This is a genomic window from Enterobacter sp. BNK-29 (assembly GCF_048684785.1).
GTDB classification, from domain to species: domain Bacteria; phylum Pseudomonadota; class Gammaproteobacteria; order Enterobacterales; family Enterobacteriaceae; genus Enterobacter; species Enterobacter cloacae_M.
This window is the reverse complement of the sequence record NZ_JBLQTU010000004.1, coordinates 112,230-168,244: the sequence shown is the minus strand read 5'-3', so window position 1 is coordinate 168,244 and position 56,015 is coordinate 112,230. Positions and strand designations below refer to the sequence as shown.

Annotated in this window: 54 protein-coding genes (2 of these 54 cut by a window edge); 19 read left to right on the top strand and 35 right to left on the bottom strand. The window is 56.1% G+C overall.

Translation table 11 applies throughout. The features are described 5' to 3' along the window. Both ACMGGX_RS20440 and ACMGGX_RS20435 read right to left on the bottom strand, forming a co-directional pair. A protein-coding gene (locus tag ACMGGX_RS20440; RefSeq protein ID WP_420298867.1) for a WbuC family cupin fold metalloprotein crosses the window boundary here: on the bottom strand, positions 1–391 show its 5' portion. Its footprint begins 86 nt before the window's first position; 391 of the gene's 477 nt are visible here — the first part of the coding sequence; its start codon is at positions 389–391; its stop codon lies beyond the left edge, outside the window. Positions 392–527: 136 nt separating this feature from the next. Continuing rightward, the gene (locus ACMGGX_RS20435; RefSeq protein ID WP_348561075.1) at positions 528–1,313 is read right to left on the bottom strand and encodes a phosphotransferase family protein; all 786 of its coding nucleotides are present in this window, start codon (positions 1,311–1,313) and stop codon (positions 528–530) included. 250 nt (positions 1,314–1,563) lie between these two features. On the opposite strand from ACMGGX_RS20435, the gene ACMGGX_RS20430 reads away from it, so the two are divergent. Both ACMGGX_RS20430 and ACMGGX_RS20425 read left to right on the top strand, forming a co-directional pair. Beyond that, positions 1,564–2,238 carry a hypothetical protein gene (locus tag ACMGGX_RS20430; protein WP_063439944.1) on the top strand — a complete coding sequence of 225 codons (675 nt, stop codon included), beginning with the start codon at positions 1,564–1,566 and terminating at the stop codon, positions 2,236–2,238. 609 nt (positions 2,239–2,847) lie between these two features. Next, positions 2,848–3,318 (top strand): hypothetical protein, encoded by a 471-nt coding sequence (locus tag ACMGGX_RS20425; RefSeq protein ID WP_420298866.1) that lies wholly within the window; start codon positions 2,848–2,850, stop codon positions 3,316–3,318. Between the two features lie 47 nt (positions 3,319–3,365). Here the strand turns inward: ACMGGX_RS20425 and ACMGGX_RS20420 are convergent, their stop codons facing one another. Together ACMGGX_RS20420 and ACMGGX_RS20415 are read right to left on the bottom strand one after the other, a co-directional pair. Then, entirely contained in the window at positions 3,366–4,289 is a 924-nt protein-coding gene (locus ACMGGX_RS20420) for a LysR substrate-binding domain-containing protein (protein ID WP_420298865.1), read from the bottom strand. 24 nt (positions 4,290–4,313) lie between these two features. Further along, on the bottom strand, positions 4,314–4,850 hold the full coding sequence (locus ACMGGX_RS20415) for a MarR family transcriptional regulator (protein WP_348561072.1): 537 nt from the start codon (positions 4,848–4,850) through the stop codon (positions 4,314–4,316). A 130-nt stretch (positions 4,851–4,980) separates the two neighbouring features. Between ACMGGX_RS20415 and ACMGGX_RS20410 the strand changes: the two genes are divergently transcribed. Beyond that, positions 4,981–6,141, top strand: a complete 1,161-nt coding sequence (locus ACMGGX_RS20410) for an MFS transporter (RefSeq protein WP_420298864.1) — start codon at positions 4,981–4,983, stop codon at positions 6,139–6,141. An 82-nt stretch (positions 6,142–6,223) separates the two neighbouring features. Next, positions 6,224–6,661 (top strand): VOC family protein, encoded by a 438-nt coding sequence (locus ACMGGX_RS20405; protein WP_348561070.1) that lies wholly within the window; start codon positions 6,224–6,226, stop codon positions 6,659–6,661. Between the two features lie 160 nt (positions 6,662–6,821). Here the strand turns inward: ACMGGX_RS20405 and ACMGGX_RS20400 are convergent, their stop codons facing one another. Next, the gene (locus ACMGGX_RS20400; protein WP_420298863.1) at positions 6,822–7,715 is read right to left on the bottom strand and encodes a hypothetical protein; all 894 of its coding nucleotides are present in this window, start codon (positions 7,713–7,715) and stop codon (positions 6,822–6,824) included. A gap of 93 nt (positions 7,716–7,808) precedes the next feature. After that, positions 7,809–8,291, bottom strand: a complete 483-nt coding sequence (locus tag ACMGGX_RS20395) for a glutathione peroxidase (protein WP_420298862.1) — start codon at positions 8,289–8,291, stop codon at positions 7,809–7,811. Positions 8,292–8,427: 136 nt separating this feature from the next. On the opposite strand from ACMGGX_RS20395, the gene ACMGGX_RS20390 reads away from it, so the two are divergent. Beyond that, on the top strand, positions 8,428–9,660 hold the full coding sequence (locus ACMGGX_RS20390) for a serine hydrolase domain-containing protein (protein WP_420298861.1): 1,233 nt from the start codon (positions 8,428–8,430) through the stop codon (positions 9,658–9,660). Positions 9,661–9,682: 22 nt separating this feature from the next. On the opposite strand, the gene ACMGGX_RS20385 is transcribed toward ACMGGX_RS20390, so the two are convergent. The 14 genes from ACMGGX_RS20385 to paaA form a co-directional block, all read right to left on the bottom strand. Further along, positions 9,683–10,426 carry an SDR family oxidoreductase gene (locus tag ACMGGX_RS20385; protein ID WP_420298860.1) on the bottom strand — a complete coding sequence of 248 codons (744 nt, stop codon included), beginning with the start codon at positions 10,424–10,426 and terminating at the stop codon, positions 9,683–9,685. A 100-nt stretch (positions 10,427–10,526) separates the two neighbouring features. Further along, positions 10,527–11,123, bottom strand: a complete 597-nt coding sequence (gene paaY, locus ACMGGX_RS20380) for a phenylacetic acid degradation protein PaaY (RefSeq protein WP_023619119.1) — start codon at positions 11,121–11,123, stop codon at positions 10,527–10,529. Between the two features lie 9 nt (positions 11,124–11,132). Beyond that, complete coding sequence (gene paaX / locus ACMGGX_RS20375; protein ID WP_248112252.1) at positions 11,133–12,068, bottom strand: phenylacetic acid degradation operon negative regulatory protein PaaX; 936 nt, start codon at positions 12,066–12,068, stop codon at positions 11,133–11,135. 133 nt (positions 12,069–12,201) lie between these two features. Further along, the gene (paaK, locus tag ACMGGX_RS20370) at positions 12,202–13,518 is read right to left on the bottom strand and encodes a phenylacetate--CoA ligase PaaK (protein ID WP_045399011.1); all 1,317 of its coding nucleotides are present in this window, start codon (positions 13,516–13,518) and stop codon (positions 12,202–12,204) included. 27 nt (positions 13,519–13,545) lie between these two features. Further along, on the bottom strand, positions 13,546–14,751 hold the full coding sequence (pcaF, locus tag ACMGGX_RS20365; protein WP_181593209.1) for a 3-oxoadipyl-CoA thiolase: 1,206 nt from the start codon (positions 14,749–14,751) through the stop codon (positions 13,546–13,548). Next, positions 14,744–15,172: a hydroxyphenylacetyl-CoA thioesterase PaaI gene (gene paaI / locus ACMGGX_RS20360; RefSeq protein WP_045399003.1), complete on the bottom strand. Its 429-nt coding sequence runs from the start codon at positions 15,170–15,172 to the stop codon at positions 14,744–14,746. Before paaI ends, pcaF begins: the two co-directional genes overlap by 8 nt. Next, positions 15,162–16,586 carry a 3-hydroxyacyl-CoA dehydrogenase PaaH gene (gene paaH / locus ACMGGX_RS20355; protein ID WP_048977904.1) on the bottom strand — a complete coding sequence of 475 codons (1,425 nt, stop codon included), beginning with the start codon at positions 16,584–16,586 and terminating at the stop codon, positions 15,162–15,164. Before paaH ends, paaI begins: the two co-directional genes overlap by 11 nt. 1 nt (position 16,587) lies before the next feature. After that, positions 16,588–17,376 carry a 2-(1,2-epoxy-1,2-dihydrophenyl)acetyl-CoA isomerase PaaG gene (gene paaG, locus ACMGGX_RS20350; RefSeq protein ID WP_420299029.1) on the bottom strand — a complete coding sequence of 263 codons (789 nt, stop codon included), beginning with the start codon at positions 17,374–17,376 and terminating at the stop codon, positions 16,588–16,590. Then, entirely contained in the window at positions 17,376–18,143 is a 768-nt protein-coding gene (gene paaF, locus ACMGGX_RS20345) for a 2,3-dehydroadipyl-CoA hydratase PaaF (RefSeq protein WP_420298859.1), read from the bottom strand. The genes paaG and paaF overlap by 1 nt, the downstream gene beginning before the upstream one ends. Then, entirely contained in the window at positions 18,140–19,210 is a 1,071-nt protein-coding gene (gene paaE / locus ACMGGX_RS20340; protein ID WP_420298858.1) for a 1,2-phenylacetyl-CoA epoxidase subunit PaaE, read from the bottom strand. The genes paaF and paaE overlap by 4 nt, the downstream gene beginning before the upstream one ends. A 7-nt stretch (positions 19,211–19,217) precedes the next feature. After that, a complete protein-coding gene (gene paaD / locus ACMGGX_RS20335) occupies positions 19,218–19,715 on the bottom strand; it encodes a 1,2-phenylacetyl-CoA epoxidase subunit PaaD (protein WP_058840679.1) in 498 nt (165 codons plus the stop codon). A gap of 11 nt (positions 19,716–19,726) precedes the next feature. Next, positions 19,727–20,473, bottom strand: coding sequence for a 1,2-phenylacetyl-CoA epoxidase subunit PaaC (paaC, locus tag ACMGGX_RS20330; protein WP_181593213.1), 747 nt, complete (start codon positions 20,471–20,473; stop codon positions 19,727–19,729). Positions 20,474–20,481: 8 nt separating this feature from the next. Continuing rightward, positions 20,482–20,769: a 1,2-phenylacetyl-CoA epoxidase subunit PaaB gene (gene paaB / locus ACMGGX_RS20325; protein ID WP_003857353.1), complete on the bottom strand. Its 288-nt coding sequence runs from the start codon at positions 20,767–20,769 to the stop codon at positions 20,482–20,484. Positions 20,770–20,781: 12 nt separating this feature from the next. Next, positions 20,782–21,711 carry a 1,2-phenylacetyl-CoA epoxidase subunit PaaA gene (gene paaA / locus ACMGGX_RS20320; protein ID WP_063440994.1) on the bottom strand — a complete coding sequence of 310 codons (930 nt, stop codon included), beginning with the start codon at positions 21,709–21,711 and terminating at the stop codon, positions 20,782–20,784. Between the two features lie 284 nt (positions 21,712–21,995). Here paaA and paaZ point away from each other — a divergent pair, with 284 nt between their 5' ends. The 4 genes from paaZ to ACMGGX_RS20300 all read left to right on the top strand — a co-directional run bounded on the left by paaZ (position 21,996) and on the right by ACMGGX_RS20300 (position 29,827). After that, positions 21,996–24,038 carry a phenylacetic acid degradation bifunctional protein PaaZ gene (gene paaZ / locus ACMGGX_RS20315; RefSeq protein ID WP_420298857.1) on the top strand — a complete coding sequence of 681 codons (2,043 nt, stop codon included), beginning with the start codon at positions 21,996–21,998 and terminating at the stop codon, positions 24,036–24,038. A gap of 192 nt (positions 24,039–24,230) precedes the next feature. Continuing rightward, a complete protein-coding gene (tynA, locus tag ACMGGX_RS20310) occupies positions 24,231–26,507 on the top strand; it encodes a primary-amine oxidase (RefSeq protein WP_217072907.1) in 2,277 nt (758 codons plus the stop codon). A gap of 166 nt (positions 26,508–26,673) precedes the next feature. Then, positions 26,674–28,647: an alkyl/aryl-sulfatase gene (locus ACMGGX_RS20305; protein WP_420298856.1), complete on the top strand. Its 1,974-nt coding sequence runs from the start codon at positions 26,674–26,676 to the stop codon at positions 28,645–28,647. Between the two features lie 73 nt (positions 28,648–28,720). Continuing rightward, positions 28,721–29,827, top strand: a complete 1,107-nt coding sequence (locus ACMGGX_RS20300) for a GGDEF domain-containing protein (RefSeq protein WP_420298855.1) — start codon at positions 28,721–28,723, stop codon at positions 29,825–29,827. A 137-nt stretch (positions 29,828–29,964) separates the two neighbouring features. On the opposite strand, the gene ACMGGX_RS20295 is transcribed toward ACMGGX_RS20300, so the two are convergent. Then, positions 29,965–31,464: an aldehyde dehydrogenase family protein gene (locus ACMGGX_RS20295; protein ID WP_420298854.1), complete on the bottom strand. Its 1,500-nt coding sequence runs from the start codon at positions 31,462–31,464 to the stop codon at positions 29,965–29,967. Between the two features lie 241 nt (positions 31,465–31,705). Here ACMGGX_RS20295 and feaR point away from each other — a divergent pair, with 241 nt between their 5' ends. Beyond that, a complete protein-coding gene (feaR, locus tag ACMGGX_RS20290; RefSeq protein ID WP_033145415.1) occupies positions 31,706–32,614 on the top strand; it encodes a transcriptional regulator FeaR in 909 nt (302 codons plus the stop codon). Here the strand turns inward: feaR and ACMGGX_RS20285 are convergent, their stop codons facing one another. Genes ACMGGX_RS20285 through ACMGGX_RS20275 form a run of 3 tightly spaced genes read right to left on the bottom strand, consistent with a single transcriptional unit; the run spans position 32,615 to position 35,767 of the window. Then, positions 32,615–32,932, bottom strand: a complete 318-nt coding sequence (locus tag ACMGGX_RS20285) for a YdbL family protein (RefSeq protein ID WP_023311566.1) — start codon at positions 32,930–32,932, stop codon at positions 32,615–32,617. Between the two features lie 7 nt (positions 32,933–32,939). Further along, positions 32,940–33,131 carry a YnbE family lipoprotein gene (locus tag ACMGGX_RS20280; protein ID WP_014169918.1) on the bottom strand — a complete coding sequence of 64 codons (192 nt, stop codon included), beginning with the start codon at positions 33,129–33,131 and terminating at the stop codon, positions 32,940–32,942. Continuing rightward, on the bottom strand, positions 33,128–35,767 hold the full coding sequence (locus tag ACMGGX_RS20275) for a YdbH family protein (protein ID WP_420298853.1): 2,640 nt from the start codon (positions 35,765–35,767) through the stop codon (positions 33,128–33,130). Before ACMGGX_RS20275 ends, ACMGGX_RS20280 begins: the two co-directional genes overlap by 4 nt. 210 nt (positions 35,768–35,977) lie before the next feature. Here ACMGGX_RS20275 and ACMGGX_RS20270 point away from each other — a divergent pair, with 210 nt between their 5' ends. Beyond that, positions 35,978–36,967: a 2-hydroxyacid dehydrogenase gene (locus ACMGGX_RS20270; RefSeq protein WP_023311563.1), complete on the top strand. Its 990-nt coding sequence runs from the start codon at positions 35,978–35,980 to the stop codon at positions 36,965–36,967. A 19-nt stretch (positions 36,968–36,986) separates the two neighbouring features. Here ACMGGX_RS20270 and ACMGGX_RS20265 read toward each other — a convergent pair whose 3' ends face one another. Further along, a complete protein-coding gene (locus ACMGGX_RS20265) occupies positions 36,987–38,195 on the bottom strand; it encodes an MFS transporter (RefSeq protein ID WP_348561056.1) in 1,209 nt (402 codons plus the stop codon). Positions 38,196–38,653: 458 nt separating this feature from the next. Here ACMGGX_RS20265 and ACMGGX_RS20260 point away from each other — a divergent pair, with 458 nt between their 5' ends. Further along, positions 38,654–39,325 carry an MgtC family protein gene (locus ACMGGX_RS20260; RefSeq protein ID WP_348561055.1) on the top strand — a complete coding sequence of 224 codons (672 nt, stop codon included), beginning with the start codon at positions 38,654–38,656 and terminating at the stop codon, positions 39,323–39,325. A gap of 72 nt (positions 39,326–39,397) precedes the next feature. On the opposite strand, the gene ACMGGX_RS20255 is transcribed toward ACMGGX_RS20260, so the two are convergent. Beyond that, positions 39,398–39,853 carry a MarR family winged helix-turn-helix transcriptional regulator gene (locus ACMGGX_RS20255; RefSeq protein ID WP_233466379.1) on the bottom strand — a complete coding sequence of 152 codons (456 nt, stop codon included), beginning with the start codon at positions 39,851–39,853 and terminating at the stop codon, positions 39,398–39,400. 68 nt (positions 39,854–39,921) lie between these two features. On the opposite strand from ACMGGX_RS20255, the gene ACMGGX_RS20250 reads away from it, so the two are divergent. Continuing rightward, positions 39,922–40,212: a DUF1330 domain-containing protein gene (locus ACMGGX_RS20250; RefSeq protein ID WP_420298852.1), complete on the top strand. Its 291-nt coding sequence runs from the start codon at positions 39,922–39,924 to the stop codon at positions 40,210–40,212. A gap of 125 nt (positions 40,213–40,337) precedes the next feature. Further along, complete coding sequence (uspF, locus tag ACMGGX_RS20245; RefSeq protein ID WP_420298851.1) at positions 40,338–40,772, top strand: universal stress protein UspF; 435 nt, start codon at positions 40,338–40,340, stop codon at positions 40,770–40,772. 101 nt (positions 40,773–40,873) lie between these two features. Here the strand turns inward: uspF and ACMGGX_RS20240 are convergent, their stop codons facing one another. Together ACMGGX_RS20240 and dcp are read right to left on the bottom strand one after the other, a co-directional pair. Continuing rightward, positions 40,874–43,456 carry a bifunctional diguanylate cyclase/phosphodiesterase gene (locus ACMGGX_RS20240; RefSeq protein WP_420298850.1) on the bottom strand — a complete coding sequence of 861 codons (2,583 nt, stop codon included), beginning with the start codon at positions 43,454–43,456 and terminating at the stop codon, positions 40,874–40,876. A gap of 311 nt (positions 43,457–43,767) precedes the next feature. Beyond that, positions 43,768–45,801 carry a peptidyl-dipeptidase Dcp gene (gene dcp, locus ACMGGX_RS20235; protein ID WP_348561052.1) on the bottom strand — a complete coding sequence of 678 codons (2,034 nt, stop codon included), beginning with the start codon at positions 45,799–45,801 and terminating at the stop codon, positions 43,768–43,770. 142 nt (positions 45,802–45,943) lie between these two features. Between dcp and ydfG the strand changes: the two genes are divergently transcribed. Next, a complete protein-coding gene (gene ydfG / locus ACMGGX_RS20230; RefSeq protein ID WP_023311558.1) occupies positions 45,944–46,690 on the top strand; it encodes a bifunctional NADP-dependent 3-hydroxy acid dehydrogenase/3-hydroxypropionate dehydrogenase YdfG in 747 nt (248 codons plus the stop codon). 91 nt (positions 46,691–46,781) lie between these two features. Then, positions 46,782–47,468 carry a GntR family transcriptional regulator gene (locus ACMGGX_RS20225; RefSeq protein ID WP_023311557.1) on the top strand — a complete coding sequence of 229 codons (687 nt, stop codon included), beginning with the start codon at positions 46,782–46,784 and terminating at the stop codon, positions 47,466–47,468. A 33-nt stretch (positions 47,469–47,501) separates the two neighbouring features. Here ACMGGX_RS20225 and ACMGGX_RS20220 read toward each other — a convergent pair whose 3' ends face one another. Next, on the bottom strand, positions 47,502–47,933 hold the full coding sequence (locus ACMGGX_RS20220) for a universal stress protein (protein WP_029739402.1): 432 nt from the start codon (positions 47,931–47,933) through the stop codon (positions 47,502–47,504). 287 nt (positions 47,934–48,220) lie between these two features. On the opposite strand from ACMGGX_RS20220, the gene ydfZ reads away from it, so the two are divergent. Further along, a complete protein-coding gene (gene ydfZ, locus ACMGGX_RS20215) occupies positions 48,221–48,424 on the top strand; it encodes a putative selenium delivery protein YdfZ (protein ID WP_014883679.1) in 204 nt (67 codons plus the stop codon). A gap of 43 nt (positions 48,425–48,467) precedes the next feature. Here ydfZ and ACMGGX_RS20210 read toward each other — a convergent pair whose 3' ends face one another. The 5 genes from ACMGGX_RS20210 to ACMGGX_RS20190 all read right to left on the bottom strand — a co-directional run bounded on the left by ACMGGX_RS20210 (position 48,468) and on the right by ACMGGX_RS20190 (position 54,280). Further along, a complete protein-coding gene (locus ACMGGX_RS20210; RefSeq protein WP_420298849.1) occupies positions 48,468–49,931 on the bottom strand; it encodes a mannitol dehydrogenase family protein in 1,464 nt (487 codons plus the stop codon). A gap of 222 nt (positions 49,932–50,153) precedes the next feature. Further along, positions 50,154–51,521 carry an MFS transporter gene (locus ACMGGX_RS20205; protein ID WP_252046093.1) on the bottom strand — a complete coding sequence of 456 codons (1,368 nt, stop codon included), beginning with the start codon at positions 51,519–51,521 and terminating at the stop codon, positions 50,154–50,156. Between the two features lie 73 nt (positions 51,522–51,594). Continuing rightward, entirely contained in the window at positions 51,595–52,614 is a 1,020-nt protein-coding gene (locus ACMGGX_RS20200) for a Zn-dependent oxidoreductase (RefSeq protein ID WP_348561050.1), read from the bottom strand. Between the two features lie 14 nt (positions 52,615–52,628). Then, complete coding sequence (gene manD / locus ACMGGX_RS20195; protein WP_223534161.1) at positions 52,629–53,843, bottom strand: D-mannonate dehydratase ManD; 1,215 nt, start codon at positions 53,841–53,843, stop codon at positions 52,629–52,631. Positions 53,844–53,953: 110 nt separating this feature from the next. Next, positions 53,954–54,280 (bottom strand): YnfA family protein, encoded by a 327-nt coding sequence (locus ACMGGX_RS20190; protein ID WP_063418702.1) that lies wholly within the window; start codon positions 54,278–54,280, stop codon positions 53,954–53,956. A gap of 152 nt (positions 54,281–54,432) precedes the next feature. Here ACMGGX_RS20190 and ACMGGX_RS20185 point away from each other — a divergent pair, with 152 nt between their 5' ends. Together ACMGGX_RS20185 and speG are read left to right on the top strand one after the other, a co-directional pair. Then, positions 54,433–54,771, top strand: a complete 339-nt coding sequence (locus ACMGGX_RS20185; protein WP_023311550.1) for a DUF1283 family protein — start codon at positions 54,433–54,435, stop codon at positions 54,769–54,771. Beyond that, the gene (gene speG, locus ACMGGX_RS20180; RefSeq protein WP_023311549.1) at positions 54,771–55,331 is read left to right on the top strand and encodes a spermidine N1-acetyltransferase; all 561 of its coding nucleotides are present in this window, start codon (positions 54,771–54,773) and stop codon (positions 55,329–55,331) included. The genes ACMGGX_RS20185 and speG overlap by 1 nt, the downstream gene beginning before the upstream one ends. A 17-nt stretch (positions 55,332–55,348) precedes the next feature. Here speG and ACMGGX_RS20175 read toward each other — a convergent pair whose 3' ends face one another. After that, positions 55,349–56,015 carry the 3' portion of a YnfC family lipoprotein gene (locus ACMGGX_RS20175; protein ID WP_256062757.1) on the bottom strand. Its footprint extends 44 nt past the window's final position, so 667 of the gene's 711 nt are visible here — the last part of the coding sequence; its start codon lies beyond the right edge, outside the window; its stop codon occupies positions 55,349–55,351.

Below are 56,015 nucleotides of genomic sequence, written 5' to 3'. Positions count from 1 at the left end.
ACCATGGAGCGGTATCGTGCTCCGGAACAGGCTGATAGCCGCCGTGTTTCACCTCGAAAATGACGCCGCCTTTATCCAGCGACAGCACGGCATGCCAGGTACCGGCATCCATCTCCAGCACTTTGCAGTCTTCACCTAACACCACGCGCTGGGTCACGTTACCGCTGTCATCAAAATTCAACACCAGAAAGCGACCGCTCAGAGCCGTCAGCAGTTCAAACGTGTGCGGGTGGCGATGAGGGCGAACATAGGTCCCAGGCTCCATCGCGATAGCCAGGCGTTGCACCGGGTCGCTCAGCTCGGGATGTAAATTGCGGTGCGCGCGCAAGCGAGGAGAATTGGCAGCCTGCTCGCTTTGTTGCTGCATGTCACTGAACGTAATTTGTTTCATATACACCTTTGTGAATGGAGTCAGCGGACGGCAACCCGATTGCCGCAAGACGTTATACCATTCTGGACGCTCGATGAGCGATGGCGTTTGTGAAACAAAACGCTGCATCGGTTTCGCATGCTCTGTTACAACGCGCTCAAAGCAGCGAGATGGACTCATCCAGCCAGTCGGGGAGATGTTCTCTGTACCAGCTCAGGTAGAGCTTAAAATCACTTTTTTTCCTTTCGTGCAGAAGTAACACGACTTCAGTGACAATCCATGCTTTAGCAAGAGCGATTTCTCTGGCTAATCTGCCTGCGACCGAATGCGTGGCAAAAACACGGTAGCGCTCGGCAAGTTGTAAAATGCTTTGTTTTGAGCCCATCCCCTGAACCAGCGGAGCAAGGTCGATAGCCGGACTGCCGGTACCGAATCTTTCCCAGTCGAAAAGGATCACATCGCCGTTTTCTCTTCTGCCCCAGTTACCCACATTGGTATCACCAGAAATTAAACATTCCTGACTAAACAAAACGCTACTCCCTTGCTGAAAACACCGCATCTGCCGCTCAGCCCGGACGGGTAATTCCAGAAGAGACAGAGATTTTTCTAGCGCTGACTCAGACCAGGTATGGGTGTGATAAATCCATGCGGGGTCGGCAGGATAATCGTGTAGACGTGAAAGTCGTTTCAGAATGTCGTCACCTGCAGCCTCATTCTGGGAGATCTTATGAGGAATATATTCAAGCGTCAGGCTGCGTAGGTGTGGATCGGCGTGAAACAGTCGTGGGGATTCAACAACGCCACTGAGTGGTTCCGCCGCATGTTCATAAAAGCCGTATTCAACCTCACTAACAGGGTATTTTTCTATTACCTGATTGCCATGGTGATCTACAATCAGATGGACTTTTGCCGCGCCCATCTTGGACAAGTTTTCGCCAGTCATACCATCCTCATGCCACTGGTCCGGGGCATAAGTATAGAGGATCATGATGCAATAGTTTGAAAAGAACGCATTGAACAATAAGGAATTTTTGGTAGTGTTGTATGAGCAAGTGGTTATGTAGCGATACACACTGCTAAACAAGAGCAGTGATAACTCTAATGAAGCATTAATATGATTTTAATTTGAGTAAATAAATCTGATTTCTTACTCTCAAGCTTAAGAGATACACAGTTATAAAAAAGGAATATAAATGAACTTACCAGATAAGATCACTGCAACAACTAATATAATCAGTTCGATTGCAAACACGGCCATGGCTCTAGCTGCAGTTTATGCGGCAATCAAGGCGAAAAATTTCTTCAAAGCTAAGTTTCAGGAAGTTATTTTTGAGGAGTGCGCGAAACTTACAGAAACATTTAAAGAAATTGAAAGTCATAAATTTATATTTTCCCTGGCGTTCCCATTCCGACTTGCTGAACCTGTGAATCAATGGTCAGATCACCCTGACTTCATGAAAAAAGTCAAAGGTGCAGTTGAATGGAGCATCATGTTCCAAGATTGCCTTAAAAAGGCATTTAATGACATACAAACTGCAAGCTCTACAATCCAACTCCATAACGGAAAAATCAATAAAAAAGCACAACACCAAATCGACGAACTACTGGAGTTACTTTATCACATTTACTCTTTAATGGATGATTATCATTACTGCACAATAAAACTTTTTAAAATTGACATTGAAAGAAGCTTCGCTAGTGAATATATGTTCCATGATTTAGAAAGCATAGACTTCCATACAAAATATGAAACACTCGACAAACACTTAGCTTATAAAGTAGGCAACATAAAAGACTTGTACGAAAGAATATTGCTTAAAATACTCCAACTCAAAGAAATATACGCATCAGGTAAATTGGCAAAATAAAAAAGATAGAGACGTACAGTCTCTTTGCGCTTTTCCCTGGCATAGTTATCAAACCAGGAATCGATAGCGTTCTTCACAGTTACTGGAGTGAGCAGGTTCTCTTTGGTGAGTTTGTTCTCTATCCGTGGATCGAGTCCTTGAGGAATGTCTGAAGAAATAAACAAAGCTCACAGTGCCACTCATCTGACGCTGACGGACAGTCCCCGTCCATCGGCCACCATCTTTTGACGCGGCAGCGGTTTACCATGTAAGGCTTTTAACACCTTGTCACTTAATTTGTTCTCGCCCGCCATATCACCTCATTCTGCACTACACAGTGCAATACACACTCAACTGCAACGCCGAAAACAGTAAAAAGGGATGCAAATAACATTCCTTTTTCTTCATAATTAACAATAAGTTAATGAATGAGTCCAGTTCCTCATGCGTACCCATGAGGTAGTGTGAAGAATAATGGATCATCATCCCACATTGAGTAAAACTCACATTGACTTCCACTATTTATCGTTTTTCAAACGTAACCGCATTGAAATACCATCCCTTCATCCTTGGTATATTGCTGACCAGAAATTGATAACAAAATTCAAATAATATATATATGGAGCCCCTATGACACTCGATGTTTTATTTCATCTAATGAAAACGATCTCACCTGAAAAAAACACCGCCGGTGAAAATATACATGCGCTCATTACGTTACTTTTGTCAGATAGCGATCGCGCTGAGGCGCTATCGCCTTTCATCCATCGACTGCACCTTCTCTCTTTCGCCCAAAGCAATCCGGGTAACGCCGAAGAGTTGCTCTCAGCGCATTTACCAAAAGAGGATGGGCTCCTTCCGCTGCTGGACTTTGCGGACTGGCCAAAGGTGCGTTACGCCGCCTCAGGCGAAGCTCAGACGCGTGAATCGCAGGAGTATTTCCGTGACATGACCTCGGCTGCCAATCTGTTACGCACTGCGCTGATCGACGCCGAGCGAGCAAAGGGAACGCCTGCGCTTTATATTCTGGATAAATTACTTAGCCTGAACAGCGCATTGCCGGAAAGATATAAAAAGATGGCGAATATTCCCTACGCATAAATACGCTCAATCTGCGGAATATCCCACAATTAATATTCCGCTATTTATTAAACCCGATTTTCATTGTAATCAAGGCAGACGATATTCAAAGAAGGTACTACCGGCGCGTTAAGGTTAAGCCACGCCAGCAACCGTTCAATACTCTGTCTTCTGAGCGAGTTTTTCGGCCAGACGAGGTAATAGCCATCGCCGGTTGCGATAGCTTCCCTGAAGGGCAGCGCGAGCAGGCCGCTTTTCAGCGCGTCGAGCGTGAGGCGGAGATCGGCTATCGCCACGCCGTGACCGTGCATGGCAGCCAGACTTCCCTGCTCCAGGGTGTCGAATACTATCCCTCGACTTACGTCGAGTCCGGGGAATGACCCCGTTCTTTTCAGCCAGCGCTTCCAGTCCCGTCTGTCCTGAGAGGGATGAATTAGCTCGCACTGCGCAAGCTGATGCCGGGCAGATTCAAGCAACGACGGGGTACAAACCGGAATGAGCCATTCACTGAAGAGCAGCCTGCTTTCCGTTGACTCGCCGAAATAGCCATTACCGAGGAGGATCGCACAATCGTAGGGCTCACGGCTGAAGTCAACGGTGTCGAAGTCCATCCAGACGCTGGCAATTTCAATTTTTGGCTTCGCGTGGTTCTCGCGAAAGGATTTAAGCACATTCAGCAGCCACCGCATCGTCAGGGTGCTGGGGGCTTTGAGGCGCAGAAGGTGGTTTTCGCTTCTGAATGCGCGACAGGCCCACTCAATATTCGAGAAACTTTCGCTGAGCTGTCCGGCCAGAATACGTCCGGCATCACTGACCTCCACTCGCGGCCCCTGGCGTTTAAAGAGCTCACAGTCGAACCACATTTCAAGCGTCCTGACATGCCTGCTGACCGCGCCAGGCGTGATATTCAGTGCTTCAGCCGCTTTGCTGAAGGAGTTCAGCCGCGCGGCAACTTCAAAAGCGCGCAGCGCATACAGTGGCGGTAAAGACATACGTTCCCTTTCTGTGAGGTTTAGCTATGCAGTGTTTGTATTATCGGCAGTCAGTGACTTGTCGTTCAGGTCCTCAGACGGGAACGTCATCAGCAGCTCCCTGAGGAGGGACTCAAGCTGCGCGCGCTGCGCGTCAGACAAGTTGCTCAGCAGCGCATTTTGCGTTTGTGTATGCACGATCAGCGCCTGTTCGATACGCTCCTGCCCCTGCGGCGTCAGGCTTACGAGGGTGCTGCGCTTGTCATCCGGATCGGCAATTCGCCTGATAAGCCCTTGCTGTTCGAGATGGCTGAGCCGGTTCGTCATCGCCCCTGAGGTTACCAACAGCGATTTATAGAGCTGCGTGGGTGAAAGGCAGTACGGCTCACCGGCGCGACGCAGCGTGGCGAGCACGTCAAACTCGCCCTCGCGAAAACCAAACTGCGCCATCGCCTCCGCCCATTCTTTTCCCAGATGCTTCATCAGGCGGAGCATTCGGCCAAAAATTTTCATCGACGAGGCGTCCAGCTCCGGCATAGCGCGGCTCCACTGGCCGACAACGAAGTCTACATGGTCTTGCATTTTCACCCCTGATGGCGTGCGAATTTATCCTGTTGTGCGGTACATCTTACGCAAAAACGCATTTTATCTTAACGTTAAGATAAATGCTCGTGGCAATTTGCCCTGGCCATTCACAACCGAAAAGGACTCCATGTTGAAACGCACGTCGCCTTTACTCTTCGCCGTTATCGCTTTTATCGTCGGGCTGAACCTGCGCCCCATTCTGGCTTCTGTCGGACCGCTGTTTTCCGTGCTGCAGCGCGAAGCGGGACTGACCGCTACACAATTCAGCCTGCTGACCACCCTGCCGGTCGCGATGATGGGGCTTGCCGCCCTGTGTGGCCCCTGGCTTTTAGCCCGAGTCGGCGCCGTTCGGGGCATTATGCTCGCGCTCTTTATCCTGCTTGCGGCCTGTTTGCTGCGCGGTTTTAGCGCCTCGCCGGAGAGCCTTATGGGCACCGCGTTACTGGGCGGGGCCAGCATAGGCACGATCCAGGCGTTAATGCCTGCCCTGATAAAAAAGGAATATACGCAAACGGCCAGCACGGTGATGTCGCTCTTCAGCACGGGCATTATGGCCGGAGCGGCAGTCGCCGCCGCCAGCGCAGAGCCGATGTTCTCATGGCTCACGCTGAAGCCCGCGCTGGCAATGGCCGGGCTGTTAGCGCTGCTTGCGCTGATACTGTGGTTAACCCTGGTTAAGCATCCTCAGGAGGAAAAAACAGCCCACGAAACCGTTACGCTCTCGTCCTCTCGCACAGGGCTACTGTTGCTCTTTTTCGGCGTGGGAACGGGCGCCTACACGCTGGTATTGGCCTGGCTGCCCCCGCTTTACATTCAGGCGGGATGGTCCGCACGCAGCAGCGGCTACATGCTGGCCTGGCTGACGTTAACCGAGGTTGTCGCCGGGTTTGCCGTCTCCGCGCTGATCGGTAAATTCCCCGATCGTCGCGTTCCGCTGATCGCCGTATTGCTGTTGCTGCTGGCGGGATTACTGTGTCTGGTCTTTGCGCCTGGTACGACGCCTGTATTATCCACGCTGCTGCTTGGCACCGGGATCGGCGCCCTCTTCCCGCTGTCGCTCATCGTCACGTTCGATCATGCACGAACGCCCGCGCAGGCCGGAAAGTTGCTGTCTAAAGTTCAGGGTGGCGGATACATGATTGCCGCGCTTATGCCATTAATTGCGGGGATTGTTCGCGACAGTTCGGTCTCGCTGACCAGCGCATGGCTGATCATGAGTGCGGGAGTCGTGCTGCTGATCGTTATCGCGCTGAATTTTAAACCCGTCGTGGACGTGCAGGCACGGTGAACGCGATACCAGAATTGAGGGTCGTATTTGCGCCGATCGTAAGATAAATTCAGTGTGAATTTCACCTCATTCAGGAGTGGGTATGTCGCAGACGTTACCGGAAATTGATGTCTTGTTCGTCGCCGGGTTCGGGCCCATTTCGCGGGATACTGAGTCCAGCACCGCGTTTTATGTCCAGACACTCGGCCTTCCGCTGAAGCCGATGGAGGGGAATACCGAATATCTGCTCACTGAGGAGGGCCAGCTGGAAGGCGTGAAGCATTTCGCCGTCTGGCCGCTCGCACAGGCGGCAGCATCCTGTTTTGGAGAGGAACAGTGGCCAGTTGAGCACCCGATACCGCAGGGATGGGTCGAGTACGAGGTTCAGGATCTGGGCGGGGCTACCCGCGTTCTGAGTGAAAAAGGCTATCGGCTGCTGGTGGCTAACCGCACGGAACCGTGGGGGCAAACCGTCACTCGCCTGCTCAGCCCGGAAGGCTTGCTTACCGGGCTGACGATTACGCCGTGGCTGCGGGGGTAATGGGGTTTTGCGGGACTCGGAATTGTATGGGGAGGTATCCGCTTTGAACGAGGAGCAGACTTTGATAAATACCTTTTAACAAGTCTTAAATTAGCACCCTCTCAGTGTTAACAATCCTTTTTCACTTACTCACGCAAGAGGGTGAAAACACAAAATCAGCCTATTTCTTTTGTATTATATATATATGATCTGAAGGGATGGCAAATGAAACAGTGCCTGTTGCTTTTTTCATTTCAATAACAACATTTCTTCCAAGCCCATCAAACAAAATGGTGATATCTCTGTATTTAGAAAAATCACTCCCAAAAGCACTTTTTTCACCAATCAAACCGTATTCAACAGCATATGTAACATATGGTTCTTTTATATGCACTACCGCCACATCCTTACGAATATTAGCCAATCGCATCGCCCCATCTAATAGCTCTCCTGTAACGCCCCCCACTAATAACGGAAGTGTTAAGAAAATTACGACTAAGAATGGTTGTGTGCTATTTAAATTCCTCAATCTTTTGATATCATCGTCCGTAGGTATTTCCTTGTGCTCAAGTGTAGAAATATCACGATGATTTTGTAAATAAGTACTCCAAATCAAAGCACTACCCCATACACACAATGTTAAAGTCCACAATATTTTTATGTCAAGACGGCTAAACCATATAACAAAAAAAAGACCAAACATGGCAAAAAAGAAAAATTCAATGCGAGCTTTCTCGATAGTAAATGGATGGTACTCAATTTTTTTCCCAGAGAGTTTGTTAAATGCCTTCAACAGTACTAAAAACAACCTTTGAAATCCATGCCACACTGGTCTAAAAACAATACCAAGACTTGTTAAAGACATAATAAAAAAAATATACAAACCACCAAAGGAAATTGCCAGCAATATCAACAACAAACCATCACCGACTGAAGCATCTTGAGGGAAATACCCTATACGCCAGCAGTAAAAAATAAAAACTGCGCCACCAAGTGCAATCCCGGATTTGAAAGACAAATTTAAAAAAGAGTTGATTACTTCAATACCATTATTAAAACTAGTTTTGTTACTCATAGCTTCCTCTTCGGAATAAATTGTAATTTTTCATATGTTACTCCATTAATGCGGAACTGAATAAATAGTTATAACAAGTTTTACCCCCAACACCTATACTCCCAAAGCCTCCACAATCGCCCTCTCCATTTTCTCTGGCGTAGTCGTCGGAGCAAAACGCTTGAGTGGTTTACCGTCGCGGCCGATCAGAAACTTAGTAAAGTTCCACTTGATCCGCTCACCCAGCACGCCGGGCAATTCGTTTTTCAGATAACGAAACAGCGGGTGCGCTGCGCTACCGTTAACCTCTACCTTCTCAAACATCGGGAAACTCACGCCGTAGTTGATGTAACAGGTTTTCGAGATTTCATCGGCGCCGCCGGGTTCCTGTTTGCCGAACTGGTTACAGGGGAAGCCCAGCACCACTAATCCTTGATCGGCGTATTTCTTGTATAGCGCTTCCAGACCAGCATATTGCGGCGTGAAGCCACACTGGCTGGCGGTATTCACGACCAAAACCACCTTTCCCGCATAGTCGGCCATTGAGATAAGCTGCCCATCCAGACGTGTGGCAGTAAGTTGATAAAAGCGAGTCATACTGAAATCCTCAAAGCAGGCCGAAAAGTCGCGGTGACCATCAACAGGGCCGCCGCCGTTTAGAAAGTTTACATTCAGGCAGGCTATTTGTGATACATTCCCGGCGCGCCAATGACCACCACACTCGCTACCAGGTATGCAGAACATAACAAAAAATATTCGCTGGCTTCTGCTTACTCTCCCACTCCTCAGCGGTTGTGGCACGCTCTCACAGATGTCCTCCCCGGAAGGTACTCAGGAACTTCTCACCCATGATTCGCTGGATGGCGACGTTGACAGCGTGGTGCGTCACTACATGGCGCAAAAATCCGTTCCCGGGATGACGGTCGCGGTGATCCATAATCACGGCTCGCCGCAGTTTTACACCTGGGGCGTAACCGATGCGGTCAATCGCTATCCGGTCAGGCCCGACACCCTGTTTGCGCTCGGCTCGCTCAGCAAAGGGATCACGGCGGAAGTGGTGGCTTGTCTGGTGAATGAAGGGCAACTGAACTGGAACGATAACCTGGCAACATTGCTACCTCTAGGGACGCCGCTTAGCGCGGATGCACAAAAAATTACCCTGCTTGAACTGGTAACCCACACATCCGGCCTGCCGCGTCAGAATATGGATGTTCCGATGCTTGGAAAATTCATCAGCTATTTAAGCTCGGGCGAAAATTTCTATAGCGAGCTGGATAGCGATAACGTGCTGCGCTACCTCGCTGACTGGCGGGCGCCAAAGAATAAAGTGCCGCAATATTCCAATACCGGCTACGCCCTGATCGGCTATATCCTTAAGCACAAAACCGGCGAAGATATCCAGAGTTTAGCCTCGCGCTATATTTTCCGTCCGCTGCAAATGGCTAACAGCAGCTTTATTCCCCAGCAGCTAAAAGGATACCCGGAGCGTGCGCTCGGCCATGCGGGCGATCAGCCGAAATTTATCCCGCGCGGGCAGCTCACCCCGGACTGGCATTTTTCCAACAACATGGTGGCGGCAGCGAGCTTATACAGCAACGCCGAAGATCTGGCGACCTATGCCCGCTATCACGTATCGACGACCCACAGTCCCCTGCTGGACAGCGTCTTTGCCGAAGTGAGAAATACCGATATTCAACGTCCCGACGGAGTACAGGGTATTGCCTGGACCACCGACTTTATCGGTCTGGAAAAAATCACCTATCAGGTCGGCTATATCGGCGGTTACTCCAGCTTTATCGGCTATGACAAAGAAAAAGGCAATGCGGTGGTGGTACTGCAAAATACCTTTAACTGGAGTAATTACATTGGCATCGCGCTATTAATGGATATGGCGAAAAAGGACAGCCAGAGCCCTGGCAGCCGCTTTGCGATTAATGGGATTCCAAAACGCGTTTATCAGCAATAGTAGTGAACGCCCGCCGTCAGATTCAGGCCTGATGCGCAAGATCTTCGCGAGTCGGCCCCTGAAAGTAGATAGTACTAATATGGCAACTTCGAGGCTGAGTCAGTACAAAACGAATCGTTTCCCAGATTGACCATCCATTCACCAGACGCTCCCCCATCCTTGATTGATTATCGACATGCGCATCTAAACCGGTCAGTTCAAAATCAGGCGGATATAATCCGGTTACCCGAATGTTTTCTTTAGATAAGTGTTCTGACAGTTTCGTTGTAAAGCCGCTGAGCCCGTGTTTGCTGGCAAAAAAAGCGGGATGGGCAATCGAATCTGTAAAGTTCGGAATACCGCACGCAGAGATAACCGCAATGATGTCTGCACTGTCTGAGCGTCTTAAACCCGGAAGCATTGCCTGGGTTAGCAGGATTGAACCTGTCAGGCCTGAACTGACGGTATTGAAGATTTCTGCGCTCGAATGTTCGTCTATTGTCCCTGACAACCACTGAGCAGCATTCAGAATTAAAATATCGATTGGCCTGTCTGAATGTAAGACCTGCGAAGAAAACTGAGAAATGGATTCCGGCAGGGCTAAATCACAGAGATACCCTTTCGCCTCACCACCTTCAGCCGCGATGAGGCTGCAGGTTTTTTGAATATCCACCGCCCGACGGGCGCTAAAATTCACTTCAACGCCCTCTCGGGCAAGCCAGACGCACAGCGCCTGACCAAATCCCCCGCCGCCACCCGTGATAACAGCTCTTTTACCCCTCAGCATAACTCTGCGTCCTCTGTCGTGATGAGTCTGTATCGAGGATTAATAGCATGATGAGGCGGGTAACATCTTCCCGTTAGTGCCGTGGCGCGAACTTCCCGTCCTACACCGCCGACTTCGGCCTTAAATTCTCATCAAACGTCAGCCGTTTCCGGTCAGGCTCAGCCTCGCGCAGCGGCTCCACCTGGTGCATAGTGAGCTTGCAGCGCTCCACCAGCACCTGATACTCCCGCGTGCCCTGCTGCTTCCACGCCAGCTCCTGCTCGCTGAGTTCGCGAATCGCTTTGGCCGGGCTGCCGATAATCAAATGGTTGGCGGGCATCTCCGCCTTCGCCTTCACGAACGCCGCCGCGCCGACGATGCTGTTTTCACCGATGACCGCGCCGTCCATCACCACCGCGTTCATGCCCACCAGCGCATTGCGGCGGATCACGCAGCCGTGGAGAATGGCGCTGTGGCCGATATGCCCGTCCTCTTCCACCACCGTGTCCTGCTCCGGGAAGCCGTGCATCACGCAGTTATCCTGAATGTTGGCGCCGTCTTTCACCACGATACGGCCAAAATCTCCGCGCAGGCTGGCGTTGGGACCGACGTAAACGCCTTTGCCCAGAATCACGTCCCCGATCAGCACCGCCGTCGGGTGAACATAGCTCTCGTCCGGCACGACCGGCGTCAGACCGTCAATTTGATAAACTGGCATCTTCGCTCCTTATGCGCTTGTAAGACCACCAAAGCGTTGATAGTAAAGCGTGCCGGGCACGGGCAGTTCGCCCACGGAGGTTTCGCCCTTCTCGCTGACAAACGCCAGCGCCCCCGGCGCGACACGCTGATAGATATTAATGCAGAGCTGTCGGGCGCTTTGTCCCGCCCAGTGAGCGGGCAGCAACTCTTCCGGCAGCAGCGGGTCTTTCAGCACCACGCGACGATAAAAGTGAATCAGCAGCAGCTGGATCTGGAAACAGCGTTCCGGCGTCAGCTCCTCGGGCGCTACCTCTTTCAGCAGCGGCAGCAGCGGCCGGAACGAGTTGATAAAGGACTCGTACATCGCGTTTTGCTCTGTTAACTGCCAGCACTCTTCTACGCGCGAACGCAGCGCGGCGCGGGAGAGCGCCAGCGGCGAGTGGGCTTCAAAGAAGATCACGTTTTCCGCCACGCCGGCATCGTGAAGCAGAGACTGCACGTCCGCCAGATGCTGCGACGGCGAGGCCATCAGGCTCGGCGCCAGCGTGCCAAACCCCTGCCAGATCAGCTGTTTTTTGACGTCGGCAAGGGTGGTTTTATCCAGACCTTCGGAAAGCAGCAACAGCCATTTGCCGTCCCAGGCGGGCAGTTCCGCACGGTAAATCTTATTCTCCGCGCGACGCGTCAGGCGAAGCCCCTTATCGCTCAGGCGGTAAAAGCTACGACGCCCGATGCGGGAAACGTCCAGCCAGCCCTCTTTGTTGAGACGAAACAGCGCGGTGCGCACGAAGCGTTCGCCAAACCCCATGCCTTCCAGCAGGGCGGCCAGGCTGCCGAGCCAAATCTCACCGCCGCGATGGGAAAGCGCGTCACCGTATAACGAGGAGATAAGCGAGGTCCCGCTGACGGGTACGGAGCTGACCGCGTGCTGGATAAAGGCGTCGAGTTTATTCATGTGATTCATTCTGTTGTTATTTTTGTCCTGGATGAATCATAGCACAGGATTCTGGGATAGCCCCTCACCCTAACCCTCTCCCAAAGGGAGAGGGAACTTTTTACACCCTCTCCCTTTGGGAGAGGGCTGGGGTGAGGGAAACTCAACCGTTGGCCGCGGCTTTACGCAAATCAAACACCCGACAGGCTTTCCCCTCCGAGCGCGGGATGCTGCCGCAGTTAACAATCATTACGTCGGTGGAAATCCCCACCATCGACTTAATGCGGTGGCGCAGCTGGTGGCACACCTGACAGCGCTGCTCGTGCGTCAGCGTGAGGCTACTCTCTTTTAGCTCCACCTTCACGGAAAGTGAATCAAGATGCCCGCGACGGTTCACCTCCAGCTGATAGTGCGGAGAAAGGTGTTCGAACTTAACGATCTCCTCTTCCAGCTGCGACGGGAAGACGTTGACGCCGCGGATGATCAGCATATCGTCACTGCGCCCGCTGATCCGGTCCATGCGGCGCATGCTGCGCGCGGTGGCCGGGAGCAGGCGCGTCAGGTCGCGGGTGCGGTAGCGGATCACCGGCAGCGCCTCTTTGGTCAGCGTGGTGAACAGCAGTTCGCCCTGCTGACCGTCATCCAGCGGCGTGCCGTCGTTCGGGTTGACGATCTCCGGGTAGAAGTGATCTTCCCAGATGGTTGGGCCGTCGACGGTTTCGATACACTCCATCGCCACGCCCGGCCCCATCACCTCGGAGAGGCCATAGATATCCAGCGCGGTAATGCCTAAGCGTTTTTCGATTTCGCGACGCATGGCCTGCGTCCACGGCTCGGCGCCGAAGACGCCCACGCGCAGGGAACAGCCGCTGGCATCGCCGCCCATCTGGCGCTCCAGCTCCTCAATCAGGTTGAGGCAGTAGGACGGCGTCACCATGATCATATCCGGCTGGAAATCACGGATCAGCTGCGCCTGTTTCTCCGTCTGGCCGCCGGACATCGGGATCACCGTCGCGCCTAAACGCTCTGCGCCGTAGTGCGCCCCCAGCCCCCCGGTAAACAGGCCGTAGCCATACGCCACGTGAATTTTGTCCTTCGCGCTGCCGCCCGCCGCGCGCAGGGAGCGGGCCACCAGATTGGCCCAGTTGTCGATGTCGCCCTGCGTATAGCCGACAACGGTCGGTTTGCCGGTGGTGCCGGATGAGGCGTGAATACGCACCACCTGCTCCATCGGCACGGCAAAGGTATCGAAAGGATAGTTATCCCGCAGGTCCTGCTTGGTGGTGCACGGGAATTTGCGGATATCCGCCAGCTCTTTGAAATCGTCAGGGTGAACGCCCGCGGCGTCAAACTTGCGTTTGTACATCGGCACGTTGCTGTAGGCGTGATGCAGCGTCCACTTCAGACGCTCGGTCTGCAGCGCCTGTAACTCGTCAAGGGAGGCCGTTTCAATCGGATCAAGCTTTGTTGTATTTGTCATTGTAGGGTACTCACATTGTTTTTATGCTCAAACACGCTCAAGGATCATGGCAATGCCCTGACCCACACCGATGCACATCGTACACAGCGCGTAGCGCCCGCCGCGTCGGTGCAGTTCGTTGCTCGCGGCCAGCGCCAGTCTGGCACCGCTCATGCCCAGCGGGTGGCCCAGCGCAATCGCGCCACCGTTCGGGTTGACGTGCGCGGCATCATCCGGCAGGCCCAGCTGACGCAGCACGCCCAGCGCCTGCGAGGCGAAAGCTTCGTTAAGCTCGATCACATCCATATCGTTAATGCTGAGTCCGGCGCGCTCCAGCACCTTGCGGGTGGCCGGGACCGGGCCGAGCCCCATCAGACGCGGCTCCACGCCCGCCGTCGCCATCGCCACGATCCGCGTGCGCGGGACTAGCCCCTGCGCCAGCGCCATCTTCTCGCTGGCGACGATCAGCGCCGCCGCGCCGTCGTTGACGCCGGAGGCGTTTCCCGCCGTGACCACCCCGTTCTTACGAAACGGCGTGTTTAGCCCGGCGAGCTGTTCGAGCGTGGTGTCCGCGCGCGGATGTTCATCCACGCAGAACTCCGTGACCGTCCCTTTTTTGCCCGGCACCGGTACCGGCACAATCTCCTGCGCCAGAATGCCGTTCTGCTGCGCCTGCGCGGTACGCTGCTGGCTGCGCAGCGCGAACGCGTCCTGATCGGCACGGCCGATATTTAACAATTCAGCTACATTCTCTGCCGTTTCCGGCATACTGTCAGTTCCGAATTGCTGATGCATGAGCGGATTCACAAATCGCCAGCCGATGGTGGTATCAAAGATTTCCGTCTGACGCTGAAACGCGGCGGTGGCTTTGCCCATCACAAACGGCGCGCGGGACATCGACTCCACGCCGCCCGCAATCAGCAGCTCGCCATCGCCCGCCTTAATGGCGCGGGCAGCAAACCCAATCGCATCAAGACCCGATCCGCACAGGCGGTTAACGGTGGTTCCGGACACCGTCTGCGGCAGCCCGGCCAGCAGGGACGACATGCGCGCTACGTTGCGGTTATCTTCCCCCGCCTGGTTGGCGCAGCCGAAGATCACGTCGTCGATCCGCTCGAGGTCGAGCTGGGGATAGCGGGCCAGCAGCGCGCGCAGCGGCACGGCACCGAGATCGTCGGTTCGGACTGCGGCAAGCGCGCCGCCGTAGCGCCCCACCGGGGTTCGAACGCCATCACAAATAAATGCTTCACGCATCTGCCTCTCCTGTCACGCTGCCGCCGATGCGGTGAGATTTCCCGCGAAAAAGGGCGACGGTTTTCTGTTGTTGGTTCTGGATTTCAATGTCGTACACGCCGGTCAGTTTGCCCTGGTGCATCACCCGCGCGGTGGCGGTGAGCGTGTCCCCGGCAAAGCCCGGACGCAGAAAATCAATCGAGCAGCCAGAGGCTACCGCCGCCAGCCCCTGGCTGTTGCAGGCGTAGGCAAAGGCGGTGTCTGCCAGCGAAAAAAGCTGTCCGCCGTGGCAGGTTTTGTGGCCGTTAAGCATCTGCGGAGTGATGGTCATGGTCACCACCGCGTAGCCTTCATCCATGTCGACAATGTCCATCCCCATCGCCTGCGCGCAGGCGTCCCGTTCGTACATCGCGCGGGCGTTATGCCAGGCGTTATGACTCATAGCTACTCTCCAGAAGCGCACGCTGGCGCAGCAGTGAACAGGGGCGATAGCGCTCTTCGCCGTAATGACGCTGCAGGTTCTCCAGCAGCGTCAGCAGGCGCTGCCAGCCCAGACGCTCGCCCCAGGCGATCGGCCCGCTCGGGTAGTTCACGCCCAGGCGCATGGCGGTATCGATGTCCTTCTCGCTGGCGACCCCTTTTTGCAGGGCATCCAGCGCTTCGTTGGCAATCATTGCCAGCGTGCGCCAGACCAGCAGGCCGGGATAATCGGCAATTTGCACCACCCGGTTACCCTGCTGCTGCAGGTAGCGGATGGCCTTTTGCGTCGCGGTGTGCGGGTTGCTGGCGGCCGACGCAATCACCGCCACGTCGCGCTCAATGCGGTCCACCACCACCACCGGGCCGTTGAGCCGCAGCGCCAGCGCCTGAGCGGTTTCGCCCTGAGTTTCGATCAGATACACATCATCAATTTCGGTGACACCGTCACGTCTTCTTTCCACACGCATCGGGCTGTAGCTGTCGTTAACGGCCGGCACCCACTGCACGGCGGGTTTGTCACCCTGCCAGTCGTAGACGCCCTTCCCGCTCTTTTTGCCCAGCCTTCCCGCCAGCACCAGCTCCTGCTGGACCAGAGAAGGCAGAAAACGACGCTCCTGCCAGAAAGCGTTAAACACCGAGCAGGTCACCGCAAAATTCACGTCCTGACCAATCATGTCGGTCAGCTCCAGCGGCCCCATCGGGAAACCGCCGCCGTCGCGCAGGGCGGCATCAATCACCTCAGGCGGGGCGACCTGCTCTTCCAGCGCGCGCCAGGCTTCGGAATAAAACGGACGCGCGACGCGGTTGACGATGAACCCCGGCGTTGACTGGCAGCGAACGGGCTGTTTGCCCCAGTTCAGCGCCAGCTCGCACAGCGCGTCGGCCACTTCCGGAGAGGTCGCCAGCCCGCTGACCACCTCCACCAGCTTCATCACCGGCGCCGGGTTGAAGAAGTGCAGCCCTGCGACGCGCTCCGGGTGGTGGACGTCCGCCGCAATCGCCGTGACGGAGATGGAGGAGGTATTGCTGGTCAGCACCGTCTGCGGCGGGCAGATCTCAGCCAGCCGAGCAAACAGCGCCTTTTTCACCTCCAGACGCTCTGAGGCCGCTTCTATGACCAGATCGGCCGCGGCGAGCGCCTCGATATCGGTGACCGGAAGCAGCCGGGCGAGGATCTGGCTCCCGGCATCGGCGGAGAGTTTTCCGCGCGTCACCCGGGAGGCCAGACGCTGGCGGATCCCGTCGATGGCCCGCGATATCGCGTCGCTGGAGATGTCGTAGATCAGCACCTGATGCCCATGGCTGGCGGCGACTTCGGCAATCCCTGCGCCCATCGTGCCGCTGCCAATCACGGCGACAGTCCGTATGTTCAGCATCTTATTTCCCCGTAAAGTTCGGCGCGCGCTTCGCCAGGAAGGCGCTGACGCCCTCGCGGTAATCGTCGCTGCGCCCGGCCAGGCGCTGATAGTCGCGCTCCAGATCGAGCTGGGCGTCCAGGGTGTTGGTTTCCGCGGCGTTGATCGCCTGCTTGATCAGCCCCAGCCCGAAGGTCGGTTGAGACGCAAAGTGCAGCGCCATCTGCTGCGCGGTAGTGGAGAGCTGTTCGTCATCCACTACCTGCCAGATCATCCCCCAGGCCTGCGCCTGCTCGGCGCTGAGCTTGTCGCCGAGCAGCGCCAGCCCCATGGCGCGGGCGCGTCCGGCCACGCGCGGCAGCAGCCAGGTGCCGCCGCAGTCCGGCACCAGGCCGAGCTTGCTGAAGGCCATCACGAAGTTGGCGGAACGGGCGGCAATGACCATGTCGCACCCCAGCGCCAGCGTGGCACCCGCGCCGGCCGCCACGCCGTTAACGGCACAAATGACCGGTTTCGGCAGCTTTGCCAGGCGGCGCACCAGCGGGTTATAGAAGGTTTCAACGGACATCCCCAGATCCGGCGCCGGGCCGTTGGGGTCGACGTTGCGGTCGTTCAGATCCTGACCGGCGCAAAAGCCGCGTCCCGCCCCGGTGATCAGCAGGCAGCGAACGGTGTCATCACGCTCGGCCTGTTTCAGGCACTCGGCAAGCTGCTGGTGCATCACGTCGTTAAAGCTGTTCAGATGCTCCGGACGGTTCAGCGTAATGGTCATTACGCCCTGCTCAACATGACTGAGAATAAATTCCACAATTAGCGTCCTTTAAAGTCGGGGGTGCGTTTTTGTAAGAAGGCGTCGATGCCTTCCCGGCGGTCTTCGGTGGCAGAAAGCAGCGTAAACAGCTGGCGCTCCTGGGCCAGACCGGCCTGGAGCGGCACCTCCTGAGACTGGCGCAGCGCCTGTTTCGCCGCCTGCAGCGCCAGCGGAGAGTGGCGCGCCATCAGCGCCGCCTGCTTCAGGGCATACTCCAGCGTCAGCGCTGGTGGGAAGACGTCGCTCACCAGCCCGGCGCTCAGCGCCTGCTGCGCGGGGATACTCTCGCCGGTCAGCACCATTTTGCTGGCAAGGGATTTACCGACGCTGCGAATCAGACGCTGGGTGCCGCCCGCGCCGGGCATAATGCCCAGCGTAATTTCCGGCAGGCCAAAGCGGGCGTTATCGCCAGCAACGATCGCGTCGCACAGCAGCGCCAGCTCGCAGCCTGCGCCCAGCGCGAAGCCGTTCACGGCGGCAATCAGCGGTTTAGGAAAAGCGTTAATCCGCGCCCACAGCTGCGGGCGGATATCGTTCAGCGTGGCGGGCAGGTCTTTCTCCGCCATTTCGTTGAGATCGGCCCCGGCGGCAAAGCAGCGCTCGCTGCCGTAAATCACGCAGACGGAAATCTCGATGTCAGAAGCCGCGGCCTCCAGCTGTTCCGCAAGCTGCGTCAACAGCGCATTGTTGAGGGCGTTGCGCGCCGCCGGACGGTTTAGCGTCAGCTGCAGCACTCGGCCATGACGGGTAACAGTCAGTTCGCTCATGCAATCCCCTTCGCGTCGAAGTCGACAATCACGTCGGCGGTTAACGGCAGCGACTGGCAGCTCAGCACGTATCCGGCGGCCAGCTCGTCCGGCTCCAGGCTGTAGTTGGTCGCCATATCCACCTTCCCGCGCAGCACTTTGCATTTACAGGTGGCACACACGCCGCCCTTGCAGGCATACGGAAGATCCGCACCCTGACGCAGGGCGGCATCCAGGATGCTTTCGTCGTCCGCCGTCAGGGTGATTTCGCGATCGCGCCCGTCCTGGCGCACGGTCACTTTCTGTCCTTCCGCCTGGACGTGCACCGCGCGTTTAGCGGTGGACCCCGGGGTGTTAAAGCGCTCAAGGTGAATGGATTTGTCCGGCATCCCCAGCGCCTTCAGCGTCGCTTCGGCGTCGTCCATCATCGCCGACGGGCCGCAGATAAACGCCTCGTCGTACTGGCGGAAGTTAATCAGGGTTTTCGCCAGCGCCTGCAGCTTTTCCCCGTCGATACGGCCAAAGAGCAGATCGCTATCCAGCCGCTCCTGGCTGAAGATGGAGACCAGCTGCAGCCGCTGCGTGTACTTGTCCTTCAGGTCCGCCAGCGCCTGGCGGAACATCATGCTCTGGCTGCTGCGGTTGCCGTAGATCAGGGTGAACTGGCTGTTGGGTTCGGTTGCCAGCGTCGCGGAGATAATCGCCAGCATCGGAGTGATCCCGGAGCCTGCCGCAATCGCCAGATAGTGGCCTTCACGTTCAGCCCGGGGCTGGTAGCCAAACTGTCCCTGAGGGACCATCACCTCCAGGGCCATGCCCGCTTTGATCTCATCCCGCGCATAGCGGGAAAAGCGCCCGCCGTCGATGGCTTTGACCGCCACGCTGATTTCGCCCGGGGCGGTGCTCCTGCAAATGGAGTAGCAGCGGCGCAGCTCGTCCCCGCCAAGCTTCGTTTTTAACGTCAGGTGCTGGCCGGGGCGGAAGCGGTAGGCGTCCTGCAAATCGTTTGGCACGGCGAAGGTAATGGTCACCGCGTCGCGGGTTTCGGGTTCCACTTTTGCCACTGTTAATGAATGAAACGTTGTCATGGCAGCCTCAAATGCATTTGAAATAGTCGAAGGGCTCACGGCAGGTGTTGCAGCGGTAGAGCGCTTTGCAGGCCGTCGAACCAAATTCACTGATAAGCGCGGTGTCGGTGCTGGCGCAGCGCGGGCAGCTCACCTCCACAGGCGCGTGCGCGTGGCAGCTATGCCCCACGGGCGGGCTGATGCCGTACGCCCGCAGGCGCTCGCGCGCGTCGGCGGTCATCCAGTCGGTGGTCCAGGCGGGTTCAAGCTGGAGCACAATGTGTACCGGAGTAAAGCCGTTCGCGGTCATCGCGTCGCGGATCGCCCCCAGCAGGTGTTCCGTTGCCGGACAGCCCGAGTAGGTTGGCGTGAAGCCAATGACCCAGCCTTCCCCCTGCGCCTTCACGCTGCGCACCATGCCTAAATCGGTGATGGTTAATACCGGCACTTCCGGATCGGGGATCTGGCTTAACAGCGACCAGATCTGCGGGATTTGCGCGGGCGCGATGTCGACGAGGCGTTGCATAGCGTTCTCCTTTACCACTGCTGACCGGGATACGCGCGCTGGAGGTACTGCATTTCCGCCAGCATCGGGCCCAGATGTTCGGTATGTAGCCCCTTCTTGCCCCCGGTGCGGTACGCCACCTCTGCGGGCACCTGCAGGCAGGCTTCATTCAGACCGGCAAAGACTTCGCTTTCCCACGGCTGGCGCAGGACGCGCGGGTCAACCGCCACGCCGGAGTCAATCAGCGCCAGCTCGACGTCATCGGCTTCAAACAGCTCCGCCGTAAAACGCCACAGGCTGTCGATAGCCTGCTGCATTTTTTGCGCGGACGTTTCGGTCCCGTCGCCCAGACGCACCAGCCAGCCGCGGCTGAAGCGCAGGTGGTAGCGCGCCTCTTTAACCGCTTTGGCGGCGATGGCCGCAAGCTGGCCGTCGCTGCTTTGGGTCAGCCGTTCGTACAGCGCCACGTTCCAGGCATCCATCAGGTACTGGCGGGCAATGGTGTCGGCGAAGCTGCCGTTCGGCTGCTCCACCAGCAGGACGTTGCGGAACTGGCGCTCGTCGCGGCCAAACGCCAGCGTGTCTTCATCGCCCCGGCCTTCCCGCTCCGCGGCATAGGTCAGGAAATTGCGCGCCTGGCCCAGCAGGTCGAGACCGATATTGGCGAGCGCGAGGTCAATTTCCAGCTCTGGCGCATGGCCGCACCAGGCGCCGAGACGCTGGGAAAGCACCAGACCGTTGTCGCCCAGACGCAGGGCATAGGCAGTCACTGAATTCATTCTTTGCCTCACATATGCTCGATGCCGTCGGGGATGGTGTAGAACGTCGGATGGCGGTAAACCTTGCTTTCCGCCGGGTCGAAGAACTCACCGCTCTCTTCCGGCTGGGAGGCGACAATCTCGCTCGCCTTAACCACCCAGATAGAACACCCTTCGCTGCGGCGGGTGTAAGCGTCGCGCGCATTTTCCAGCGCCATGCGATCGTCGGCGGCATGCAGACTGCCCACGTGACGGTGGGATAACCCTTGTTTGCTGCGTACGAATACTTCGTACAGCGGCCAGTAGACGTTGCTCATGGTTATTTCCTCTTATGCGGCCTGACGGGCGCGCTGTTTTTCCGCGTGCGCCAGTGCGGCTTCGCGCACCCACGCCCCCTCTTCCCAGGCTTTTCGTTTCGCGGCCAGGCGCTCGTGGTTGCAGATGCCGCGCCCGCTGATGACCTCGTCAAACTCCTGCCAGTCGATCTCGCCGAAGCGATAATGACCGCTCTCTTCATCAAATCGCAGGTCGGGATCCGGCACCGTCATGCCCAGCATTTCCACCTGCGGCACCGTGTTATCGACAAAGCGCTGGCGAAGTTCGTCATTGCCGAAGCGTTTGATTTTCCAGGCCAGGCTGCGGGCGCTGTTCGGCGAGTTGTCGTCATTTGGCCCGAACATCATCAGCGCCGGCCACCAGAAGCGGTTGATGGCGTCCTGCAGCATCTGACGCTGGGCCTCGCTGCCCTGCGCCAGCGCCATGCAGGCCTCAAAGCCCTGGCGCTGGTGGAAGCTCTCTTCTTTACAGATTTTCACCATCGCGCGGGCATACGGTCCGTAGGAGGTCCGGCACAGCGCCACCTGGTTGACGATAGCGGCGCCGTCCACCAGCCAGCCAATCACGCCGATATCGGCCCAGCTCAGGGTCGGATAGTTGAAGATGGAGGAGTATTTCATCCTGCCGTCGAGCATCTTCTGGTAGATGTCTTCCCGCGCGCAGCCCAGCGTTTCCGCCGCGCTGTAGAGGTAGAGCCCGTGCCCGGCTTCGTCCTGCACCTTCGCCAGCAGGATCGCTTTTCGGCGCAGCGTCGGCGCGCGGGCGATCCAGTTCCCTTCCGGCAGCATGCCGACAATTTCGGAGTGCGCATGCTGACCAATCTGACGGATCAACGTCTTACGGTAGGCGTCAGGCATCCAGTCCTGAGGCTCAATCGCCGTCTCCTGCGCTATGCGCTGCTCAAACCGTTGTTCTTGCGTCACGTCGTCACCTTTATGATTCGTTAGTTTGCAAATTAAAGCGTAATGTTGAATCACTTTGTTTTTTAAAAGTTACACAAAGGTTAAATATAACCCCAAGAATTGTTTCCTGGTTTTGTGATGTTGCTCGCAAGGCTTTTACTGCACGCCCTATGAGCAGCCGCTTTGCGCGCTGCAATTCATCAGACCGGATCACAATGTTAACAATTCATTAAAACTCAGCTTGATTTTTATGATTCATGATTAAAGTATTAATGAGTAAATTACGTAACATTTGGAGATAAGCGATGCAGCAGTTAGCCAGCTTCGTGTCCGGTACCTGGCAGTCTGGCCGGGGCCGCGAACGCACTATTCATCACGCCATCAGTGGCGAAGCCCTGTGGAGCGTGACCAGCGAAGGGCTGGACATGGCGGCCGCCCGTCGCTATGCGATTGAGCGCGGCGGTGAAGCGCTTCACGAGATGACCTTTATCGAACGTGCGGCCATGCTGAAGGCGGTGGCAAAGCACCTGCTTAGCGAGAAAGAGACGTTTTATGCCCTGTCGGCTCAGACGGGCGCGACGAAGGCGGACAGCTGGGTGGATATTGAAGGCGGCATCGGCACCCTCTTCACTTACGCCAGCCTGGGCAGCCGCGAGCTGCCGGATGACACGCTGTGGCCGGAAGACGAGTTAATCCCGCTGTCGAAAGAAGGCGGCTTTGCGGCGCGCCACGTCCTCACCTCCAAATCCGGCGTGGCGGTGCACATCAACGCCTTTAACTTCCCCTGCTGGGGGATGCTGGAAAAGCTGGCGCCGACCTGGCTTGCCGGCATGCCCGCCATCATCAAACCCGCTACCGCTACCGCGCAGGTGACGCAGGCGATGGTGAAATCCATCGTCGACAGCGGACTGGTGCCGGACGGCGCCATCAGCCTGATCTGCGGCGGCGCGGGGGATCTCCTCGACCAGCTCGACAGCCAGGACGTGGTGACCTTTACCGGCTCCGCCAGCACCGGGCAAAGCCTGCGCGTGCACCCGAATATTGTGGCGAATTCGATTCCGTTCACCATGGAAGCCGACTCCCTGAACTGCTGCGTGCTGGGGGAAGACGTTACGCCAGACCAGCCGGAGTTTGCGCTGTTCGTCCGGGAAGTGGTCCGCGAGATGACCGCCAAAGCCGGGCAAAAATGTACGGCCATTCGCCGGATTATCGTCCCGCAAAACCAGATTGACGCGGTGAGCAAGGCGCTGATTGCCCGCCTGGAAAAAGTGGTGGTGGGCGACCCGGCGCAGGAAGGGGTGAAGATGGGTGCGCTGGTCAACGCCGAACAGCGCGCGGACGTGCAGGAGAAAGTGGAGCAGCTGATCGCCGCTGGCTGCCAGATCCGTCTGGGCGGCAAGGCGGATCTGCAGGCCGCGGGCGCGTTCTTCCCGCCGACCCTGCTGTTCTGCCCGCAGCCGGACGAAACCCCGGCGGTGCACTCAACCGAAGCCTTCGGCCCGGTTGCGACGCTGATGCCGTATCGCAACGCACGCCACGCGATGCAGCTTGCCCGCGCGGGTGGCGGCAGCCTGGCGGGTACGCTGGTCACCGCAGACCAGGCCATTGCCCGCGAGTTTATTGCCGGCGCGGCGCGCGCCCACGGGCGCATTCAGATCCTTAACGAGGAATCATCAAAAGAGTCTACCGGCCACGGCTCCCCGCTGCCTCAGCTGGTGCACGGCGGCCCGGGACGCGCGGGCGGCGGCGAAGAGCTGGGCGGCCTGCGCGCGGTGAAGCACTATCTGCAGCGCACCGCGATTCAGGGCAGCCCGACGATGCTGGCCGCCATTGGCAAACAGTGGGTGCGTGGCGCAACGGTGCAGGAAGATCGCGTTCATCCGTTCCGCAAATACTTTGAGGAGCTGCAGCCGGGCGATAGCCTGCTGACGCCGCGCCGCACCCTCACGGAAGCGGACATCGTGAACTTTGCCTGCCTGAGCGGGGACCATTTCTACGCCCATATGGACAAGATCGGCGCGGCAGAGTCGATCTTTGGCGAGCGCGTGGTGCACGGCTACTTCCTGATCTCCGCCGCGGCGGGACTGTTTGTTGATGCGGGCGTCGGGCCGGTTATTGCCAATTACGGCATGGAAAACCTGCGCTTTATCGAGCCGGTTAAGCCGGGCGATACCATTCAGGTGCGTCTGACCTGCAAACGTAAAACGCTGAAGAAACAGCGTACCGCCGAGGAAAAACCGACTGGCGTGGTGGAATGGGCGGTTGAGATCTTCAACCAGCACCAGCAGGCCGTGGCGCTCTACTCCATCCTGACGCTGGTGGCGCGCCAGCAGGGCGATTTCAGCTAACGCCCCTCACCCTGACCCTCTCCCCAAAGGGGAGAGGGGATTGTTCTGCACGCGCATGTGATTTATCCCCGCTCTTTTTTTAACCTGGCAAGACTGGCAAATAACCTGGCAGATGCAGGCAAACGCTTTTCTCATAGGCCTGTCAGGATAAGGCTGTCACAACACAATAAACACAACAAGATGAGGTCTACGATGGGAAGCAATTCTTCTTTTTCTGCCCGTAGAACGGCGCTGGCCATGGCCGTTGCGCTGTGTTGCGCCTGGCAATCCCCTGTTTTCGCCCACGGCAGTGAGGCGCATATGGTCCCGATGGACAAAACGCTGCAGGACTTTGGCGCGGACGTTCAGTGGGATGATTACGCACAGATGTTCACCATTGCGAAAGACGGTGCCTTTGTGAAGGTCAAACCGGGCGCAAAAACCGCCATCGTCAACGGTAAAACCCTCAGGCTTGAGGTGCCGGTGGTGATGAAAGGCAAGAAAGCCTTTATTTCCGATACCTTCATCAACGACGTTTTCCAGTCCGGCCTTGATCAGACCTTCCAGGTAGAAAAACGCCCTCACCCGTTAAACGCGCTAACGGCGGACGAAATTAAGCAGGCCGTTGAGATTGTGAAAGCCTCGGCGGACTTTAAACCGAATACCCGCTTTACCCAGATCGCCCTGGCAGAGCCTGAGAAAGCCAAAGTGTGGGACTTTGTGCTTAACGGTACGGCAGTGGATGCCCCTCGCCAGGCGAAGATCGTCATGCTCGATGGCAAGCACGTTATCGAAAGCGTGGTGGACCTGAAGGATAAAAAAATCCTGCGCTGGGAACCGGTAAAAGACGCGCACGGCATGGTGCTGCTGGATGATTTCACCGCGGTTCAGCAGATCATCAACGAAAGCACCGAGTTCGCCGAGGTGCTTAAAAAACACGGCATCACCGACCCGAAAAAAGTGATTACTACGCCGCTGACCGTCGGCTATTTCGACGGTAAAGACGGCCTGAAGCAGGAAGATCGCCTGCTGAAGGTGGTGAGCTATCTGGACGTGGGCGACGGCAACTACTGGGCGCACCCGATTGAGAACCTGGTGGCCGTGGTCGACCTTGAGCAGAAAAAGATCCAGAAGATTGAAGAAGGCGCCGTGGTTCCTGTTCCCATGACCCCGCGTCCCTATGATGGCCGCGACCGCGTTGAGACGCCGAAAAAACCGCTCAACATCACTGAGCCGGAAGGCAAGAACTACACCATCACCGGGGATATGGTGCACTGGCAGAACTGGGATTTCCACCTGAGCCTGGACTCCCGCGTCGGCCCGATGATTTCAACCGTCACCTATAACGACAACGGCAAAAAGCGGCAGGTGATGTATCAGGGGTCGCTCGGCGGCATGATCGTTCCTTACGGCGATCCGGACGTGGGCTGGTACTTTAAAGCCTATCTCGACTCCGGCGACTACGGTATGGGCACCCTGACCTCACCGCTGGTGCGCGGTAAAGACGTGCCGTCCAACGCCGTGATGCTCAATGAAACCATCCCGGATTACACCGGCGCGCCGATGGAGATCCCGCGCGCGATCGCCATTTTCGAACGCTACGCGGGGCCGGAATACAAACATCAGGAGATGGGTCAGCCAAACGTCAGCACCGAGCGCCGCGAGCTGGTGGTGCGCTGGGTGAGTACCGTGGGCAACTACGATTACATCTTTGACTGGGTGTTCCATGAAAATGGCACCATCGGCATTGATGCCGGCGCAACGGGTATAGAAGCGGTGAAAGGCGTTCAGGCGAAAACCATGCACGACGCCACAGCCAAAGACGACACCAAATACGGCACGCTGATCGACCATAACATCGTGGGCACCACGCACCAGCACATCTACAACTTCCGTCTTGATATGGACGTGGACGGCATCAACAACAAGCTGGTGGCGATGGATCCGGAAGTGAAGCCGAATACCGCAGGTGGCCCGCGCACCAGCACCATGCAGATCAATCAGTACGATATTGATACCGAGCAGCAGGCGGCGCAGAAGTTCGACCCGGGCACCATTCGGCTGCTGAGCAACACCAGTAAAGAGAACCGCATGGGCAACCCGGTCTCGTACCAGATTATCCCTTACGCGGGCGGTACGCACCCGGTGGCGACCGGCGCGAAATTTGCCCCGGACGAGTGGATTTACCATCGCCTGAGCTTTATGGACAAACAGCTGTGGGTGACTCGTTACCACCCGGATGAGCTCTACCCGGAAGGAAAATTCCCGAACCGCTCCGTACACGACACGGGCCTGGGGCAGTACAGCAAGGATAACGAGTCGCTCACCGATCAGGACGACGTGGTCTGGATGACCACCGGCACCACCCACGTCGCCCGCGCGGAAGAGTGGCCGATTATGCCGACGGAATGGGTGCATACCCTGCTTAAACCGTGGAACTTCTTCGACGAGACGCCAACGCTCGGGAAGAAGAAAGACGAACAGAAATAAAAACGCACCGGGCGCAATGCCCGGTTTTTCATCTATTTTCTTGCTGAATACCTCTCCCCGATTATAGTTATTTCTACCTCGTTTATTCCTATTGCATTTCTTGAACCACTTTCAGCCAGGACACGAAGTTTCCACGAACGACGTAATACACCACTGAGAGGTTAGGATGAAATTCAATTTGATCGTCAGGAGTCTTGCTCTGGCTGGACTTGTTATTTCCGTCAGCTCCGCGTATGCCGCAGAAGCCCCGAAGGACGCCACGGCAGCAACGCAACAAGCCAATAATGCCCTCTTTAATCAGCTGCCTTTTTCCGACAACACCGATTTTACGAACGCCCATAAAGGCTTTATTGCACCGATTCCTCAGGAAATAATCAAAGGGGAACAAGGGAATATCATCTGGGATCCACAGCAGTATTCGTTTATTAAAGAAGGCGATAAAGCGCCGGACTCCGTTAATCCCAGCTTATGGCGTCAATCTCAGCTGATTAATATTAGCGGCCTGTTTGAAGTCACCGACGGCGTATATCAGATACGAAATCTTGACCTGTCAAATATGACCATCATTGAAGGGAAAGAAGGTATTACCGTGGTTGACCCGCTGGTGTCGGCAGAAACGGCGAAGGTCGGGATGGATCTCTATTTTAAAAATCGCGGCAAGAAGCCTGTCGTCGCCATTATTTATACCCACAGCCACGTTGACCACTATGGCGGCGTGCGCGGCGTGGTGGACGAAGCCGAGGTGAAATCCGGCAAAGTGAAGGTCTACGCGCCAGCCGGGTTTATGGAAGCGGCCGTTGCCGAGAATATCATGGCGGGCAACGTGATGAGCCGCCGCGCCAGCTATATGTATGGCAACCTGCTGAAGCCCGATGCCAAAGGTCAGGTGGGTGCCGGTCTTGGAACGACGACCTCCGCCGGGACGGTCACGCTGATTGCCCCAACTAACATCATTGAGAAAGACGGGCAAAAAGAGGTTATCGACGGCCTGACCTATGATTTTATGCTCGCACCGGGATCCGAAGCGCCATCGGAAATGCTCTGGTATATCGAAGAGAAAAAACTGATTGAATCCGCTGAGGACGTGACCCATACCCTGCACAACACCTACTCGCTGCGCGGGGCCAAAATCCGCGAGCCGCTGCCGTGGTCGAAGTACATCAATCAGGCGATTGTGCGCTGGGGTGACAAAGCTGAAATCATCATGGCGCAGCACCACTGGCCGACCTGGGGCAACGAAAACGTCGTCAAGTTGCTGAAAAGCCAGCGCGATCTCTATCGTTACATCAACGACCAGACGCTGCGTATGGCGAACGAAGGGCTGACGCGCGACGAAATCGCCGCTAACTTCAAGCTCCCGGATTCTCTGGCGCATACCTGGGCCAACCGCGGCTATTACGGTTCGGTGAGCCATGACGTAAAAGCCACCTATGTGCTGTATCTGGGCTGGTTTGACGGCAACCCGGCGACGCTGGATGAACTGCCGCCTGAAGAAGGCGCCAAGAAATTCGTGGAGTATATGGGCGGCGCGGATGCCATCCTGAGCAAGGCGAAAACCGACTTCGACCAGGGCAACTACCGCTGGGTGGCGCAGGTGGTGAGCAAAGTGGTCTTTGCCGATCCAAACAACCAGGCGGCGCGTAATCTGGAAGCGGATGCGCTGGAACAGCTTGGCTATCAGGCTGAATCCGGCCCGTGGCGTAACTTCTACCTGACCGGTGCGCAGGAGCTGCGTAACGGCGTGGTGAAAGGGCCAACGCCGAATACCGCCAGCCCGGACACGGTGCGCGCGATGACGCCAGAGATGTTCTTTGACTATCTGGCTGTCCATATCAACGGACAAAAAGCGGGTGACGCCAAATCGGTGTTTAACATCGATCTGGGCAGCGATGGCGGGAAATATAAGCTGGAGCTGGAAAACGGCGTGCTGAACCACACGGCGAACGCGGAAGCAAAAGAGGCGGACGCGACGCTGACGCTTAACCGTGACACCCTGAATAAAATCATCCTCAAGGAGGTGACGCTAAAACAGGCTCAGGACAGCGGAAATATTAAAATTACTGGTGACAGCGCGAAACTTGATGCCATGCTTAGCTATATGGACAAGTTTGATTTCTGGTTTAACATTGTGACACCGTAACGGTGCACGCATAAGGGCGGTTCGTCCGCCCTTTCCTGCTTCACGTGTTAGCCAGAAAGGGAAAAAAGCGTCAATGGAAAAGAGAAAAAAACCGACACTTGAACGGGCAACCTGGCCAACGCGCCATGCTATGGTCATGCACGGGCTGGCGATGAACCTGCCGTGGCTGGCCTTCGTGAATATCAGCTTCGCGGTGATGATTCTGCTGCGACACGTTTTGCTTAATACCAGCGATCCCCTTTATCCCCATTCGCCGCAGCTGACGAGAATAGTTGATGCCTCCATGCTCGGCATTATCATCCTCTCCGCTGCGCTGATCCTGATGGCCTGGCGGCGCATCGCCGGCATCAGCGTGGTATTGTTTATCTGCAGCGCCATCTGGTCGGTCTCCTGCTTCTGGTTTATCACCCAGCTGCTGCTCCCGCACGTCTGGCCGCTGTGCGTCATTTTATTACTCGCCGGCTTAACGGCGCTCTATTTTTATCCTGAAGGGCTACTCGCCTTTGTGCTCCCGCTCTGGATCACCCTGCCGGTAGCAAGCTGGATACGGAACGATGGCCTCAACCTTCATTTTTTTGTTATCTGGAGCGTCTTTACGCTGATCCTGATCTGCGGGCGTTTCATCCTGCTGAGCTGGTTTGACGAGGCCTGGCGACGTAACCAGCAAAATCAGCTGCTGATCTCCAGGCTGGATGCGCTGGCGCATCAGGATCCGTTAACCAAAACCGCCAATCGCCGGAAAATGGAAGTGGTGCTGGAGAACGCGGTTGAGCAGAAAAAAACCTTCTCGGTGATTATGCTGGATATCGACTATTTCAAACGCTACAACGACACCTACGGGCACCAGGCGGGTGACGACTGCCTGACGCGCGTGGCGCGGGTGCTGAAGCAGTCGGTGCGCACGCCTGACGATGTGGTGTCACGCTACGGCGGCGAGGAGTTTATGGTGATCCTGTTTAACTGTCCGGAAAACATCGCAGAAAAGGTTGCCTTACGTATACAGGACGGCCTGCGCACAGAAGCTATACCGCACAGCGCGTCAACCGTTAGCGATCGTGTCACCGTGAGCATGGGGATTGCGAGCATGGCGGAAGGGTTAGCGGGCACCGAGATCATCGCCCGCGCCGATGCGGCGCTGTATCGGGCGAAGGAGGCCGGGCGGGATCGGTGGTCGCTTTAATTAAAGCCGGGTGGCGGCTACGCCTTACCCGGCCTACAAAATTCGCCCGGTGCGGCTGGATGCCCTCACCCTGACCCTCTCCCACGGAGAGGGAACAAACACTAAAAAGGCAACCTCCAGGTTGCCTTTTGCTTTTACTAGTAGCGCACGCAAACCGATTTGGTTTCACACCAGCCGTCCAGCCAGTCCGGACCGAAGTCGCGTCCGGTGCCGGACTGCTTCATGCCGCCGAACGGCAGGTTGGCGTCAATCAGCGTATGGCTGTTCACCCAGACGGTGCCCGCCTGCAGCCGGTCGGTGTACTCCAGCGCCTTGCTGATATTCTGCGTCCAGACGCTGGCCGTCAGGCCATATTCGGTGTCATTTGCCAGCTGGAGCGCCTCTTCCCCGTCGGCAACGCGCACCAGGTTGACGACCGGGCCAAACACCTCTTCGCGGGTCAGGCGCAGCGAGGTATCCGGGTTCACCACCAGCGTAGGCGAAACGTAATAGCCTTTGCCTTCCGGCCCCCGGTTACCGACGATCAGCTCCGCGCTGCGCGACTTCGCTTCGTCAAGGAAGGTCTGCACCTTGTCGCAGTGCGCGCGCGACACCAGCGGGTTGATAAACGCCTCCGGCGACATGCCCGGCCCGACGCTCAGGGATTTCACCGCCTGCTCAAACCCGCTGACCAGCGTGTCAAACAGCGGCGCTTCAATATAGATGCGCGAGCTCGCCGCGCACACCTGCCCCTGGTTCAGGAAGCTGCCGGTCATCAGGCCTTCGATCACCCACGCCGGGTCCGCGTCTTTCAGTACGATAGCCGGGTTTTTCCCGCCCAGCTCCAGGGTCACCCCGGTTAGCGTGTCCGCCGCCGTGCGGGCGATTTGCTTGCCCGTCGCCGTTGAGCCGGTAAAGCTCACCTTTGCAATATGCGGATGCGAGGTCAGCGCTGCGCCGCACACCGCGCCGCTCCCGGTCACCACGTTGAACACCCCGTCCGGAATGCCCGCTTCGCTGGCCAGTTCCGCCACGCGCAGCATGGTGAGCGGCGTGGTTTCTGACGGCTTGATGACAATAGAGCAGCCCGCGGCCAGCGCAGGCATCACTTTCCACATCCCGATCATCAGCGGGAAGTTCCAGGGCACAATCCCGGCCACCACGCCAACCGGCTCCTTACGCGTCCACGCCTGATAGCGGGCGCCCTTCGGCAGCGGAATGGAAAGGTCGAGGGTCTTACCCGAAATTTTGGTGGTCAGCCCGGCGGTATAGCGCATCCAGTTCAGGGTGCAGCCGACTTCAAACATGCGGGAAATATTGATGGATTTGCCCTGCTCCAGCGTTTCAAGCTGGGCCAGCTCTTCGCTGTGCTGTTCGACCAGATCGGCGAAATGAAGCAGGATCCGCTCGCGCTCCGCCGGCAGTTTTCCGGCCCAGCTGCGGGCGACAAACGCGCGCCAGCCGGACATAACAGCACGGTCAACGTCGTCGACGCTGGCATCGGCAGTTGAGGCAATGACCTCGCCCGTGGCCGGGTTGAAGACGTTCAGCCGCTTTTCACTGTCCGACGCGGCCTGACGCCCTTCAATCCACAGGCCATGCTGTCGGTCTAAAAATTGTTGTACGGCAGGCTGAATGGCCACCTGTGATTCAGACATAGGATACTCCTTCGTTATTCTTCGCAGGGTCTCCATCCAGTCTAAGTGGGGTTTTGCGTTCTCGCTTTTGTCTCTGTGACATTCGCTTTGCCACCTGTGACAGGCTCCGCAAATCGCGATAATTGCCGCTTATATCGCTGTTACCGGTGAGTGTTCTTTCCTATAGTCAGCCTCATAGCTCTGACAAAATGCAACACAAATGCAACAATGCGAAAACGTTGACGGTGCAGTGAGAGAAACGATGGCGTGTGCAAGCGAGCAGGAACAGTATCAGCAGTGGCTGGCGCAAATTAACCAGGTTTGCGGGCGTTTTAACGCGCAGCCCACCGGGGGGAAATTCTTCGGCGAGCTGGAGACCAGCTATGCGCGCAGCCTGAAGCTCAGCACCGTGACCGCAGGCGGCGTTAACCTGTTCCGCTCCCGTCAGGAGATCGCTCAGAGTAATGATGCCTGGTTCTATACCGTGTTCCAGCTCGAAGGCAGCGCGGAAATTGAGCAGGATGACCGTCGCGCGCTGCTCAGAACCGGTGATATCACGCTGATTGACGCGTCGCGTCCCTGCTCGATCAACTGGCGGGAAAAATCCCGCCAGATTTCGCTGCTGGTCCCCCGTCAGATTATTGAGCAGCAGTGTCGCTTCCAGGAGATAAGCTGCGCGACCGCCCTTTCCCGCACCTTGCCCACGGTACAGCTGAGCCATCGCCTGCTGATGGAGAGCATGAGCAATGCCGACCTGAGTGACCGTGAAAGCGAAGCGGCGCTCGAGGCGATGATCTGCCTGCTGCGCCCCGCTTTCCAGCAGCGTGAAATCATTCAGCCGCGCAAGGAGCGCCAGTTCCAGCATGTGGTGGCGCTGATTGACGACCATATTCAGTCTGAATCGCTGCGCCCGGAATGGATTGCAGCCGAGAGCGGCATGTCCGTGCGCAGCCTTTACCGCATGTTTGCCGAGAAGGGGCTGGTGGTGGCGCAGTACATCAAAAACCGTCGTCTGGATCTCTGCGCGCAGGCACTGCAATCTACCGGTGATGATGAAAAGCTGGCGGGCATTGGCTACAGCTGGGGCTTTACCGACCATAGCCATTTTTCAACGGCGTTTAAGCAGCGTTTTGGCGTCTCGCCGGGTGAATACCGCAGGCGCTACCGCTAACTACTTTTTGAGCCATTTTCCGTTAATGCCCTTCACGTACTCGCCCGGCTGCGCGCGGGCAACCAGTTTCTGACCGGCCATTTTAGCCACTTCATCGACCGGCAAATTATTGCTGTCAGCCAGCTTCTGGTAGTTTTCCGCGCGCGCCGCATTGATACGATTGACCAGCGCCAGCGTTTCCGCGTCCTGTTGAATCGGGGCAAGATAGCCGCTGAGGGTTTCCCCCACGCGCCCCTGAGCCCGGGCATCGTTTAAGGTCAGCGCAGCCGCCTGCACGTTCATCCCCAGCGCCAGTAAAATCAGAGCTAATCGTTTCATGGCATCCTCAGAACAGATCGCTGCGCGATTTCAGCAGGGTTTCAACGTCTTTATCGACCTTAATATGGATTTCATGTTCGATTTTGACATTCATATTGATGGTAATCGGCTCCTTTGGCGCAGCGACTTCAATGCGCGGCGTACAGCCGGTCAGTAGCGCGGCAACGGCAACGGTGAGCACACCAGCCATCTTTTTCATTGTTGTTCCTCACTTTCCTTGCCAGTCAAACTGCGGGGAGCAGGTATCGCCGCATGTTGCTCAAACCAGGTTTGCAGGTTGTCCCCAAAGCGCAGGCTGCGCCAGAGGGTAAAGACATTCTCATCATGGGTATAGTTCAGGTTGACGGAGCTGCTTTTGCCATCCACCCGGCTGGTCCCCTTGATGGTCGCCTGCATGGTTAATTCACCCAGATTATCTAAATTGATTCTCGTCCACGAACGCGAAATTTCCATATAGCGGAGCCAGTTAATCGCCGCGCCCGCCACCATATTATCTTTCACGATGGCGTCGGCCGTATCTTTGTCGATGCGCAGCGTCATTGGCCCCGGGTTGGTCATCCAGCCATCTTTAATGATCCATTTTTCATTGTCCAGCCAGAACGGCAGCGCCCCGCTCACCGGCCCTGACATGGCAAACTGTTTCGGATTAACGGCGCTGATCAGCTCGCTCGAAGAGATATTGTCCACGCGCAGCAGGGCCGGATCGTGCTGAGGCATCCGCAGCTGCTGCATGGTGATCTTCCCGCCGAGGGTTTCCACCTTCACGTTGGTGAGGAGCAGCGGATTGTCCTCCGTCCAGGGATAGTCCCCCTGTAGATCGGCGGTAATGTTGCGCGCGGTCACCAGGTTTTCCACTTCGCCAATGCGCAAGGTGACCGGACCGCGCGTGCCGAGGGACCAGGTTCCCTCGCTGAAGCGGAACGGCAGCACAAAATCGACGCCGTTAATCTGGTTATCCGGCATCCAGGCGCTGCCGGATTTCAGCACGCCGTGCCCGCCGGCCTCAAAGCCCTGATCGGCCGCCGCCGAGAAGGCGACCTGCGCGTAAAGCTCCCCGTCGCGCAGCGTCATTTTCCAGTCCGGCGGGATCAGCGGCTGGAATACGGTGAGCGACTGTTTCGGCCACCAGGCTTGCCCGCGAAGGCGCTCGCCATCCCAGCGTCCGTTCACCTGTACCGGGCCGATTTTGTCCGCATGGAGATCGCCCTTAAACTGAAAAATGGTCGGGTCGGTGCCGTCGACGCTGAAGGTCAGGACCGAGGGCGGCAACGCGCTGCCGCCGGAGAAACGGGTTTGCCCGGCGTTGAGCGACAGCGCCCCGCTGAAGGTCGATTTTTCGGCATCACGTAGCCAGCGTACAGGCCGATCCAGCACCAGACGCGGTTTACTAACCTCCATCGTGCCGTACTGGAGCTTGTCAAAACCGGTGGAGAGCGCCGTCAGCTCAATAAGATTGTCGCGCCACTCGCCTTTCCCGGCGACATCCCAGCGGGCATGCATCGGCGTAAAGCCGCCTTTCCCCCAGTAGCGCCACTGCCACAGGCCGTTATCAGGTAAAAAGTTGTTGGCCTGGCCGTCCAGGTGGAGTTCAAAATCCCCCATCTGGTTTTCATGGGCGCGCAGAATCGCCTGTAATCGGCCGTCCACGCCCTTCTGCGTCAGCTTCACGCCCGCCAGCGGCCAGCGGATTTCATCGATATCGAGTGAGTCAATGATGCGCCCGCGCGAGCGGAGCAGCGCGCCCGGTTCAAAGGCCAGCTGCGGTTCATACAGGCTGCCGGTCAGCGTTGCGGGCAATTTGGCGTAAAGAATAAGATCGTTTTGCTTCGCCTCGCCGCTCAGATGCAGGGGCATGTCGCTGTTTTCCATGCTGAGCCTGCCGGGCCCAATGTTCAGTACCGCGTTGCCTTTCCCCGCATCACCCTGAGTAAGCACATTCAGCCGTCCGGTCAGGGTGGTATTTTCGAGCCCCTGCTGCCAGTTATCGGCGCGAAGAGACACCCGACCGCTCAGCGGCATACCCGAGAGATCCCAGTTCCAGCGCCCGTCGCTGATGTTCAGCTGCTCCGCCGTGACCTGCCACGGCAGGTCGAGCAGCGGATCGGGATTGTCCCGAGCCATCACCACCAGCTGTCCCTGATTGTCTTCCCAGTCCAGATCGGCATCGACCAGAGACGTTAACTGTGGCACGTTAAAGGTCGCGACCGCGTGGCCTTTCACCGGCACGCCATCCGGCACCAGCGGCAGGGTAAACTCGCCCACCAGCTTAATCGGCTGCGGCTGGTCCGGGAGCTGTACATCGAACTGGCTGACCGAGAGCGTCTGACCGCGAAGCGTGCCTTTAATGCTGACCTGCTCGCCTTTATAGGCGATCTCCTGAATGGACGGCGTCAGCGACGCATGCAGCTCGCCCTGCCACTGCTGCCAGGGCGACAGCGTCAGACGGTGAACCGTGATCCAGGTATTCGGTAATACCGCCTGCCACTGTGCCAGCGTTTTGGGGGCGACCGTTGAGGGCGCAGACTGGGGAATTGTGCTTAGACAGACGGAATTGAGATCCAGCGCGCCGACATCCAGCTTCCAGCGGCTCGGATGTGACAGCGTCACGTTATCGATGCGGGCAATTTCGCAGTCTTCAACCAGATAGCGAAGATCGGGGATCACCAGCGCGTGGCGGGTAAGTTTCGGACTCCCTTCGAGAGCGATGCGCGTCCCGACGGGCAACCAGATCCCGGCGAGCGTCGGTACCCACTGAGCGAGCGTCATCAGCAGCGTCAGCGGCAACAATATGAACAGCAGTAAAAGCGCAAGAGCGGCTTTGTATTTACCCTTCATGGGCAGTTAATATCCTGATTTAGCGAAAGAATTAAGCCGGCAGTGCCGATCATTGTCGCATGTTTAGGCAGTCAGTTGAAGGGAATGCCATTTTTAAGGATAGATGCTCTAGAATAATTGATAGAACTTATTGAATTAAATAATATTTTAGAAATTGTAAGATAATTTTAATCATGCTAACGTGAATGCAAAATCACTGGAGAAAGTCTTATGAAACTCGCGGTATATAGCACAAAGCAGTACGACAAAAAGTATCTGCAACATGTTAATGAGGCTTACGGGTTTGAGCTTGAATTTTTCGACTTTCTGCTGTCCGAAAAAACCGCCAAAACGGCGCACGGCTGTGAAGGCGTCTGCATTTTTGTTAACGACGACGGCAGTCGCCCGGTGCTGGAAGAGTTGAAAAAACAGGGTGTGAAATATATCGCCCTGCGCTGCGCGGGCTTTAATAACGTGGACCTCGACGCGGCGAAAGAGCTGGGTCTGAGGGTGGTGCGCGTTCCGGCGTACTCCCCGGAAGCGGTCGCGGAACATGCGATTGGCATGATGATGTCGCTCAACCGTCGTATTCATCGCGCTTATCAGCGTACCCGTGACGCCAACTTTTCTCTGGAAGGGCTGACCGGCTTTACCATGTACGGCAAAACCGCGGGCGTGATCGGCACCGGTAAAATCGGCATCGCCGCCCTGCGCATTCTGAAAGGCTTCGGCATGCGTCTGCTGGCGTTCGATCCGTACCCGAGCGCCGCTGCGCTGGAGCTGGGCGTGGAATACGTCGACCTGCCGACCCTGTTCTCGCAGTCTGACGTGATCTCCCTGCACTGCCCGCTGACGCCGGAGAACTACCACCTGCTAAACCAGGCGGCGTTTGACCAGATGAAAGATGGCGTGATGATCATCAACACCAGCCGCGGCGGGCTGGTTGACTCTCAGGCCGCTATCGAAGCGCTGAAAACTCAGAAAATTGGCGCGCTGGGGATGGACGTGTATGAGAACGAACGCGATCTGTTCTTTGAGGACAAGTCGAATGATGTGATCCAGGACGACGTGTTCCGCCGCCTGTCTGCCTGTCATAACGTGCTGTTTACCGGACACCAGGCGTTTCTGACTGCCGAAGCGCTGATCAGCATTTCGGAAACCACGCTGGGTAACCTGCAGCAGCTGGAAAAGGGCGAAGCGTGCCCTAACGAACTGGCGTAAGCGTGACGCCGGGTGGCGTCTATGCCCCACCCGGCGTACTGTCAGTTTCCCAGGTCCGGTGCGCAAAGCACCACCATAGCAGTACGGCCACCAGCGCAATCGCGCTCAGAACGCTGAATGCCGTGGCAAATGAGTAATGACCCGCAATCGTGCCGGTTAACGCCGGGCTCATGGATGCCCCGACCCCCTGCATCAGCATCACCACGCCCTGCCCGGCATTGACGTGCCCGCTCCCGCGCAACAGCACCACGATAAACGACGGCACCACCACCCCCAGGATCCCTGCGGCCAGCCCGTCGAGAATTTGTACCGGGATCATCATGAGCGGCGCGTCCGTAGACGCCGCCAGCGCCGCGCGCACCGGCATCACCAGCAGCGCCAGCATAATTAAGCGCCAGTAGCCGTAGCGGTCTATTCGGTTGGCGACCCAGATGGCGACGGGGATCATCACCGCCTGAGAGATGATGACGGTGCCCGCCGCGTACAAACCGGGGTTGATCGTGGCGGGCGCGGCGGCCACCCTCATGCTCAGCATCGGCAGCAGCGCGGCGTTCGCCAGGTGAAAGAGCAGCAGCGTCAGCCCGGTCACTAACAGCGCCCGGTTTTTTATCAGCACGGCAAATCCGGGAACCGGCAGGCTCGCGGAAGAAGAGAGTCCTCGTGCGGCGTCGTTGTCGATATCCCCGTTGCGAATGGCAAGCAGCGCGCAGAGCGTTAACAGCGTGGTACAGGTCATCAGCAGGAAAATCCCGCCGACGCCCCAGTACCACGCAATGCCGCCTGCAATCAGTGCGGTAACAAAGTTGCCGCCGTGATTGAACGCCTCATTTTTGCCCATCTGCGCGCTGAATCCGCTCTGGCTGGTCAGCCCCAGTGTAATTCCGGCGATCAGCGGACCGACAAACGCCGCACAGATACCGGAGACAATTTGCGAAACGGCGACAACAGCGCTCTGCTGGCTAAACCAGAGCAGGAGCGTGCTAAGAGTGATGAGCAGGCACACCAGCGCCAGCACGGTCCGCTTGCTGCGTGAGGTGTCGGTGATGAATCCCGCCGGCAGCGTGGCCAGTAATCCCGCCAGCCCACCGGCCGTCATCAGGATGCCGATATCATCGGGAGCCCAGTGGCGTTCGGTCAGAAAAATACCGAGAAAAGGACCGAGGCCATCGCGGACATCCGCAATGAAAAAACTTGTCAGGCACAATGCCCGCAGCGAACGAAGAGACATACTTCCTGCCTTTGTCTGTTATCGCCTGTAAAAAAGAAAATGTAGTATACCGGGTATTTTTGAAAATCAGATGACGTCTTAAAAAAACATGCTTTCCGAACTTAAACAATTCATAACGGAGTCTGTTTTTTCGCTTTACTCATTATCGCCCCTGACTATACTGGCAATAAATTTTCACAGGAGTCCTTCGTTGGAAAGTTATTTTATCGTCGATACGAAGGTAAGCTAGCGCGATTTTCTCGCTGCTTACCTGAAACGGTGGGCAGCAATCCTCTTTAAGCGATTGTATCCCGACACAGTAAGAACCACTCAATTTGTGGGGCATCGCATGTTCATGTTTACTCATTCACTCTTTCCGCCACCGTTGTCCTGACACGCTTAGCATTTAAACGGCGTTACGATGTGCTTAGCAAAGCACTGACGCTTATTATTTAATAACGTTAACAGGCGACAGGCTGATGTTCCCTTATATCTCTCATCTGCTCGCAGCGATGCTGCTGGGCGCAATTATTGGCGCGGAAAGACAGTGGCGCCAGCGTATGGCCGGGCTTCGTACCAATGCACTGGTTGCCACGGGTGCGGCAGTGTTCATTCTAAGTTCGGTATCGACTTCTCCTGATAGCCCGGGACGTATCGCAGCGCAGATCGTCTCCGGAATCGGCTTTCTTGGCGCTGGCGTCATTATGCGTGAAGGAATGAATATTCGTGGTTTGAATACTGCCGCAACGCTGTGGTGCTCGGCCGGAATTGGCGTACTGTGCGGATTAGGCCAGTTCTGGAATGCCGCCATGGCCAGCCTAATTATTCTCTGCGCTAACATATTGCTTCGCGAAGCCGCGCAGCGAATTAATCAACTGCCCGTGCTACATGAAGGCGAAAAATGCTATGTCCTTAAAATCACCTGTAATGATGAGCATGAAGATGCGGTGCGGCAAAGCGTCGTAAACATGGCGAAAGAGTTGACGTTAAGTCTGAAAGCAATTTATTCCGCTACTGCGCAAATAGAAGGTAAAACTGAAATTCGCGCGGAGGTGATGACCCGGGAGGAATACCGGAAATTACTCGATATGATTATGGGGAATATGGGCGGGAATAAAATTATCGCGTCCGTCAGCTGTCACGCAATATAAATACTAAACCGGGCGTTACGCCCGGTTTAGGCTTTGCCGTTTAGCCGGAAACGAACGGTGACGCGGAGATATTCATAACGCTGTGCTGATTTTAGCCAGGCGTTTCATCATTTCCGTCGTCAGGCCGAGCTGCTCGCTGCCCATAAGATGGGACAATTCTTGTTTAGCGGATTGCCAGACCGGGATGAGCTCCTCGAGCAGACGCCAGCCCTCAGCTGTCAGCATGAGTCGTTTCCCTGCACGTCCACGGCCTCCAGCCGAATCGATAATGCCGCGCGATTCCAGACTGCGGATATTTCGACTCAGCGTGGTCGCATCCACCCCGGCTCTGGCGGCGAGTTCCGCAACGGTTTCATTTGGGGAACCCCCGATGCCAACCAAAAGGCTGAACTGCTCGGCGGTCAGCTCAAACGGTCTGAAGAAGGCATTGTAATAGCGCGTAATAGCCCTGGCGGTAGCGCGCGCCTGAAACGCCGGGCAGACTTCCGGGATGGTCTTCAACAGCGCAACATCAATGTTGTTCATCATTTCATCTCGACAATCAATGCTAAAGTTAATACTGTATATACATTATTTATCATACTTAAGGAACGGCTATGCCAGCCTTTGTTCATATCAACTTACGCGTTATTGATCCAGCCAGACAGGCCAGCCTTGCCCCCCGCTTCACGTCTGCATTAGAAGAGGCAGGAGGTAAAGTCGTTCATTTTGGTGCTGTCGCACAGGTCCTGGAAGGGGAAGTGGAGCCGTTACCCTATGCGGGCATTTTTGAATTCCCTACCCTGGAGCAGGCCATTGCCTTCTATCATTCGGAAAAATATGCGCCGATTAAGGCTGAACGCCAGCTCGCCCAGGAGGCGAGAATGTTCATTGTCACGACGGAATGACGGCCAGGTTCCACTGTACGCCTATCACATAACCGAAATTTGTACCCGTTATGACAGCTTGCTCTCTGTTTTCCTGAAATTAACGGTCTACCCTGAGTTGTGTGAAAAACACTCAGGAGGGACAAATGTATAACTCAATTTTGGTTCCAATTGACATTTCTGAGGATAGCCTGACGCACATGGTTATCCCTTTCGTTCAGGCACATACAGCACTTAACACAGCTAAAGTTCACTTTCTTACTGTTATTCCATCGCTTCCGTATTATTCATCATTAGGCCTGGCCTATTCGGTAGAAATGCCGAAGCTGAAAGAGTTCCAGCACGCGGCCTTAGCCAAGCTGGATGAAATCGTTAAGCAATTCAAAATCCCTCCCGACAAGATACAGACTCACGCCGTGACGGGATCTCCAAAAGATCAAATCCTTAAGCTCGCTGACACGATCGATGCCGACCTGATTATCATCGCTTCCCACAAACCTGACATATCGACGTATCTGTTGGGTTCGAACGCTGCGGCAGTGGTTCGGCATGCGAACTGCCCTGTCCTGGTCGTGAGATAGAATGCGGCGTTTACGCTCGTGGATACGAACGGATAGCGGATAACAAAAACCGGGCGCGAAGCCCGGTTTTTCATTTACGCAGCCCTGAGTGAAGGCGCGATTTAGAGATTTACTCTGTTGGCGTTTAAATTTAAGTCCGTAATGGCGGCCGGTTTTCCAAGCAAGTAGCCCTGAACTTCATCACATTTATTTTTTTTCAGAAAAGACAGCTGTTCGGCGGTCTCCACCCCTTCTGCGGTTACCGCCATGGAATAGGCTTTCCCCAGGTCGATAATTTTTTCCACGACTGACTGGTTCTGCGGCGAGTCCCCCAGGGTAAAAATAAAGCTCTTGTCGAGCTTAAGCCCGTCAAACTGAAACTTCCGCAGGTAGCTCAGTGAGGCATAGCCGGTGCCGAAATCGTCAATCAGAATGCGGACGCCCATTTTTTTGAGAGACTTCATGGTCTGCAAGGTTTTTTCCGGGTCGGAAAGCGTAACGTTTTCAGTGACTTCAATTTCCAGCCGGTTGGGTTCAAGCCCCGTTTCGTGAAGGATCTCTTTTATTCTTTCGGCAAGATCGCTTGCCTGGAATTCGATAGCAGAAATATTGACGGAGACCGATAATCCCGGCAATTTGTCTTTCGTCTCCGTACAGGCTTTGCGTATGACCCAGTTGCTCAGGCTAATAATCAGCCCGGTTTCTTCTGCCAGCGGAATAAACTGATCGGGCATTATGGTCCCTCGAGCCGGGTGCTGCCAGCGCACCAGCGCTTCGACGGCATCAATAGTAGAATACCTGAGGTTATAACGCGGCTGGTAAACCAGGTAGAGCTGTTCTTCGCGAATTGCGGTCTTGAGTTCTAATTCCAGTTTCCTGCGTTCGGTCAACTTTTCCGACATATCCGGGCGATAATAGACCCATCGGTTTCTGCCGGATTGTTTCGCCTGATACAGCGCAATATCCGCGTAGCGGAGAAGATCGTTTGCGCTGCTGCTATCCCGGGGAGCCAGCGCAATGCCCATGCTTACGCCTATCGCCACATCATTGCCCTCAATGGCGAAAGGACGGTTAAGTTCTTGCACGATGCGACGACACACCTCCTCAATCTGGTCTTGCTGGCTGGTGTTGCCGAGGAGAAGCATAAATTCATCCCCTCCCTGCCGTGCGACAAAATCACCTCGACGAACGCAATTTTTAAGACGTGAAGCGACCTCGCCAAGCAGGGCATCGCCGGTGGAGTGCCCGAAAATATCATTGACGGGTTTAAACTTGTCTAAATCAAGGCAAATCATGGCAAAGGGATAATGGTTAAGGTCTTCTTTCGCTAACTTGCCAGCCAGAAATTCCTTAATATGATACCGGTTCGGCAGACCGGTTAATTCATCATGGCGTGACAGGAACTCCACGCGTTTTGTTGCTTCAACTTCCTGAGAAACGTCGGTTGCCGCGCCTCGCAACACCACCGTTCCATCAGGCTGAGCAGAAAATTTTGCCAGAAGCGTGCAATATGACGTGGTTTGTTGCGCGTGAGTATAAGGGCAGTTTTTAAATTCAAAGCGTTCGGTTAAGTCCCGCTGCCTGGCGCAGTCATGTGATAATCCGTTTGTCGACGGAAAGAGTTCATCCAACCTGCGGCCTATCCATTTGCTATTTTCATATCCCGTTATTGTGGAAAAACGACCCGATAGCCACGTTATCCTTAACGATAAATCTGTTTCCCAGAACCAGTCGCTGGTTGTTTCACTGACGTCCCGAAATCGTTTTTCACTTGTAATAAGATTCAACCGCGCCTGCTCAAGGAGAAAAGTATTTTCATCAAGCATTCTCGCCTTGTGCATAATATGACGCATTAATATCACTGTCATCGATACCGTCAGAACGACTGAAAGAATGAGCAATGGCAAAAAATAAATTATTAACGCCTGGCCGGGATTTTCACCGTCCCAGATAATTTTGACATCCCCATTCTGGGTGCTTAAGGTAAATTCTGTCTGATTATTTATTTGAGAAGTGACTGCAGCGGGAGAAGTACGAACGTTCTGGATACCGGCATCCTGCCCAATCGTGAGAAGTTTTTTAGCCGTTAACTTGTCTATAAACACCATTGTCGAAGGTTTTCCGGGCAGGGTTTGCACGCTCGAATCATCACCCGTCGTTATCCATTGCGCAGAAACGATGGCCGGCACGGAATCGATAAGCGCTAGTACTGAAACCGGCACTCCCTTTTTTATACTCAACTCATGGAGTAAACGGTCTTTTGTTGATTTGTCTAACCAGCGTTCCAGCTCCTGAAGCTTCAGTTTCCCGTCAACCACGCTGTATCGCGTGCTCTCTTCCGGGGAGAGGACAAACACCCCTTCGTAGCCAAAGTTGTCATACAGGGACTTACCCAGGTTCTGCTTATCCCATGCCCAGTGAACGTCAGTGTTCAGATGAAGATGTTTGTAGGCATCTCCCCACTCGGCATTATCTTTCAAATGGCTTCGCATGCTTTCCTGGCGGGTATCGAGGGCTTTCCTTAACAAAAATTCCTCGTGCGTGTCGCTGATTTCGTTAACATTATCTTTTATTATTAGCAGGGAAATTATTGCCGCAATAAAAATACTTATCAACAACGTTACAATATAGGTAAAGGTTTTATTTATCAGGCCTTTAGAAGGCTCGGTATCGGTGAAGCCCGGATTGTTCAGAGGTAGGGTCATCTTTCGCCTTCTTAACTGCTACTACGTCGATTTTTATGCCACTTTCATTTATCGGCACAAAATAACAAAAATTTATAGCTGAAAATCTCAGGTTAAAGAATATTTGATTTCTCTAACCCAGATCAAATTATTAATTATTAACTATTTTACTACCTATACTCGGTAAATTAAATATACCGACCGGAGTGACGTTTAACGTCACCATTTTATTTATAAAGAATGTATATTAAGACACTTTTTGGCTGAAGCGGTTACAGGCGTATAAAAAAACCGGGCGTAAAGCCCGGTTCTTTTTTCTAACGAGACTAACCTTATTCGCTCAACCCGCGATTGTCCAGCATCGGTTCAATTTTCGGATCGTGCCCGCGCCAGTTGCGATACAGTTCAGCCAGATCCGTGCTGTTACCACGGGACAAAATCGCCTCGCGGAATTTTTGCCCGTTTTCACGAGTCAGGCCACCCTGTTCAACAAACCACTGATACCCGTCGTCCGCCAGCATTTGCGTCCACAGGTAGGCATAATATCCCGCCGCGTAGCCGCCGCCGAAAATATGGGCAAAATAGCTGCTGCGATAGCGCGGCGGTACGGCGGGCAGACCCAGCCCCTCTTTTTGCAGTGCTGCCGCTTCAAACGCGTCTACGCTCGAAACGGCTTCGCTAATCCCGTGCCAGTTCATGTCCAGCAGCGCGGCAGCCAGCAGCTCCGTCATGTCATAACCCTTGTTGAAATGGGTCGCGTTGAGCATGCTTTCCCGCAGCGCGTCCGGCATCGGTTCACCGGTTTCGTAATGGCGGGCGTAGTGGGTAAACACCTGTGGATGGCTGGCCCAGTGTTCGTTGATCTGCGACGGGAATTCAACGAAATCGCGCGGCGTATTGGTCCCGGAGAGCGTGGCGAAACGCTGGCTGGCAAACAGACCGTGCAGCGTATGGCCAAACTCGTGGAACAGGGTGATCACGTCATCCCAGGAGAGTAGCGCAACGCCGCCGTTAGCCGGTTTTTGGTAGTTACAGACGTTATAGATCACCGGACGGGCAGCAAGCTCGAAGGATTGCTCGACGAAATTCCCCATCCAGGCCCCGCCCTGCTTGGAATCGCGGGCAAAGAAGTCGCCGTAAAACAGCGCCATGCCCTCACCGGTGTGGTCGAAAATTTCCCAGACGCGGACGTCCGGGTGATACACCGGGATATCGAAGCGCTCCACAAAGCGGATGCCAAACAGCTGGCTTGCGGCCCAGAATACGCCGTCGTGCAAAACGGTATTGAGCGCAAAATAGGGTTTGATTTGCGATTCATCGAGGGCATATTTTGCCTGACGCACGCGCTCGGCATAAAAAGCCCAGTCCCAGGCCTGCACGGTGAAACCACCCTGCTCGTCGTCGATGACTTTCTGAATATCAGCCTGCTCGCGCTCTGCCCGGGCGCGGGCGGCGGGCACAATGCCGCGCATAAATTCCAGCGCGGCGTCCGGGGTTTTCGCCATCTGGTCGGCGATACTCCAGCTGGCGTAATCGTCAAATCCCAGCAGGCGGGCCTGCCGGGCGCGCAGCGCCGTAAGTCGGAGGATCAGCTCGCGAGTGTCGTTTTCATCCCCTTTCTGGGTGCGCGTCCAGCCAGCGTTGAACAGGTTTTCACGGGTCTGACGATTGCGCAGCGCGGAAAGCGCGGGCTGCTGAGTCGTGTTCAGAAGCGGGATCAGCCAGCGATCGTTTAGCCCTCGCTCTGCGGCAGCCTGCGCCGCGTCGGCAATCTCGCTGGCGCTGAGCCCGTCAAGCTGGTGCGCGTAATCCACCACCAGCCCGCCCGTCTTATCGGCAGCCAGCAGACGCTGATTGAACTGGCTGGTCAGGGTCGCCGCCTCGGTATTCAGCGCCTTCAGCTCGGCTTTTTCCTTTTCATTCAGACGCGCGCCGGCCAGAATAAACCGCTGATACGTCTCCTCGACCAGCCGGCGGGATTCGGCGTCCAGCGCGGCACGGTCCTGCCAGACGCTCTCCACGCGGGCGAAAAGGGTGTCATTCAGCCAGATGTCGTTTGCCAGCGCGGCAAGCTCGGTGGAGAACTGCTCCTCAAGCTCCTGCAGGTACGCATTGGTGTGCGCGGAGGTCATGGCGAAGAACACGCTGCTGACGCGCGAGAGCATGGTGCCGCTTTTCTCCAGCGCCAGCAAGGTGTTGGTGAAGTCCGGCGCAGCGGTTTGGGACACAATGGCGTCTACGTCCGCCCGCTTCTGGCGAAGCGCTTCATCGAAGGCCGGGCGATAGTGATCGTCGGTGATTTCATCAAAATGGGGGGCCTGGTAAGGCAGCAGGCTGATGTCAAAAAAGGGATTCGTGGCCGTCATCTTTCGCTCCTGAGTACGGGTATCCTCCCAGAGTAGGCCAGGCCGCCATCCCCTGCAACGCCGTCATACAAATGTTGCCTTAACGCACCCTCTTCGGCCGTGCTATGTTAGTACAACACAAAAAGCGTTGAGGAACAGTGAGATGATTATTTTAGTTACCGGGGCAACGGCAGGTTTTGGTGAAAGCATCACGCGTCGCTTCGTCGCCAACGGGCACAAGGTTATTGCCACGGGCCGTCGTCAGGAGCGCCTGCAGGAGCTGAAGGACGAATTAGGCGACAGCATCCTGACCGCGCAGCTGGACGTGCGTAACCGCGCGGCCATTGAAGAGATGATTGCCAACCTGCCCGCCGAGTGGCGCGCCATCGACGTGCTGGTCAACAATGCCGGTCTGGCGCTGGGCATGGAGCCCGCACACAAAGCCAGCGTTGAAGACTGGGAAAACATGATCGATACCAACAACAAAGGGCTGGTCTATATGACCCGCGCGGTGCTGCCGGGCATGGTCGAGCGCAACCGCGGCCACATTATCAACATTGGCTCCACCGCCGGAAGCTGGCCTTACGCAGGCGGCAACGTCTATGGCGCAACAAAAGCGTTTGTGCGCCAGTTCAGCCTTAACCTGCGTACCGACCTGCACGGCACCGCCATTCGCGTTACCGATATCGAACCGGGTCTGGTGGGCGGTACCGAGTTTTCCAACGTGCGTTTCAAAGGCGATGACGCGAAAGCGGGCAAAACCTACGAAAATGCTAACGCGCTGACGCCGGAAGATGTGACCGAAACGGTCTGGTGGGTGGCGACGCTTCCAAAACACGTCAACATCAATACCGTGGAAATGATGCCAGTCAGCCAGAGTTTTGCCGGACTCAGCGTCCATCGTGGCTAAATCAGCCCTTCCCGGCCTGCGGGCCGGGTCTATTTCATACCCTAAAAGAATGGTAGTATGTTCAGGCTAACTCTCTGAGAAATGACAACTCATGGCCGCTGAATCGCAACTCAATCCCACCCAGCCCGTTAACCAGCAAATCTATCGCATTTTGCGACGTGATATTGTCCATTGCCTGATCCCACCGGGAACGCCGCTTTCTGAAAAAGAGGTCTCCGTGCGTTTTGACGTTTCCCGTCAGCCGGTACGTGAAGCGTTTATTAAGCTTGCTGAAAACGGACTGATTCAGATCCGCCCGCAGCGCGGCAGCTACGTGAACAAAATTTCACTCTCTCAGGTACGCAACGGCTGTTTCGTTCGCCAGGCCATTGAATGCGCGGTGGCGCGCCGTGCCGCAACGCTTATCAACGACAACCAGTGTTACCAGCTGGAGCAGAACCTGCACCAGCAGCGTATTGCGATTGACCGTAAGCAGCTCAATGATTTCTTCCAGCTTGACGATGAATTCCACCAGAAGCTGGCGCAGATCGCGGATTGTCAGCTGGCCTGGGACACCATTGAGAACATCAAGGCCACCATTGACCGCGTGCGCTATATGAGCCTCGATCACGTCTCCCCGCCGGAAATGCTGCTCCGACAGCATCATGATATTTTCAGCGCGCTGGAAAAACGCGACCCGGACGGTGTGGAAAAAGCGATGACGCTGCATCTGCAGGAAATTAGCGAATCCGTGCAGCTTATTCGTCAGGAAAATAGCGAGTGGTTTAGCGAAGAGTAATATGCGCCGCCCCTTTCGGGTGCGGCGGCGTGATTAGCGAACGACTAACACCGGGATCGTGGCGTAGCGCAGAATAGATTCCGCATTTGAACCCAGCAGATGAGTGGTGATGCTCGGGTTTTTCGACCCGATGACAATCGCATCATATTCCCCCTCCTTGCTCAGCTTGATAATTTCATCCCGGACGTTGCCAAAACGCACCATGCTGTGAATATTCTCTGGGGCGATATCGAACAGTCTTTTTAACTCGTTCATTTTCTTACCGGATTCTGCGGTCATATACTCTTCAAACTTTTTTATATCGGCGTTGAACCCGCGCAGCAGAGACCGGCTGCTGGCTGGCAGAATATTGACCAGGGTAATCGACGCGCCCTCTGCCTTCGCAAGGTTTGCCGCGTGGCGAACCGCTTTGTCGCTCAAATCCATTTCAAACACGTCTACAGGCATCAAAATGCTCTTATACATAAGCCTGACTCCTTATTCCGATGAAGGGTTATTTCCTGCACACAGGATGACATCGGGAATATAAACCAACCTTCAACGCTTCCCTCTCGAAACTATCAATTAATGAAAATAATGGTCCACTTTGTAAATTACCGTCCTGAACCGTCAGCGCCCGACGAAATAAAGAAAAAAGTGTGAGTTTGATCAAAAACAAAAACATGAAACGCGGACAGGCGTATTTATAGGCCCCGTGAACGGCAAAACCCGAAATAGCGCCGTAACGAACAGGTTAGAGAGGAGAAAATACCATGATGACATACGACCGTAACCGCAATGCAATCACCACCGGCAGCCGCGTCATGATTAGCGGCACGGGCAAAACCGGCGTGATTAAAGCAATCCACAGCGACGGGCTCGATGCCGCGCAGGTGCGCCGCAGCAAAACGGTTGAAGTGGAAGGATGCGAAGGTAAGTTCGAGCCGATTGAGCTGATTCGCCTGGGGATGCACTAAGCTGTGCGCAGACATGCCGCCGCGCACGGCGGCATGTGCTGAATTACCGTTGAGACACGTACTGCGCCACGGTCGCTTTCGCACCTTTTTGCAGCAGCGTCCGGTACGCGGTCATCACCGCAGCAACGAAGCGCGGCTCCTGCGGTAACTCTTTACCAAAGATGGCCTCAATGCCGAGCAGCGCGTTAACCCGACTTTCCCCTTCCGCACTTCCCTTCACCGCCGCCTGAATCACCGCCAGCTGCGGATCGCTCACGTCGATGGCGTTACCCTGCTCGTCCACGCCGCCAACATAACGCATCCACCCTGCCACGCCCAGCGCCAGCAGTGGGAAAGGCTTCTGATGCACCAGGTGCCAGCGCACGGAGTCCAGCATACGCTGCGGGAGCTTCTGGCTGCCGTCCATCGCGATTTGCCATGTCCGATGGCGCAGGGCCGGGTTGCTGTAGCGGGCAATCAGGAGATCGGCATAGCGGCCTAAATCAACGCCCTTCACTTTCAGCGTGGGCGCCTGCTCGTTAAGCATCAGCGCGTGCGCGGCGAAGCGGTAGTTCTCATCTTCCATACAGTCGTTGATATGCTGGTAGCCAGCCAGATAGCCCAGGTACGCCAGGAAGGAGTGGCTGCCGTTGAGCATGCGCAGCTTCATCTCTTCAAACGGGATCACGTCTGACACCAGCTCGGCACCGGCTTTTTCCCACTCGGGACGTCCTGCCACAAAGTTATCTTCGATCACCCACTGGCGGAACGGTTCACAGGCGACCGCCGCCGGGTCACGCACGCCGGTCAGCTGTTGGATTTTATCCAGCGTATCGGGCGTAACCGCCGGCACGATGCGATCCACCATGGTTGACGGGAAGGTGACGTTAGCCTCGATCCAGTCCGCCAGTTCGCCGTCTACCGCCCGGGCGTACGCGCAGGTCACATTGCGCATCACGTGGCCGTTCTCCGGCATGTTGTCGCAGGACATCACGCTAAACGCGGGCAGACCCGCCGCTTTGCGACGCGCTAGCGCTTCCACCACCACGCCCGGCGCGGATTTCGGCTGGTGCGGGTTTTGCAGGTCGGCGACGATAAACGGGTGATCGAGCATCAGTTGTCCGGTCGCCGGTGAATGGCAGTACCCTTTCTCTGTGATGGTCAGCGAGACAATCGCCACCTGCGGTTCGCACATCGCCGTCAGCACGCACTCCAGCCCGTCGACCTGTGCATGCAGCGCTTTTTTAACCACGCCAACCACGCGGGATGTCCATGCGTCGGCAGACATCGCCGCCACGGTGTAGAGGTTATCCTGCGCGTTCAGATCGGCAATCTGCTGCTCGCCGCCAATCAGGTTAACCTCACAGTAGCCCCAGTCGCTGCCGTGCCCGGCGGCGAGGATGTCGGCATACACCGCCTGATGCGCGCGATGAAATGCGCCGAAGCCTAAATGTACAATGCGTGCTTTAAGGCTGTCGCGATCGTACTGAGGCAGCGTCGCGTTGGCCTGTAATAAGGTGTTTTCCATGATTAAGACTCGTTAATTAGAAAGCTGTGGATCGCTGCCGCCCCTTCAGAAGCGGCAGCGCCTGCTGACTACACCAACTAGAATGGCAGTTGGGGTAAAAAAAAGTAACTGCCATCAACCATACTGATACTGCCGTTTGAGATTTTGATTTATATTAACTTTTGCTCATGTGGTGTGACATAAAGCCAGAGTTGTGTGACATGTCACGTAAGTTATGAACCACTAGCGCCGCGAGGAGACCGCGCCGTAACCCACGCTCTCTTCTGGTGCGGACTCCGCTGCGTCGTGCGCCGCGCTCAAATCACGGTCGCGCACTTCCGGCATCAGGATCGCCGAGACCAGCCCAATCGCGGAATAAGCCACCAGCATGGCGACGATTGGCCACCAGGAGCCGGTCATATTGCAGAAGATCCCCGCCAGCACCGGACCAAAGCCCACCGCCACCAGACCGCCCGCCTCTTTCGAGATAGCCATACGGGTAAAGCGATTTCGCGAGCCAAACATCTCCGCCATGGTGATATTTTCCAGGGCAAACAGCCCCAGCACGGCGAAGTTATGGATAACGATGATAGAGAGCATGATTGTTCCCGGCGCATAGCTCTTATCGACGATGATAGAGAGCATCGGATACGCGAGAAGAATGGCGGAGATATTGAGGATAATGTACGGCAGACGGCGCCCTACTTTATCGGAAAGCCAGCCCAGCAGCGGAATGGAGATAAACCCGAGAATGGAGCTTACCATCAGCGCATCGGTCGGGATGGCTTTATCGAACAGCAGCGTCTGGACCAGATATCCGGCGAGGAACGTCTGGATCAGACCCGAGTTGCCCGCCTGGCCAAACCGCAGGCCGGTCGCCAGCCAGAAGGATTTACTTTTCACCATTGAACCGAGCGAAGTGTCCGGCTGCACGCTTTGTGCATCGTTCACTTTCTCAAACACCGGACTCTCTTTCAGGTTCATTCGCAGCCAGATGGCGAAAATCATCACCACGACGCTGGCGAGGAACGGCACACGCCAGCCCCAGGCAATCAGCTCTTCACGGTCGAGGGCAAAGAACATCACCGCCCAGATCGCCGTTGCGCTCAGCGTCCCGCAGTTTGTGCCCATAGCCACCAGCGAGGAGATGATGCCGCGTTTGCCTTTCGGCGCGTACTCCGCCAGCATGGTCCCGGCCCCGGAGATCTCCGCCCCGGCGCCCAGGCCCTGGATGATACGCAGCGTCACCAGCAGAACGGGAGCAAAAATCCCAATCTGCGCGTAGGTCGGCAGAACGCCAATCAGCGTGGTGCAGATCCCCATCATGGTGATGGTGATAAACAGTACCTTCTTACGACCAATGCTGTCGCCCATTCTGCCAAAGATAAAGGCGCCGACAATGCGTGCGATATAGCCTGCGCCGTAGGTCCCCATCGCGAGGATCAGCGCCATCGCGGCTGACTGTTCCGGGAAGAAGATCTCGTGAAAGACCAGGGCAGCACCCAGCGAGTAAAGCTGAAAGTCCATAAACTCCAGGGCGGTGCCCAGCCAGCCGGAAACGGCGGCTTTCACCAGGTCGGAGGTGGTTCTTTGAGGTTGTGCTTGCGTCATAATGGCTATCTCTGAAGGGTAAGATGCGTACCACATAGAGCCTGTCTGCGCAGGCTCTTAACCGCGTATAGGATTATTGACCGAACGTGAGCAAGACTTTGCAGCACTGCCGCTGGTCTTTCTCAAACAGTTCAATGGCGTCTGTTACATGGTGATAGTCAAAGGCATGAGTGATCAGTTTTTCCGGGTCGATCAGCCCTTTTTTCAGCCAGTCGATGACGACCGGGAATTTGTTGGCATTGAGGCGCGAGGAGAAGATCGCCAGCTCTTTGCCGGTGATGCCCTGCTGAACAATCTGGCTCGGCTCGCTGGAGAACCCCATCAGCACGATGCGCGCCGCCGGAGAGGCCAGGGTAATCGCCTCCTGCAAAATCGACGGATGACAGGCGGCATCAATGATTAACGTCGGTTTGATGCCCCTTTCGTCCAGCGCGGCCTGCAGCGATCGCTCGCCGTTATTCAACACCCAGTCCGCGCCGCTGCGCTGGGCCATTTTCAGGCGTTCGTCGATGCGATCAACCACGATAACCTGCTTCACCTTATAGACGCCCTTCAGCGCCTGCACGGTGACCAGCCCCATCGGGCCAGCGCCGTAAATCAGCGCGACGTCCTGCTCGGTAGGGTTGACCTGCCCCGTCACGTTGGCGGCGATGGTGAAGGGCTCAACCATGACGGCGTGCCTATCAGGAATGTCATCCGGAATAGGCCAGGCATTTTTTGCGGGCACTGCCGCATATTCGCTGAAGCCCCCGTCGCGGTGTACGCCCAGCACCACCAGCGAGGTGCAGACGTTCGGTTTTCCGACGGAACACGGATAGCAGTGTCCGCAGCTGATCACCGGATCGACCGAGACGCGCTGGCCCAGACGGGCACTGTCGACACCCTCGCCCACGGCGTCAATCACGCCAAAAAACTCGTGGCCGATCGTGCGTGGATACTTCGCAAACGGGTTATGGCCGCGATAGATGTGGCTGTCCGAACCGCAGATCCCCGCCAGCGTGATTTTGACGCGAACTTCACCCGGGCCTGGCTGCGGAAGTGGCCGCTCTTCAATCACCAGTTCGTTCGGCTGTTGAATCACTACGCTTTTCATCGTTCGCTCCTCGTTTACCAGTTCCACAGCGTGCCGTCTTCAAGACGGGCCACCGGCAGATAGGCCGGATCGTAGGGGTATTTCGCCGCCAGTTTTTCATCAAACTCGATGCCCAGCCCCGGCCTGTCGCCCGGATGCATGTATCCGTTATCAAAGCGCCAGCTGTGCGGGAAGACTTCCAGCATCTGTTCGGAATAGCCCATATATTCCTGGACGCCAAAGTTTGGCACCCACAGGTCGAAATGCAGCGCGGCGGCGTGGCATACAGGCGAGAGATCCGACGGGCCGTGCGAGCCGGTTCGCACCTGATAGAGCGAGGCGAAGTCCGCGATGCGACGCATCCCGGTGATCCCGCCCGCGTGGGTAATGGTGGTGCGAATATAGTCGATGAGCTGCTCTTCGATGAGCTGCTTACAGTCCCAGATGCTGTTAAACACTTCCCCCACCGCAATCGGCGTGACGGTGTGCTGGCGGATCAGGCGGAAGCAGGCCTGGTTTTCCGCAGGCGTTGGATCTTCCATCCAGAACATGCGGAATTCTTCAATGCTCTTGCCGAAGCGCGCCGCTTCGATTGGCGTCAGGCGGTGGTGCATGTCGTGCAGGAGATGTTCATTGAAGCCGAATTGACTGCGCACCGCGTCGAACAGCTTCGGTGTGAAATCGAGGTATTTTTCGGTCGACCAGAGCTGCTCTTCCGGCCAGTCGCCTTTGGTCGCAGGCTCGTAGGCAAGCCCCTTCCCTTTGGCCATGCCGTAGGTGGTTTTCATACCCGGCACGCCGCACTGCACACGGATTGCCTTGAAGCCCATCTCTTTATGGCGGGCGTAATCTTCCAGCACGTCGTCAATGGTGTGACCGGTCGTGTGGCAGTAAACCATCACGCCTTCACGGGATGCGCCGCCCAGCAGCTGGTAGAGCGGCATGTTGGCCGCTTTGGCCTTAATGTCCCACAGCGCCATGTCCACGGCGGAGATGGCCGACATGGTGACCGGCCCGCGACGCCAGTAGGCGCCTTTATAGAAAAACTGCCAGACGTCTTCGATGCGGTGCGCATCGCGGCCAATCAGCTGCGGGCAGAGGTGGTCTTTCAGGTAGGAAGCAACGGAGAGTTCACGCCCGTTCAGCGTAGCGTCACCGAGGCCGACAATCCCCTCGTCGGTGGTGATTTTAAGGGTGACAAAGTTCCGCCCCGGGCAGGTAACAAACACGTCAGCCGCGACAATCTTCATAATTCCTTTCCTTACATCATTTGTTGTGATGCTGGAAACTTACCCACCAACCAGACTACCATACAAGTATAATGACCATAAAATCGGCTAACGATCACAAAACCGGGGGATCAGGCCCGTCCCCATCCCGCCACAATAATCAGCATTCCGCACAGGGCAATCAGCGCGCCGGCCCAGTCGTACGCGCTGAGCTTGACGCCGTCCACCACGCGTAGCCACAGCAGCGCGGTACAGATATAGACGCCGCCGTAAGCGGCGTAGACGCGGCCGCTCGCGGCCGGATGCAGCGTTAACAGCCAGACAAACAGGGCCAGCGCGACGCTTGCCGGGATGAGCAGCAATACGGATCCCCCCTTCTTCAGCCAGAGCCAGGGCAGGAAGCAGCCGATGATTTCGCATAGCGCGGTGGCAAAAAAAAGCAGCGTCGTTTTGAGCATATTTCACGTCAGGTGAGGATTTATTTAGACATCATACCTGATGATATCCTTTACTTTTCCATACTTGCTCCGCGGGTATGCCGTCTTTTCGCTTTGGTGTAGAATCTGTTCGGGATAACTTGATTATCTGCACCCGTTTAAAAGGAAACGCTATGACCACATTAAGCAAACGCCTTTGTCTGACAGCCCTGCTGGCGCTGTCATCGTTCGCCTTTGCCGCCTCTGCGACAGCGGAAACCAGCAAGCTCATTATTGAGTCTGGTGACAGCGCGCAAAGCCGCCAGAACGCCGCCATGGACAAAGAACAATGGAATGACACCCGCAGCCTTCGCCACAAGGTCAACAAACGTGCTGAGAAAGAGTGGGATAAAGAAGATGTCGCTTTTGACGCACGCGATAAGTGCCAGCAAAGTGCAAACGTCAACGCCTACTGGGAGCCTAACACCCTGCGCTGCCTGGATCGCCGCACTGGCCGCACGGTAGCCCCGTAATGTCGGCGCCCTGCGACGTTAAGCTTCGTCCGCTGGAGCGTGAAGACCTGCGCTTCGTCCACCAGCTCGACAATAACGCCAGCGTAATGCGCTACTGGTTCGAAGAGCCGTACGAGGCCTTTGTTGAGCTGTCCGATCTCTACGATAAGCACATTCACGATCAGAGTGAACGTCGTTTTGTGGTGGAGTGTGAAGGCGAAAAAGCCGGACTTGTGGAGCTGGTTGAAATCAACCATGTTCACCGTCGGGCGGAGTTTCAGATCATTATATCCCCTGAGCATCAGGGAAAAGGCCTTGCCTCACGGGCAGCGAAGCTGGCGATGGATTACGGATTCAACGTTCTGAATCTCTACAAGCTTTACCTGATTGTGGATAAAGAGAACGAGAAAGCGATCCATATCTACCGCAAGCTGGGCTTTATGGTGGAAGGCGAGCTGATTCACGAGTTCTTCATCAACGGCGAATACCGCAATACCATTCGCATGTGCATCTTCCAGCATCAGCATCTTGCCGGACACAAGCCGTCAGGCGCCAGCCTGCTGAAACCGACCGCGCAGTAACCTGCGCGGTTTTATTCTCAGTAGTATTCAATCGTGTTTTTGATGGTGTATTTGTGCTCAACGGCAGGTTTGACGCTATCGTCCGTGATCGTCAGGTCACAGCTCACCGGATTATTGTGTCGATCGTAATCGCAGCTCTGCTTCACGCTGCCCAGCGGCTTATCATTCAACATGCTCACCGCCGAGTAATCCATTCTTTTGCGAACGTCTTTAGACGGCGTCGACTGGACGGACAGGTGCTGATCCCCGGAGACGGTGGTTTTGCCCAGCGGGTAGCCGTCCGCATCGTAGCGATACTTCACTTCCATCTCTTTGCCGTGCGCCGCTACCACAAAACCGTTGTCGTCGGTATCCCACGTTATCCCGGCTGACGGCAGTTCGGCCAGCTGGCATTTCCCCTGCAGCTTCACTTTGCGCTGCTGGGTTTCTGCATCAAGGTAGTAATTGGCATCCAGCACCAGCGCCACGCCGGTATTGGCCTCCAGGTCGTGCAGCTCCAGGGTATCGAAACACCCTTCCGTAGACACGGTGCCGGTGACCCGTTTGGACACTTCGCCCTTCTCGTTGAGCAGCGTCTGGGTGAAGTCTTTCACCGGGCCGCGCAGCGGATCAAAATCAAATTCGTTCGAGAAACTCGCCATTTCGGGCGTAAACGACAGCGGCGCGGAGCTGTTGTCGCACCCC

What these genes read in the sequence shown, in the direction of transcription:
- ydfG (WP_023311558.1), top strand. Translation starts at nt 45,944, where the DNA reads ATGATTATTTTAGTTACCGGGGCAACGGCAGGTTTTGGTGAAAGCATC.
- ACMGGX_RS20210 (WP_420298849.1), bottom strand. Translation starts at nt 49,931, where the DNA reads ATGGAAAACACCTTATTACAGGCCAACGCGACGCTGCCTCAGTACGAT.
- ACMGGX_RS20190 (WP_063418702.1), bottom strand. Translation starts at nt 54,280, where the DNA reads ATGCTCAAAACGACGCTGCTTTTTTTTGCCACCGCGCTATGCGAAATC.
- ACMGGX_RS20250 (WP_420298852.1), top strand. Translation starts at nt 39,922, where the DNA reads ATGCCAGCCTTTGTTCATATCAACTTACGCGTTATTGATCCAGCCAGA.
- ACMGGX_RS20205 (WP_252046093.1), bottom strand. Translation starts at nt 51,521, where the DNA reads ATGACGCAAGCACAACCTCAAAGAACCACCTCCGACCTGGTGAAAGCC.
- ACMGGX_RS20185 (WP_023311550.1), top strand. Translation starts at nt 54,433, where the DNA reads ATGACCACATTAAGCAAACGCCTTTGTCTGACAGCCCTGCTGGCGCTG.
- ACMGGX_RS20220 (WP_029739402.1), bottom strand. Translation starts at nt 47,933, where the DNA reads ATGTATAAGAGCATTTTGATGCCTGTAGACGTGTTTGAAATGGATTTG.
- ydfZ (WP_014883679.1), top strand. Translation starts at nt 48,221, where the DNA reads ATGATGACATACGACCGTAACCGCAATGCAATCACCACCGGCAGCCGC.
- ACMGGX_RS20435 (WP_348561075.1), bottom strand. Translation starts at nt 1,313, where the DNA reads ATGACTGGCGAAAACTTGTCCAAGATGGGCGCGGCAAAAGTCCATCTG.
- ACMGGX_RS20385 (WP_420298860.1), bottom strand. Translation starts at nt 10,426, where the DNA reads ATGCTGAGGGGTAAAAGAGCTGTTATCACGGGTGGCGGCGGGGGATTT.
- ACMGGX_RS20285 (WP_023311566.1), bottom strand. Translation starts at nt 32,932, where the DNA reads ATGAAACGATTAGCTCTGATTTTACTGGCGCTGGGGATGAACGTGCAG.
- ACMGGX_RS20240 (WP_420298850.1), bottom strand. Translation starts at nt 43,456, where the DNA reads ATGACCCTACCTCTGAACAATCCGGGCTTCACCGATACCGAGCCTTCT.
- paaE (WP_420298858.1), bottom strand. Translation starts at nt 19,210, where the DNA reads ATGACAACGTTTCATTCATTAACAGTGGCAAAAGTGGAACCCGAAACC.
- ACMGGX_RS20270 (WP_023311563.1), top strand. Translation starts at nt 35,978, where the DNA reads ATGAAACTCGCGGTATATAGCACAAAGCAGTACGACAAAAAGTATCTG.
- ACMGGX_RS20265 (WP_348561056.1), bottom strand. Translation starts at nt 38,195, where the DNA reads ATGTCTCTTCGTTCGCTGCGGGCATTGTGCCTGACAAGTTTTTTCATT.
- ACMGGX_RS20260 (WP_348561055.1), top strand. Translation starts at nt 38,654, where the DNA reads ATGTTCCCTTATATCTCTCATCTGCTCGCAGCGATGCTGCTGGGCGCA.
- paaH (WP_048977904.1), bottom strand. Translation starts at nt 16,586, where the DNA reads ATGCTGAACATACGGACTGTCGCCGTGATTGGCAGCGGCACGATGGGC.
- ACMGGX_RS20295 (WP_420298854.1), bottom strand. Translation starts at nt 31,464, where the DNA reads ATGTCTGAATCACAGGTGGCCATTCAGCCTGCCGTACAACAATTTTTA.
- paaZ (WP_420298857.1), top strand. Translation starts at nt 21,996, where the DNA reads ATGCAGCAGTTAGCCAGCTTCGTGTCCGGTACCTGGCAGTCTGGCCGG.
- ACMGGX_RS20410 (WP_420298864.1), top strand. Translation starts at nt 4,981, where the DNA reads ATGTTGAAACGCACGTCGCCTTTACTCTTCGCCGTTATCGCTTTTATC.
- paaC (WP_181593213.1), bottom strand. Translation starts at nt 20,473, where the DNA reads ATGAATTCAGTGACTGCCTATGCCCTGCGTCTGGGCGACAACGGTCTG.
- paaD (WP_058840679.1), bottom strand. Translation starts at nt 19,715, where the DNA reads ATGCAACGCCTCGTCGACATCGCGCCCGCGCAAATCCCGCAGATCTGG.
- ACMGGX_RS20225 (WP_023311557.1), top strand. Translation starts at nt 46,782, where the DNA reads ATGGCCGCTGAATCGCAACTCAATCCCACCCAGCCCGTTAACCAGCAA.
- paaK (WP_045399011.1), bottom strand. Translation starts at nt 13,518, where the DNA reads ATGACAAATACAACAAAGCTTGATCCGATTGAAACGGCCTCCCTTGAC.
- ACMGGX_RS20430 (WP_063439944.1), top strand. Translation starts at nt 1,564, where the DNA reads ATGAACTTACCAGATAAGATCACTGCAACAACTAATATAATCAGTTCG.
- ACMGGX_RS20390 (WP_420298861.1), top strand. Translation starts at nt 8,428, where the DNA reads ATGCAGAACATAACAAAAAATATTCGCTGGCTTCTGCTTACTCTCCCA.
- ACMGGX_RS20275 (WP_420298853.1), bottom strand. Translation starts at nt 35,767, where the DNA reads ATGAAGGGTAAATACAAAGCCGCTCTTGCGCTTTTACTGCTGTTCATA.
- ACMGGX_RS20420 (WP_420298865.1), bottom strand. Translation starts at nt 4,289, where the DNA reads ATGTCTTTACCGCCACTGTATGCGCTGCGCGCTTTTGAAGTTGCCGCG.
- ACMGGX_RS20415 (WP_348561072.1), bottom strand. Translation starts at nt 4,850, where the DNA reads ATGCAAGACCATGTAGACTTCGTTGTCGGCCAGTGGAGCCGCGCTATG.
- ACMGGX_RS20400 (WP_420298863.1), bottom strand. Translation starts at nt 7,715, where the DNA reads ATGAGTAACAAAACTAGTTTTAATAATGGTATTGAAGTAATCAACTCT.
- ACMGGX_RS20280 (WP_014169918.1), bottom strand. Translation starts at nt 33,131, where the DNA reads ATGAAAAAGATGGCTGGTGTGCTCACCGTTGCCGTTGCCGCGCTACTG.
- paaY (WP_023619119.1), bottom strand. Translation starts at nt 11,123, where the DNA reads ATGCCAGTTTATCAAATTGACGGTCTGACGCCGGTCGTGCCGGACGAG.
- ACMGGX_RS20405 (WP_348561070.1), top strand. Translation starts at nt 6,224, where the DNA reads ATGTCGCAGACGTTACCGGAAATTGATGTCTTGTTCGTCGCCGGGTTC.
- pcaF (WP_181593209.1), bottom strand. Translation starts at nt 14,751, where the DNA reads ATGCGTGAAGCATTTATTTGTGATGGCGTTCGAACCCCGGTGGGGCGC.
- speG (WP_023311549.1), top strand. Translation starts at nt 54,771, where the DNA reads ATGTCGGCGCCCTGCGACGTTAAGCTTCGTCCGCTGGAGCGTGAAGAC.
- manD (WP_223534161.1), bottom strand. Translation starts at nt 53,843, where the DNA reads ATGAAGATTGTCGCGGCTGACGTGTTTGTTACCTGCCCGGGGCGGAAC.
- feaR (WP_033145415.1), top strand. Translation starts at nt 31,706, where the DNA reads ATGGCGTGTGCAAGCGAGCAGGAACAGTATCAGCAGTGGCTGGCGCAA.
- ACMGGX_RS20200 (WP_348561050.1), bottom strand. Translation starts at nt 52,614, where the DNA reads ATGAAAAGCGTAGTGATTCAACAGCCGAACGAACTGGTGATTGAAGAG.
- paaF (WP_420298859.1), bottom strand. Translation starts at nt 18,143, where the DNA reads ATGAGCGAACTGACTGTTACCCGTCATGGCCGAGTGCTGCAGCTGACG.
- ACMGGX_RS20300 (WP_420298855.1), top strand. Translation starts at nt 28,721, where the DNA reads ATGGAAAAGAGAAAAAAACCGACACTTGAACGGGCAACCTGGCCAACG.
- paaI (WP_045399003.1), bottom strand. Translation starts at nt 15,172, where the DNA reads ATGAGTCATAACGCCTGGCATAACGCCCGCGCGATGTACGAACGGGAC.
- ACMGGX_RS20255 (WP_233466379.1), bottom strand. Translation starts at nt 39,853, where the DNA reads ATGATGAACAACATTGATGTTGCGCTGTTGAAGACCATCCCGGAAGTC.
- ACMGGX_RS20425 (WP_420298866.1), top strand. Translation starts at nt 2,848, where the DNA reads ATGACACTCGATGTTTTATTTCATCTAATGAAAACGATCTCACCTGAA.
- ACMGGX_RS20305 (WP_420298856.1), top strand. Translation starts at nt 26,674, where the DNA reads ATGAAATTCAATTTGATCGTCAGGAGTCTTGCTCTGGCTGGACTTGTT.
- ACMGGX_RS20395 (WP_420298862.1), bottom strand. Translation starts at nt 8,291, where the DNA reads ATGACTCGCTTTTATCAACTTACTGCCACACGTCTGGATGGGCAGCTT.
- dcp (WP_348561052.1), bottom strand. Translation starts at nt 45,801, where the DNA reads ATGACGGCCACGAATCCCTTTTTTGACATCAGCCTGCTGCCTTACCAG.
- paaB (WP_003857353.1), bottom strand. Translation starts at nt 20,769, where the DNA reads ATGAGCAACGTCTACTGGCCGCTGTACGAAGTATTCGTACGCAGCAAA.
- tynA (WP_217072907.1), top strand. Translation starts at nt 24,231, where the DNA reads ATGGGAAGCAATTCTTCTTTTTCTGCCCGTAGAACGGCGCTGGCCATG.
- uspF (WP_420298851.1), top strand. Translation starts at nt 40,338, where the DNA reads ATGTATAACTCAATTTTGGTTCCAATTGACATTTCTGAGGATAGCCTG.
- paaX (WP_248112252.1), bottom strand. Translation starts at nt 12,068, where the DNA reads ATGAATCACATGAATAAACTCGACGCCTTTATCCAGCACGCGGTCAGC.